Genomic DNA, 51,959 nt, shown 5'->3' on the forward strand with positions numbered 1-51,959 from the left:
AATGGCCCGGGAGCTGACCGCCTCGGTGGTGCAGGGCTGTGGCCAGTTCTGCACCAACCCCGGGCTGGTGCTGGGTATTCGCTCGCCAGCGTTCAGCGCCTTCATCGAGCAACTGACCGGGCACATGGCCGAACAGGCGCCGCAAACCATGCTCAATCCAGGCACCCTGAACAGTTACGGCAAAGGCTTGCAGGCGTTGCGGGCGCACTCGGGCATCAAGCATTTGAGCGGCCTGTCGCAAGCGGGCAACCAGGCGCAGCCGCAACTGTTCGAGGCCGACATCAGCCTGTTGCTGGAACAGGATGAATTGCTTCAGGAGGAGGTGTTCGGCCCTTGCACGGTGGTGGTCCAAGCGGCGGACAAGGCTGAGCTACTGCGCGCCGTCGCTGCCTTGCGCGGCCAGCTCACGGCCACGCTGCTGGTCGACGACGATGACCTCACTGTCTTTGGTGAGCTGTTCGGCGCGCTGGAAGTGAAGGTCGGCCGGGTGTTGCTCAACGGTTACCCGACCGGTGTCGAGGTGTGCGATGCCATGGTCCACGGCGGCCCTTACCCGGCCACCTCCGATGCCCGCGGCACCTCGGTCGGCACCCTGGCGATCGATCGTTTCCTGCGCCCGGTGTGCTACCAGAACGTGCCCGATGCGTTGCTGCCCGATGCCTTGAAGAATGCCAACCCGCTGGGCCTGCAGCGCCTGGTCGATGGCAAGCACACCACCGCGGCGTTGAATTGATCCGGGAGCAGCATCTATGAATGAAGCCAAACGCTACGCCGCGCCAACGCTGACCGCGTTTGTCGAGCAACTGTTTGAAAAAGCCGGAGCCGATGCCGAGGTCGCCCAGGTGGTGACGCGGGTGCTGCTCGAAGGCGAACTGCTGGGCCATCGCACCCACGGCCTCAACCTGGTCAGCCGCTACATCGGCGGCATGCTCAGCGGCCAGGTCAAGGCCAGGGCCGAGAACCTCGAACAGGTGTCCGACAGCGGTATTTCCAGCCTGTTCGATGGCCACTACGTGCTCGGTCCTTATTGTGTCAGCCGTGCCCTGGACAGCGCGGCCAAGGGCGCCACAGCGCAGGGCATCGGTATCGCCGTGGTGCGCCGTGCCGCGCACATCGGTTGCCTGGCCGCTTACTTGAAACCCTTCACCGACCGTGGCCTTATCGCCATGGTCTACTCCTCGGACCCGTCCGTCGGGGTGGTGTGCGCCCATGGCGGCATCGACCCGATCTACACCCCGAACCCGATCGCCGCCGGCATCCCGACCCGGGGCGCACCGATCCTGCTGGATGTCAGCATGTCCACCGTGACCCTGGCCCTGGTCGGTCAATGCCGCGACGCCGGCAGCAACCTGCCGCACCCGGTGCTGATGAGCAACGAAGGCCAGGTGAGCGACGCCCCGGTCGATTTTTTCAGCACCCCGCCGGGCAGCATCCTGCCCCTGGGCGGCCAGGCCTTCGGGCACAAGGGTTTTGCCCTGGCGATCCTGGTCGAGGCCCTGACCTCGGGCCTCGCCGGTCACGGGCGCAAGGACGGCCCGCAGCAGTGGGGCGCCTCGGCCACGACCGTGGTGATCGACCCGCGCTTCTTCGGCGGGCTGGAAGCCTTCACCGACGAAACCTCGTTCCTCAGCAAGCTGATACTGGGCAGTCGTGCGGTCGACCCCCAGCGCCCGGTGCGCCTGCCGGGCCAGGCCGGCCTGAAGTTGCGTGAACAGGCCTTGGACGAAGGCGTGGGCCTGTCGCAGAAGTTGCTCGACGACCTCAACCAGACGGCCGCGCAGTTGCAACTGCCAGCCCTAACCTGATTCCCTTGTAGGAGCGAGCTTGCTCGCGAAGAACTTGAGAACGACGCGTTTAATCAGAAAACACGCGTCATCGTTAACGACCATCGCGAGCAAGCTCGCTCCTACAAAAAAACACAAGAGCGCATCACCGGTGAATGGATCGCCCCGGCATTGCAACCGCTTCAATAACAATAATAAAGGCCATCAGATGACCCCACTGAAGAAGTACCAAAGCATCACCGTTGTCTTCCTGCTATTGATCGGCATCGTCAACTACCTGGACCGTAGTGCGCTGTCGATCGCCAACACCTCGATCCAGAAGGACATGATGATCAGCCCCTCGCAAATGGGCATCCTGTTGTCGGCGTTCTCCATCGCTTATGCGTTTGCGCAATTGCCGATGGGCCTGATCATCGACCGGCTGGGCAGCAAGATCGCCTTGGGCGCGTCCTTGCTGGCCTGGTCGGTGGCGCAGTCGACCTTCGGCATGGTCAACAGCTTTGCCGGCTTCATGGGCCTGCGGGTGTTGCTGGGGATTGGCGAGGCACCGATGTTCCCCTCGGCGGCCAAGGCCCTGTCCGAATGGTTCGATGCCAATGAGCGCGGGACCCCGACCGGCATCGTCTGGTCGTCGACCTGCCTGGGCCCATGCCTGGCGCCGCCGTTGCTGACGCTGTTCATGGTCAACTTCGGCTGGCGCGGCATGTTCATCATCACCGGTGCGATCGGTATCGTTCTGGCCCTGTGCTGGTTGACCTTCTACAAGAGCAAGGCGCAGTACCTGGCCGAGCTGGCGGCTGAAGGCAAGCCGTTGCCTACCGAGAAACAGCCGCGTGTGCAGGCCGCCGATGCCCAGGCGCCGAAGGTGTCCTACTTCGCCGGCTGGCTCGACCTGTTCAAGCACCGCAGCACCTGGGGCGCAGTCCTGGGCTTCATGGGCGTGATCTACATGCTGTGGCTGCACCTGACCTGGCTGCCCGGTTACTTCGAGCGCGAGCACGGCATGAACCTCTACAAGACCGCGTGGCTGGTGTCGCTGGCCTATGGTTTTGGCGCGGTCGGCACCATCGTGGCCGGGCGTTTCTGCGACATGCTGGTGCGCCGAGGCATGAGCATCCTCGCAAGCCGCAAGTTCGGTGTGATCACCGGCCTGGTGCTCGCCGCGCTGTTCACCTTGCCCCTGTCGTATGTCACCGGCCTCACCGGTTGCATCATCCTGCTGTGCCTGGCGCTGTTCAGCATCAATATGGCCAGCGCCACGGCCTGGATGATCGTCAACACCATCGTCGACAGCCGCCGTGTAGCTTCTTTCGGTTCGATCCAGAACTTCGGCGGCTACATCGCCGGTTCCGTCGCGCCGATCGTCACCGGCTTCAGCATCCAGTACTCGGGATCGTTCAACACGGCGTTCATGATCAGTGCGGTGGTGGCGCTGTGTTCGGCCCTGGCGTACTTCCTGCTGCTCAACGCGCCGATCGGCAGTGCCGAGCCGGCTGCGGAGCACCTGGCAGCGGTGACTGAATAAGAGGGGGCACGGGCGATGAAGCCATCATCGCCCGGGTCATCCACCACTGACTTTCCAGTGTTTGACGTCATCGGCGAACATCATCTGCTTCATCTCATGGGCAATGCCATAGGCCAGGGATTCGTGCGCGGCGATGACTTTTTCTTCCGCTGAAAGGCAATGGAAAATATCCAGCTTGGTCTCGGCGTCAGCCGTTTCGATGTTGTAGATCTGCACGTAGCGCGCCAGGTCGTTGTCCAGGCTCGACAGGTATTCACGCAGGCGCTGGTGGTCCACCGATTTCTGGCTGAAGTACCAGTTCATCGGGTGGATCAGGAAGCGTGAGTGGGGCGAGGTGATGCGGCGCCCGGCCGCCAGGAACATGATGATGCCCATGGACTCGATGTTGCCCGCGTTGATTGCGCAGAGCGGTACCGGCAATGACTTGAGGAAGGTGTAAAGGGTGAAGCCAAAGTTGGTGCTGCCCCCGCTCGTGGACAGATTGAGCAGAAGCGAGGTGGCACCCTGGTCGATGGCTTCCAGGCAACAGTCGCGGAAGCGCTCGGTGGTTCCCTGATCGATCTGGCAGTGAAAATGCACGATGTGTTCAGTCATCGATTGACTACCTGGGTGTGAGGCATGAAGGACACCTCAAGTCTAGTAAACATCGAGCGGGTGATCCGGAAACCTTCGCAAATCGCCTCCCCATCAGGTTCCCGCCGTCCATCGTCTGCGTGCATTTTTAATGGAACCAAACGCCCGAATCCACTCGTCGCGAGCAACGTAATTCGGTTCAAACTTTCTGTTTTACTCATCCTCCGACGTATACGAGCCCACGCTCGTACTAACGATGCAGAGGTGAATAGAAATGGCCAATACAGGAAATAAAAATCCCGGCAATCTTTCCACTGATCGGGACAAGGCGGCTGATGCCGGCAAAAAAGGCGGTCAGGCTTCCGGCGGACAACCATCGCGTGACAGCGATCGCATGGCCGGAGGCGGGCAGGGAACCAACCGCGGAGGCGAATGGGCCGACGACAAGGAAAACATGAACAAACCAGGCCAAAAAGGTGGCCAGGCTTCAGGCGGACAACAAGCCAACAAGGCTGATCAATCGTCCACCGGCGGGCAAGGCAGCGGACGCGGCAGCAATACTGCCGATGACCGTGACAAGTCCACTGGAATGGGACGCAAGGATGATGATATGAGTGGAGGCGGGGGACGTAAGTCCTGATACCGTCTGACCATCAAGCCCCGGATCTTCGGGGCTTGATTCGTTATGCTTTTAAAACCATGCACTCAGCAACCCTGCGCCCAATGCCACCAACGCGGTATTAAGACAGACCAGCGCGAAACCAAACCTTACCAGTTCGCCTTCTTCTCGGGCCTGGGTTTTAGCCAGTCCCAGAATCAGCATGACGATCGACAGCGAGCCCAGCGCCGCATGCCCGGCCGCGCTGTTTTGTACCGCGGCCAGCAACAGGCGGGAAGACTCGGGCAGCATCGCAATGGCCGGCATGAAGATCGCGTTGCCGCCGACATTCGAGCCGGTCATGTAGCCTGACAGCGCCCCGAGCATGGCAACCAAAGAGGTCGCGGCGGTGGGCGACAGGCCCGCCAACAGTTGCATCAGCCCCGCCAGGAAACCGGCCTTCACCATCATCTGCGACATCGCCAGAAAGAAGAAGATGGTCAGCAATGGCCGCTTCACCCGCGCGACCAACGCAGCAGGCAGCCCCGTCTGGCGTTGTGCACTGCGCGTGTGAAATCCCAGCCCGATCAGCACCAGAATCAGTGCCACACCCGGTGAGGCGAGGGGTTTCCAGGTGACCTGGCTGCCCTGGACGATCCAGCTATCCTGCCAGGCGGTTAGGCTCCAGAGCAGTTTCAAGCCGACGATGTAGGCAATCAACAGCAGGTACGGCCAGGCCTGACGCGGCCATTGCACCGAGCCACGTTCGCCATCGCTGCGGCGCAGGCGCCACAGCCCGCAAGCGAGCACGGCAACTGCCGTCACCAGCCCCGCCGCAACGCCCGCCACCTCCGGCCCGAACCAGCGGCTGGCACTGTAGAGCACCGCCACGAACAGCAGCCAGAAAACGCCCAGTGTCCGCCATTCACGCGGCTCGCGAACGCCTGCCAGATACAGGGCCAGCGCACTGAGGCCGAAAAACACCGGCGCGCTGATCAAGGCCGAGGTCGCAGCCAGCGCGGATGCGTCCAAATGTGCCAGGGACGCGCCAATGACCGAGGCCAGGCCCAGGGTTCCCCACGGCATGATCGCCATGCCGGTCAGCGCTATTCGTAGCGCGACCCGGCGCTCAAAAAGGCTGAGTAGCAGGGGGACCGTGGCGATCAATGACACGCCAAAACCGGTCATTGCCTCCAGTAGCGGCGCCAGCCCGAGCACGATGAACACGACCTGGTCGCCGCGTCCCAGCCCCAGTGAACGCACCCATTGGCTCAGCGCCAGGTTGACCCCCAGGCGCTCGATGAAAATCACGAAGGCCAGACCCGGCACGATCACGAACGCGGTACTGGCAAACAGCACGGCGGTGTCTCGAGCGGCAGCCAGCACGCTGTCCGGGCGCCACGCGTCGGCAGCACCGGCCAGCCAGAGCACCATCACCAGCAGGGTGCCTGCCATTGCGGCGTGAACGGGCGGCCGGCGCAGCACCACGAGCATGGCCGTCACCAACAGCACAGGGGAAAGATGAAACAGTGCGAGCATGCCAGACGATCCTTGTGTGAGTCTCCAACCAGGCTGCCCATGCGGCCTGCCAGCAAGATAATATTTCTCGTGGCTAGATAAAGGGGTGCTGTTTTCTGCTAGTTTTCGAGAAATTTTCTCGCGGACTGACCATGGCAAAACTCGACGTTGCATCTGAATCCCTGGACAAATTCGACCGTGCCATCCTCAACCTGGTCCAGCGCGACAACACCACACCGCTGCGCCTGATGGCCGAACAGGTCAATCTTTCCACGGCCGCTGTTCAGCGCCGTATCAAGCGGATGGAGGAGAGGGGCGTGATTACGGGCAACGTCGCCATCGTCGATCCCACCGCGGTAGGAAGGCCGATCACCATCATCGTGGAAGTGATGACCGAGCGCACCAGTATCGAGGCGCTGGAGGCGATGAAAGCGCACTTCGCGGTGCCCGAAGTCCAGCAGTGCTACTACGTCACCGGCGAAGTGGATTTCGTCCTGGTGCTGACCGTAACCAGCATGCAGGAGTACCAGGCCCTGGCGCGGCGATTGTTTGCCGAAAATCCCAACGTGACCTGGTTCAAGACCATTGTGGCCCTGGATCGGGTGAAGGTCGGGATGGCGGTGCCGAGCGTGCCTGGGTAACAGCTGGTCAAGCGTTATGTGATCTGCACAATGACCGGACCTTCCGTCACGATCGGCGGCTGCGCGTGAATATCCGATGCATTTTTCTGAATCCATTCCCGCGCGACTTTCAAGCTTGCATCGCTGCCGGCCTTGTCCGTGCAAACAGTCACCGCCGTACCGCCATCACCGGTATTGAGCAGTGTGTAGCTGACCAGGCCAGGTACTTTCCGCAGGGCAGCTTCGACGTCGGTTTGGCGCTCTTCCAATCGCTCGAAAAGCTGCTTTGCTCCAGCACCCAGGTAGGTTCTTATAACCGCATACATGGTCGTCTCCTTCGGGGAGCACCGTCTTGATGGCTATCCAGATCCGCTGATGGGTGCGCTCACCCAAGTGTCAATTCACCCCGATTCATTAAGCTTAGCCACACGCCGGCGACAAGCGAAATGCAACGACCACCGGGTGCTTTTTGCAGATTGGTGCGGTGCCCGTCGTGAACGGCACCAATCGACCCGTAATGTACTTCAGGATGATAGAGACCGATTAGGGGCAGCAACCAGGCTCGCGCCGCGTACGCCCGCTTCTGGCCGATAGACTGAATCAGGTGTCGCCTAGCAGCATGATATGAGTAGCATGGACATCCTCTGTTCGCATGAAACCGCAGTGCAGGTAAAACGCGTCTCCTTCGGACGTATCGGTGGAGAGACGCACGTTCTGAAAGCGAAGAGTGGCATGTGCAACCAGCGCTTTTACTAGCGTTTGACCCACGTGTTGTCCCCTTGAAGAAGCTGCGACGTAAACCCGTCGCAGCCTTGCCGTATTAGTCTCGCCATATGGATCAACTGAAAGGCCTCCGATGCCTATCAGTTGCTGGTTGAAATACGCCGCCATAAGGCATTCTCCGGGTGCATCGAAGCGATTCGCTCCGCAGTGCCAGTCGGCAATCAGCCGAGTGAGAAACCTGAAACCCTCTCCAACTGCCTCTTTTTCCAAGACTTGAATCTGTGGCGGCAGGTGCGTGATCTGATGAATGTTGACTTGTTTCATGCATCCGCCTTGATTCGGTGTGAAACCGTTTTGACTGGTCGAGGATCTTCGTGTGCACTCTATGAGAGATGCAAGTGGCAGTTATCGACCCATAGCTGCCGGTCAGCAATGGTTGAAATTGGCCGGGGGAAATCATTATCACTGCTGCCTATGCCTCCCACTGGACCCGAGTGCTGGAAGTGAGTACGTGCGAGCTAACATCGAACTCAGTTCTGGAAGAGTGGATGGCAACACCATCAAGGGAATGGTGCCCATGGAGGGAGAGGAGGGTCAGAGCGGTTATGAGTCAGCTCAAGTTGAGCATGGAAGCAAGTGGTCACCGATAAAGGTTCATCGTGCCAAGGTCCCTAATGGTGTGGATGTGGATCAGTGGGGACTGCAAGCATCGATCGTCCTTCGCGCATACGAGCCTGCGCAGGAGCAGTCGCTGCCGGTTTCAATATTAGTAACACTTCGTGCACTGGATGGAAAAATCCACAAGTGAGAGCGGATGGATTGAGAGAGCTCAATCTGAAGGTCTCGATTCACTCCCCACTGCCTATAGAGTTCCTGCCCGGACGTAGCGACGAAGCTCTTTCTTCTGCGCGCTTTGCGCGCAGATGTCGACCACTACGGTTAATGTGGCCGCCCACGATGTGAGTTTTACTGCCCGCTTGCAGAGCCAGAGTTTTGTACTATAAGTAATAGAAGTCCTTATCTGCTAGGGGAAATGAAATGGCCGGTGGTTCTGGGAGAAGTGGTATTTCGATCCTTCTCAAGGCGCGGTTCCTGATCGAGGATTTCATTGAAAAAATCGTAAAGCCTAAACGCAAATCCATTTCGAAGGCGGTCAGTACAGCGTATTCGGAAGACATTGCGAACCAAGTAGCCCAAGACTTCGTTCTTTCTGCCCTAGAGCACCTTTCTGCGATATCTCATTATATCGAAAGCCAAGAGGAGGGGGGGCAAGTCAATAAAAAGACCTTCGAGGCGTTGTTGGCCCTTGATCAACTCTCCTGCGACCTATGCAACAAGCTAATAGGCACCGAACGGCCGAAGAACTGAAATGTCGGGGTTGAAGTGAGCGAACGTAGTGAGTCAAATTTCGTAACGACTCTGGACTATCTGCCTGATCCCCGACTGTTCAGTTACGTTTTCGAGGCTAGAGGACGGCCTCTCCTTATTCGAGGTGGAGTGTCGTCATGGGCCGCTGTGGGGGGATGGTCTATCGACTCATTGGCAAACTTAGTTGGTCAGCAGGAATTTGAGCTTGAGTACAGCGCTTCTCGGCTATTCGACCCTAATATTTCTGACTCCACGAACAAGGTGATCACTAGAACAGTTAAATACCAAGACGCCTTGGTCCACCTCTGCAATCCAGGAGCTGGAGCTTACTACATTCGAGAGGCAGATATTTCTTCTTGTCATCGATTACTCAGGGATATTGGAAGTATTTCTCTGATACCAGAGCGTAGTCGAACTTTTTCCCCAGGGCTTTGGATTGGTAGCATCGGAGCAAGCAGTCCTATCCATTTCGATGGCGGCGATTATAATTTTTTAGCCCATATATCTGGCGAGAAAGTATTCCGTCTCTTCCCGCCTCGTGATACGCCGAAGCTGTATCCGAATTTGTTTGCAAAGCTTCCTCATCTTAGTAAAGTGAATCACTTGAACCCCGATCTGATTAAATATCCTCGGTATGCTGATGCAGTCTATTCAGAGCTTGTCTTGAAGCCAGGGGATCTGCTTTTTGTCCCGCGTAACTGGTGGCACTGCACCATATCAATGTCACTAACCATCTCGCTCAATTTTTTTTGGCAACGTAGTTGGCTTTCACGGAGATCGCTCACTGTCGCTCGGTTAGGTGCTCGATTGCGGTTGAAAGAATCTCTAGTTGGTGATTGAAGGTTGAGTCCGTTCGAGCCAAGGCGATTCTAATATAGTTATCCGCAGGCAGAGTCGCCCAGTAGAATCCATCCGCCTCGACCACCCCTAAGCCTAACGCATGAGCAGCGGAACACAGATTTCGCGCCGATAGTCCGTCCGGTAACTCATAGAGTTGGATGCCGCTGTTGTGTGCTCCAATCGGCTTCAGGTTGTACGACGAAAGTACCGCGTTAGCGAGATCTCGGTTGCGGGCAACCCGATCGCGAAGAATTTTACCGTATGTTGGGTCTGCCGCAAGGAGTTGACGCAATACTAGCAGGTTAAGCAGCGGAGCTTCCAAGATGAAGTCTTTATGCACTTCGATAAGTCGAGCGCGCCATCCCGTGGTCGCCCACAGAATGCCAAGTTTAATATCAAATATATTGAACAACTTGCCGGTGTCCTCGATGATAGCGGCTTCCACCCCTGTGCGTTGTATAATCTCGTAGTGGTCAACTAGATCCTGCTCATAGGCCCGAAAGCAGCAATCTAAGACGAGTTTCACCCCGTCCCGCACACATGCCACGCAAAGACTAGTAAAGGCCTCGGTCGAAAAAGTTCTGCCAGTTGGGTTGTTCGGAACCGTTAAAATCAAGGCGTCTGGCGGGAAACCACTACACCAAGTGGGGACTCCACTGAACACCCTCTCTTCCTCGACTGGAGTTACTTCTAGCCGATGCCTCTTAGCTGTATGATAGGTAGCATCGAAAGTTGGATGAATCATCTGCACTTTGGATGCCCCGACATTGCGGAGTTCGTTAAATACCACTTCCATTGCAATCGACGCTGAGTAGATGAGCATCAGTTCAGAAGCATTTGGAAGGCGAAGTCCCATATGAAAAGCACCGAAGGCTTTAAAGAAGTGCGTCTTCTCCTCAAAAATATCAATCGTTGTCCGGTCGAGATGGAAGATATCGAGTCGCGTAAGTGAATCAGCCTGCTTAGACTCAAGTGGCCAATAAACCTGCGCGTCTGAGAGATTGCCAGGCAGGTGAAGATTACCACGCTCTAAATGGGTAATTTTTTGGATTTCCGTAGTCCTGATTACCCGCATAACTCCCCCCAGCGCTCGACGAATCGTCCCCTCAACTGGTGCGTCGCATCCGTCAAGTGGGCACTTGACGTAGGCGCGTTGGCAAGGTCATTGACGGAGCAGCCTTCAGCCAGCGCTATAACCATACTCACGAATCGCCGCTCCACTTCTTTAGCTTCTTTTTGGTTGCCTACCGAGTCAATCAGCCCTCGCACCACATGATTTCGCATCATCTGAAAGGTGAAAGAGAACAACTTTTCTGCCAAGCATAGATGCAATGCAAATGCGTCGTGATAAAAGGGATGCACGCACATTTCAAAATTTAGGTATTTCTCGCATATAGGGTGTAATCGGAGGCTTCGGTGCGTAAGTCTTTGATAACGGTTAACTAAATCCATATCCCGCAGGTCTTTCAATATGACGCCGAACGGTCGCGACGAGCCGTCTATGACCAAGGATGCATTCTGAGCGTGGGGCATCAGATGAATCACGCCGAACTTGGAAAATAGCTCCCACCAGATGCCTAGATAGAAACCGACAAGTTTTGTCGCCAGCTCACTGCCACTGCAATAACTAGAAGCTCTAATAATTTCGAAAACGTCAATTTTTTTTCTATGGGAGAACACCAGGGAAAAATATGGTATGGCTATTGCTCCTTCACCTGCCTCTAATACGAGCCTGCTGGGTTCGCGGAGAATGCAGGTTTTCCCGTTGCCATCGCTAATTGCAGCCGTTTCTTGCTGGATTTCCATCCGGGGAGAAAGTTCATGCTTTCGACTGGAGATGAGGTGTGAAAGGCGTAGGCAATGCAACGCATCGAGGCGCTCAATTAACCCCGGGTCCACTTGGCTTTCCACGCCGAAGAGGACGTCCATACTCAATCTTTTGAAGCGCTCCCAATGGGACCGACGGAGGCCTTTAATGCTGTCCCGCGCGAAACTGTGCTTAAAGGTTGTCAGGAGACGTGAATCGGCATCAAAAATATCGAACGTACGTAATGAACCGCTTAGTGTTTGGTAGGCAGTACCCGTTTTAGTTCGCATTAGTTCAGCGCCTGAGATCCCATGCCATGGAGGAAGTGGCATCTGAGCGACTAGATTGTCTGTACCACGAATCCACTCTGGGACTTTGCTTCCCTCTAACGATAATGCCCAGCAGCTTGGGAGACTTGTTTTTCTATAGGCAAGCCAATCATTAACCTCTTCGTCGAGTTCCGAGGAAAGTTGCGCGCTAGTCGGTACGTGCCAACCTTTAGGTAGCAGTAATGGTTTGACGCGGACACCTACCGAGAATCCCGGCCCTAGTAGTCCCTCAAGAAAGCGACGCTCAGCTGCAGAAAATCCGAAATTTGCATCTAGGTTAAGAAGTTTCGCGCGTTCGGGAGGGCGGATAGCCGCAAGATTGACACCGGCCCCTGCCGCTGCCATCAGGTCAGCCTCCATTGCGTATCGATAAGCACTCTGGCAATGAAAGCCGCAAATTTGCGGGGCACGTCATCCCCCAATAACTCCCGCGCTGGTAGGAACGTCGGGCACGTATTCACCTCGAAAACTATCGGTCCGTTTTCAGTATTCACCACATCAACGCCGGCCAGCTGAGCGCCTATTGCCCTCGCTGCGCGAATAGAAACGTCAAGTATTTCACGGTCGACCTCTACCCTTGTCAACGTCGCTCCGCGAGAGGTGTTGGTGAGCCAATCACCATCGCGTGGTTTCTTAGCAATGGCAGCCCACGTATCGTCACCAAATACCCATACGCGAAGCTCACCGGGGTTCAAAGTGCGAACAAATTTCTGCACATATACAGGTTGTCCTAAGTTTTGAAGTGCGCTGTGCTGCGAGGGCAGTTCGCGTGCAAACAAGCGACTAATTCCCTGACCTGAAGCACAAACAGTCAGTCCTCCGCAATTCACGAAACCTGGTTTGCTCACGTACTCTTCATCCTGGTGCAATTCCACCCAGTTCTCGGTAGCTTCTACGCTGAATGACAAAAAAACATCTGAGTGCGGCACCCCATGCATGACGAGCTTCGTGCTCATCAGTGCTTTGTTTTGACCAGCGATGAGCGTTGGGCCTTGGTTCAGTACACGACACCCGGCTGCCGATATCATTTCAAGAATGACTGCTCCAGGGGCTAGCCATTTTTCGAAGACCCATCCCACAACAAGCCTCGACTCGAATCTAACCGAATTGCAGTATATATGGACAGTGTTGTCGACTAAGTCAAACGAAAGGGAGTTCGGATGGACCCGAGTAGCGGTAAAGCCAAGTTGTCTCAACTGATCGAAGATCGCTTTCAAATCCTCATCGTCAGTATCGTCTGCTAGGAACGTCACATCAAAATTAGGCATGTATATTCTCCTTACGAATTCACACCGGTTTGCCCGCTTCCAAAACGTCCAATTATTGTGGCCGCTATCTTCCAAAGAAGATGATGTCTCGGTCGATAGGTGTGATGAAATATCAGTCGGTCCTGCCAGCCTTTTAACTTTTCGTAAGTGTGTTCGCCGGTGTAGTACGGAGCAGCATCATGTGTAAGCCAGTAGTCGTCCGAAATATAGCCGGTGCTGACAAGTTGGCGGTAAGTTGCGGATCCTGGGTACACTTGGTAAATGCTGGGGTCAATCTGCGTCGGATTAGCCTCGTAGAGCAAGTCAATGGTCTCCCGAATAGTTTCTTCAGTCTCTCCGGGATTGCCGACCATCAACAGCATATTTGTACTAAGACCTGCAGCTGCGACTTTTAGGAAGGCACTTACGATTTCCGCCCTTGTGATTTGCTTTTGTATTCTACGAAGCAGAACCTCGGACCCGGTCTCAACGCCGAATGAAACCGAGTAGCAGCCCGCGTCACGCATCAATAAAAGGAGTTCATCTGAGATAGTGTTTACACGAGACATCGCCTGCCAAGAAATATCAAGGCCTCGGCGCACAATCTCGCGGCACAATTCCGCTGTTCTCTTCTGCGACAGTGTGAAAGTCATATCGCTGAACTCGAAGAGACGTACATTGTGCTCTTGAACTAGAAATTCGATCTCATCAACAACCTTGAAAACTTCTCTACTCGCAGTCTTCGAAAATAGTTTTCCGTCCACACAGAATGTACATTTGAACGGGCAGCCTCTGGACGCAAGCAGGGTCACTCGCTTGCTAGACGTTGAAAACTGTTTTGCTCCAAACTTTTCCTCGCTGCCGTCATTGTATGCCAGTTGGAACAAGTCATAAGCGGGCATTGGCAGTCCGTTGAGATCTTCAAGCCGCACTCGAGGCCCAGAGCAAACAATGTCTTCACCGAGTTTCCTTACAATCCCTGGAGTCACCGCAGGTGGGCCTCCATCTAATTCATTTAATAGGGCGGTCATTGGTACCTCTCCCTCACCCTGAATGACGAAATCGACGTCATAGTGGAGGAGTACCTGTTCAGCGAAAAGTGTTGCGTGATGACCACCCCAGACGATTTTGGCTCTCGGGAGGCTAATCTTGATTGACTTGCACAATAAAGCCAACGATCTCTGATTTCCGGTCCAGCAACTCAAGGCCACAACATCGGGAGCCTTGTTCACTATAGAGTCTTCCGCTTCCTTGATCGTCATGTACGGCATTTCGACGATGCTGACATCATGACCAATTGCTCTAGCTAACCCCGCAAGGATGCCAAGTCCAACTGGAAACGTATTAATTTTTCCTCTCTCTATCGGCGCGTCAGGTATTTTTTCTTGCTCTGAATAGACGTACGGAGGATTTACGAAGACGATTTTCATATTTTGGTCAGCCTTATTTCTATCCAGCGTGCCGCTAACGCTGCGATCTCCGTTGGTAGCGATTTATGACAGCCACGAAAGTCAAGACGCCATACCGCGCCGTCATATGAAATTGGAAGCCATTTACATGAGAACCCATTAAGTCGCAGGAACTCAGGCAATCCTTCCAGCGTCCTTATCGGAAAACCGCAAGTAACATCTTCACTATATCCCCAACCGAACCGAGGTCGCAGAAATATAGTGTAGCCCCAATAGTCCCGGTGAAGTCGGAACGCGTTGATGCAAATCGGTGAGGGGCAAAGTCTGAGTATATGTTCGAGGCGGAGTGTGTGGTCCGATAAAATTAGACCAACGAATTGTTCGGCCTGAACGTCAGCTACGTAAGTGTCAATATTTGATATTAAGTGCAGTCTGGTGTTAGAAATACAGGGCGCGAGAAGCTTCTCCAAAGCCACCAATCCACATTTCAACTGGAATGAAACCCTGATGGTGTCGGGGACACAAAAGCGAAGCCAATGCCCTCTAGTCACCTCTTGCAAATTAAGTGCAATTGCTAATGGAGTAGAGTCGAATGGTGCAGCCCACCTTTCATAGAAGTCACCGTACTCTGCAATAGCAATTAAATGTTGGCAATGGTTAATCGCTCGCCCAGGATTCAGGAGCGACCAAACGGCTATGAGGCCATCGGCATCGTAATGGCGGATACAAATAAATTCATAGCTGGATGGATCAAGGCCGCGGTGAATCGCATTTAATACTCGTTCGGTACTAGTCGCGCCTTCACAGTAAGTCGTCGGTGTAGAATGGCCGATATGATGATCGATGTTGAGGCAATCACCGGCGCTGCAAGAGTCATCCACCAGGATTGTGTTGGGTGGGGGCTGAACGCCTTTATTAAGGACACGCCAAGCCAACATTTTCAGTGGGCCAGCGCGATGCCCTCTCGGGCACCGTGCATACAAGAGATATAAGGCGTCACTATGGAATTTCCCCGAATGCAGGTACCACTGGCGCGCCCGCCGAACACGAATACAGAGTCTACACAGCGAAAGTTGCTCCAACTAACCTTGGAGGATGTCCTATCAACGCTCCATCGTAACGTAGGTTCTTGGTATTGCTGAAGAATATATCCCATCTTCTGAGTGGCTTTGGAAAGTGCCTTAATCCATGACTCGTCATTGCAATACTTGCCTATGACTACATTTTTGCAGCTGCCGTCGGATGGGGATTTGAGAACAAGTTCGCTTCGCATACGGACTGCAAAATCTAAGAGTTCTAGCGTGCGCCCGCTTCGCACACACTCCCGTTTTCCAATAGGCCAAGTCCAAAGGACATGCGTCCTTACGAATTCAGCATCGTCAGGATCTAGCTCCTGTTGCTCCAGCGAGCACCACATTTCTCCTAGAACTGCCTTGCTGCTGAGTACTACATCCCACAACGAGGAAAGAATGGGTACGCCTGCTCCACCAGTCTCCCAAACTTCATTGAATGAATTCATGCGTTTCCAAAGCTTATCGACAGGTGTGGTGCCTCTATAGATGAGATCTCGAGTTTCGTTCTGCCGGAAGCTGATCTCTGATCGAATGGTGGCGTGAATGCCATGGTGTTCAAGGTCTCGTGCAAGCCACGCATATGGCCAAGGGGCTTCATCAATCTCATCCTGCCAGTCGACTATCAACATCGATACCTTGGCGTCGGTCGACATTCCAACGATGTCGCGGATTTGATTGGCGAACGTAGGAATTAGGTTAGTAGACCGCGATACATCTCCCATATATCGAGTCACAGTAGAGCACTGCCCTACGATGCGGCATAGGGGATCTGCAGTTCCAAGGCCTCCAAGGGAGCTATCGATGTTGGCTTCCATGAACAAAGGCCCATTGGGTCCTTGCAGGAAGTCGGGTCGAGCCATTGTGTGTTTGAGACTAGGCCAGGGGCCTGCTAGAGAAAGCAATTCCAGTTGCTCTGGTTGGACACCCAATGAGAGAAGAAAGGGTTTCCCTTCTGCTGAGTATCTGCGGCTTACGTAACGATGAATACACCGTATTAAGTACTCGCTCGCAGCTCGCCAATGAGTCCATTCCGTTGCCGATATCACGAATGGAAGTGCGAAAAACTGTTCGCGGTCGTCATATACGGGCAGTGTGCTCAGTGTTCCTGTTGTTGAAGCAACTACTTCTTCCAGAACGATCTGCAACTCTTCATCTGAGGACGCCATTGCATACCTCACGAAATCATCGTGGGCTGAGGGCTTCTTTGGCTTGTTCATGTAGTTGCAGCTCCAGAATCCTTCTTTTGACATCATAAGAACTTGGCTTCGGGCTGAACCCTTGTTTGGCCATCCATCTGTCGTCAAAGAGAGTGTCTAGGTACCTCTCGCCCCCGTCCGGAGCAAGCCCTAGTACATTAGTTTTTGCTCCAAACGCTTTCTGTGCTCGATAACAGGCTGCGGCCACTGCTCCAGAGCTTGGCCCAAGCATCAATCCCTTAGACGCTAGAAATCTTGCAACTTCGAATGCCGTGCGGTCATCAACAAGGCACACCCAGTCCACAAGGGAAGGCTCCAGAATTTTCGGGTACCAACTTAATCCTAGACCGGGAGTAATATAAGTATGTGGTTTAGAGGAGAAAATGCTCGACCCCTTTGCGTCGACGGCAAGAATCTTCGTTTCGGGGCTGGCGGCTTTGAGGGCTCGAGCTACACCTGCTAATTGGCCTCCAGAACTTGTTGCGAGTACGCAAACGTCTAAAAAACGACCGAATTGTGACGAGATCTCAGCCCCCGTTGTTTGCTCATGGGCCTGTGAGTTGAGTTCATTCGCTGTCTGATTAACCCAGTAGCCATTTGTTTGAGTGGCTATAGCTTTGGCTCTGGCTAACTTTGTTTTGTGATAAAGACCACAGTCATCAAGTTCCGTCTCGATAACTATTTCTGCCCCATAGGCGTGCATTATGCTGATATTTTGTTTCGAGGTATTCTGATCGACCACTATCACTACGCGGTAACCTCGCTGTGCTCCATGCAGCGCAAGGCCAATGCCAAGATTTCCAGACGAACTCTCCACGATCGTCTTTCCCGGCTGAATGAGGCCCTGTCGCTCAAGTTCTTGGATAACATACAAGGCAACACGGTCCTTGATGCTACCTCCAGGATTGAATTTCTCGAGCTTCACGAAGGGCGACGATCCCTCTTCGAAGAGAGAGGGTAGCCGCACAGCGGGAGTGCTGCCGACCAAGTCTGAGACCATCGAGACTTGAAGAGTTTTTTTCATAAGCCTCCAAGCCTAATAAAAATAGGCTTTTAGCTTGCATTGGAAATTCATTGTTCCTGCCTTCAGTCACTACGATAGCAGCCAATTTTGAACGTGCAAAAAAAAACTGAGATTCGAATTGTCTCTTGGTTTTTTCGCGCTAACTTCTGCCAGTAGTGACGTTGGATTCTACTGTGCGTTTTCGTGCCAATTAACCAACACTACCCAACGCTAACCACTTGGCATCCCGATATGTAAAGGGCTGCGTGAATATTTATGATCTTGGGTACAAGTCGATCACTCTGGGATCGTTTTGTTTGGCTTTCAAATTCCGATTTTCGTTTATCAGCACTTCGTTGATTGAGGCGAGGCTAGCGACCTTTACACGAAGCTCCTCGACCTCCTTGCGTAACGCTCGATTTCTCTCACGTTCGGCATTTAAATCTTGGTGTTTCACATCGCACTGAGCGCGAATGGAGCGCCCTTGTGCTTTACGGATCGCTTCGGCAACCCGCACGAGCCTTTGAATCTCTTATGCCTCACCCCTCCGACCCCATGTCCTGAAACTAAAAAATCACAAATGCCTGAGGATTGATCGTCGCGGTGTTAAGGGGCGAGCGGGGCGAGGCACCCCGATACCATTGTCGTTGACACCCTCCTTTCGGCGTTTGTTCATGGCCCGGCTTATGGCCCTTCTGTACGATGCCGTGGGTTTCGCCGTACTTATGCCTATCAAGATCGAGGTGATCCAGAGTCTGGCGCTCATTTCCAGCATCGGCGTGGCAGTGTTGATCTTCACCAATCTGATTCTTCTGCCCATCCTGCTTAGCTATGTCGGGGTTAGCCCGACAGCCGCCAAGCGCAGCCTGCGCGAAGAACTGGCGGAGAGGCTGGCCTGTCACAGCCAGTGCTCTGGCGCGTCCTTGACTTGTTTCCCCAGCGCCGCTGGGCAACGGTGACAGTCATCACTGCAGGCGTGTTGTTGGTATCAGGCTTTATGGTCAGCCTGCAGCTGAAAATCGGCGGCCTAGACCCCGGCGCTCCTGAGCTGCGCCAGGACAGCCGCTACAATCGTGATGCGGCCTATCCAATGATGAAGCCAGGTAAAGAAGGAGAGTCGTTGCTGCCATACCGCAATCCTAAATTCGCCTCGTCCCAGGCTTTTTCTCGTTACGACAAGGTCTACCTAGACTCGGTCAAGCTGTATGGCGGTTCCAAATCCAAATTGCATGACGCGCCCCAGGAACAAAACGCCGCCATTGCCCAGGGCCTCTACGACCAATTGCATGAACAGCTAGGCAAAGACTATCAAATGGTCAATCAGGCAGGCCCCAACACGGTGCATTTGTCTGTTGCGATTATCGACGCGCAAGAGGCCGACACTTCGATGAAGGCCATGTCTTATGTGCCCATTCCACTGGGCGTTCCGGGGGCCAAGCTGGCAACGATGCAGACGTTGTCGAATACCACGGGCAAGCCACCTTTTGCCGGGCAGGTTACGGTCGAAGGGAAAATGGCGGACGCCGGGACTGGAGAAGTGATCGCCGCGATGATAGACCGCCGCGTGGGCGCCCGTAAGCCCATCATCGGCCTGTTCGAAAGCAGTACCTATGACACCTAGAGCGATGTCAGCGAGGCTGAGCGTTATTGGGCCGAACAGATGCGCTATCAGTTCTGCATGCGCCGTGGGGCGAGCAATTGCACCAAAGCCAGCGAGTAGTAGAAAAGAACCTGGAAGCTCTCCCTTCCATCGGAGGGGAAGCTGCCTGGGACATGCGGCACAATGGCCGCAATCCGCCGAAATCGACCGACTGCTTTTGGCCGATTGCTGTCTATCCCGAAGAAATCCAATAGACCCATTGCTGCCGGTGGCGACATCCATGGCAACACAGCGTGAGGAAGCCAGGGCGTAAAGCCCTGGCAGATAGCAGATGTCACTTTTTCTTTTTCGCCGACTTTTCTGCCTTATCTGATTTCTTGGCCTTTTCTGGCTTGCTATCAGCTTTTTTGGCAGTTTTTTTCGGTTCGATATCTTTTTTCTTGTCTTTCTTTCCGGCAGCTTTCGAAAGAGCCGACGCCGCCGTTGATTTCTTTGCCGTCGATGACTTTTTGTCTTTCAAATCCTTACTGGCTTTCGAAGACTCAGCTTTGCTTTTTTTCTCGTCCTTAGCCACGTTCACCACCTCTCGGAGTATGCCGGTATTGGCACATTGCCTATGGGATTTTCCACAAGCTGATCATTAGGCGAGCGCGTTCAATAGCGGTTCAAACTTTTTGATGGGTTGAGAGAGGTCTCAGGGAAAGCGATCGTTGCGATAGCGTTCGGTCAAGGACTGCACGAGGTTGACGTAGGATTGCGTCTCGGCGTAGGGAGGCACCCCGTTGTACTCGACCACGGACGCTTCGCCAGCGTTGTAACCGGCCAACGCCAGCTTCTGATTGCCGTTGAAGCGCTTGAGCAGCCAGGCCAGGTAGCGCACGCCGCCACGAATGTTCTGTCGAGCGTCGAACGGATCGTCCACGGCGAAGCGCTCGGCGGTGGCGGGCATCAACTGCATCAGCCCCTGGGCGCCGGCTTCGGAAATGGCGTTGGGGCGAAACGCCGATTCGGCATGTATCACGGCGCGGACCAGCGCCCTGTCGACACCATAATGACCCGAAGCGGCTTCGATCTCCCGCCGATAGGAATGAGTGTCGAGGCGCAGTGAGGCGACCTTGAAATCCTTCGGCGCCATGCACAGATAGCAGCCCTTGATGTAATAGAGCTCAAGGACATCGACCCGTGCGGAGATCCCGACGGGGCGCCTGCTAACATACTGACGAACACCCTTGTGAACGAAGGTGAACACCCGAATCCGCACCGCGCCTGGGCTGTCGTCCCGCACAAGCCGTGGCAGGGCCTTTGCCTTCGCGTCGACGCCCGCCATGTCATCCAGGCGAGTGCAGCGGGCGCTGGCGATGGCTTGGGTGGTGTAGCTGATGGCGCCGTCCCTGGCTTGGCACTTGAACATGGCGCTGGCGCACAGTGGCGCGACCAGCAAGGCCAGCTCGATGCAGCCAAGAAGGCTCTTGCGAGCCCATCGCCATGCTCTGGAACTCATCACATCGCTCCGCGCCGCAGGGGCCGATCAGGTCCGGAGCGCCTGACCCGGGCGCTGCGTTTTGAGGACCTGTTCTGAGTGACCCGCCTGTTGTCCTGATAGTTATACCCCTTGTGACCGGCCTTGGAACTTGCGTTGACGTACGGGCTTGGGGGTATTCCGCCGCAAACGAATGTCTCCTTCTGCTTACACAGAGTTCAGTTGTGTTGCATCGACCGGTTGATCCACAGCCGATGACTGCCCGTCGCAACCGACCCAATTTGACTCTCTGCAAGACGGTGGATCAGTTCTTTTAGCCTTCGTCTCTGTCTTCCCGATCTGACAGCCCTGCAAGTGTCCTGCCTGCGATGTAACCAAACGTCATGCCCGGCCCGAGGGTGATGCCGCCGCTAGGGTAGAAACCGTTCATGATGCTGTTCATGTCATTGCCCACGGCGAATAACCCTGGAATCGGCGCGTCATTTTTATCCAATACCCGGGCACAGGCATCCGTGTGCAGCCCGGCGAAGGTGCCGAGGCTGCCTGGCACCAGCTTCACCGCATAGAACGGTCCCTGGCGCAGGCTGCCAAGGGAGGGGTTGGGACCATGGAGGATTTCCCCCTGGTTCTGGTTGTACAGCGACTCACCGCGCTGAAACTGCGGATCGCAGCCTTTCTCGGCAAACTGGTTGAACGAGTTGACCGTGGCTTCCAGTTGCTGCGCATCAATCCCGCATTGGCGTGCCAGTCCCGCCAGGGTCGGGTCCTTGATCAAGTAGCCCATGCGAACATGGGACGCTGTGGGGAATGGAAAGGGTTTCGACCAGCCCAAGCCATAGCGCCTCTGGGCACGGTGGTCGCAGATCAGCCAGGACACCGGGGGTTCTTCCGGTCCGCAGGCATCGAACAGTGCACACATATAGTCATGGTAGGAGTCTGCCTCGTTTACGAAGCGTCGACCATCCTGACGCACCGCGAGAAAACCCGGTTTCGCCCGCTCCATCAAATGGGGAAAGCCACTGAAACCCCCGTCCTCGCGCGGCACGCGAGAGACAGGTGCCCAGGCAGCGGCATGGGGCAAGTCGGATGCCACGCGAGCGCCGACGCTTTCACCCAGGCGCAAACCGTCGCCGGTATTGCCCTTGGGGGCAGCGCTCAGGTGTCCGGTGCCATCCGGGGCATGGGCGAACTGCCGGGCAATCCGATGTCGGTCGTGCGGAAATCCGCCGCAGGCCATCACCACACCACGTCGTGCGCGGATGTCGAACGGGCGTGCGCTGCGCTCGATACGTGCACCGACCACACGCTGGTCCTCCTGCAGCAGTTGCTGTACCAGCGTATCGGTCAGCAGGCGGACGTTTCGGTCCAGTGCGCTTTTCAGCAGCCGGGCGACCAGTGCATTGCCGTTCACCAGGTGCATGCTGCGGCCGTGGCACAGCAGGTCACGGGCATGGCTCAACAGGCGTTTGCCGGCATACAGCATTGAGCGTGCAGATCGGCTCGCGTTGAGAAAGTGGTTGAGATCAGCGCCACCGGCAATACCCATCCCGGCAAGGCTGATGAGGTCCAGCGGACGCCGAAGCTTGTTGATCCAGGGACCCAGCCGACGACCATCGTACGGCAGGGCGCAGAGCGAGCGACCGCCCCTGGCATGACCTTCGCTGGCATGAAAGTCAGGCATCTTGCTGCCGGAGAAAAATTGCACTTCGGTATGGCGCTGGAAAAAATCGACCATCTTCGGGCCTTGTTCAAGGAACATCTCCATGCGTTGGTCGAGCACCTCGCTGTGCAGTTCATTGCGCAGGTAAGTCCGCACTTGTTCGAACTCTTCCACTGTCCCTTCGGCGACTGCCAACGGGTTGCGGGGGATCCACAGCCAGCCGCCCGACCAGGCACTGGTGCCACCGAGCACAGGTTCTTTTTCCACCACGATGACGTCGAGGCCAAGCTCGGCGCAGGTGACGGCACTGGCCAGGCCCGAGGCGCCGGAACCGATGACCAGGACATCACAGACAAGATTGTCGACGTCAGTCGACGGCAAGACGCCCATGGCGACCTCCATTGTTGTTTTTATAGCAGGAGCTGGCCGCCCCCAGTGGAAGCGACCCGGCAGGACGACGGTTACTGCAACGGTGAAAAGTCGGTCGGGCGCAGCAGGCGCGACTCCAGCGTCACCACAGCGTCGAGTTCCTTGTTCTGTCGGGCAAAGTCCTGCCAGCGCGGGTCGGCTGCCATGGCGTTGCGCCGGGCCATGCGATCGTCGAGGCTGGCATAGGCCCAGATGTGTACCACCTGGTTGACCTCACCGATTTCGGTGGTGAAGAAACCGACCAGGTTGCCCAGGTGCTCCTGCTGCACGGCCAATGCTGCGTTCTTGTACAGGGCCAGCCAGTCACCCAGGCGGGTCGGTTTAATCGTGTAGGTGCGCAGTTCGTAGTACATGCTGTTCTCCAGTGTGGGGTTGTTGGGTTGTGCTGCGGTCCAGACGGGCCGCGATATCACTGGCGGCGAGGTAACCGAAGGTAATGCCGGGCCCAAGGGTGATGCCGGGACCGGGGTAGGTGCCGTCCATGATCGAATTCATTTCGTTGCCGGCGGCGTACAGGCCGGGGATCGGTGCACCGCTGCGGTCGAGCACGTTGGCCTGGCCGTTGGTGATCAGTCCGCGGGCCGAGCCGAGGTCACCGGTGAACAGGCGAATCGCGTAATACGGCGCCTTGTGCAGCGGTTTCAGGCACGGGTTGGGTTTGTGAAGCGGGTCGCCCATGTAGCGGTTATAGGCGCTGCTGCCTTTACCGAACTGACGATCGACGCCAAGGGTTGCATCGGCGTTGAACTGCGCCAGGGTCTGCTCCAGTGCCGTGGCATCGATGCCAGCGATGAGGGCCAGTTCGGCGAGGTTGTCTGCGCGCAGCAGATAACCGGCGTCTATCAACGCGCTGTTATCGACCGGTCGCGGACGGGCCAGGCCCATGCCGTATCGGTTCAAGGCTTCGCTGTCACAGATCAGCCAGCAGGGCGCATTGGCGCCGCCGTTGGCGAACATGCCTTCGACGAAGCAGTGGTAGGAGTCCGACTCATTGACGAAGCGTCGACCGGCGCGGTTGACTGCGATCACGCCGGGTTTGGCCCGATCGGTCACCAGGTGCGGAAAGCGCTCTTGGCTGCCGTCGGCCTTGCGCAGCACCGACACCGGTGCCCAGAAGAAATTCGCCGCAAGGTTGTCGCCAATGGCCGCGTTGACCGAAGCGGCCAGTCGTTGTCCGTCACCCACGTTGGCCGTTGGCGACATGCTCCAGTGTTCCGAGTCAGTCACTGGCCGCTGTTGGGCGGCTTGGGCGCCGGCCGCAAATCCACCCATGGCCAATACCACGCCGCCCTTGGCAAATACGTTGCGGGTTTGCCCGCGCCAGGTGATCTGCACACCCTTTACGGTGCCCTGGTCGACAAGCAGCGCTTCGGGGGTCGCCTGCAACCACAAGTCGACGCCATTGGCGAAGGCGGTGGTTGCCAGCCGTGCGATCAAGGCATTGCCCACGGTCAGACGTGTGCCCCGTGGATGGTTGAGGCGATCCAGGGCATATCGGCCCATCAGTTTCAGGCAGTGCCAGAGCGATCGCGGCGAGCGCTTGAAGCTGAGGAAGTGCTGGATGTCGACGCGATTGACCATCATGCCGCCGAACAGCAGCATGCCGTCCGGGGGCCGCTTGAGGTCCTTGAAGTGCTCACCCAGCTTGCGCCCGTCGTACTCGTCGATTTCCAGGGCGCGACCGGTTTGCGTGCCGCCGGGCAGATCCGGGTAATAGTCGGGCGACAGTGGCCGCAGGCTGTATTTGAGCTCGCTGTGGGTCTCCAGGAAACGTAAGGCTTCGCGGCCATTGTCGATGAAGGAATCGATCAACTCAGGGTTGTAGCCGGCACCGATCACTTGCTTGAGATAGCAGCGCATCTGGTCGGCACTCAGGTGATGCCCGGCGGCCCGGGCCTGATCGGTGTCGTGCAGCCAGATCGCGCCACCGGAGATCGCCGAGGTACCGCCAAAGGCTTCGGTCTTTTCCACCAGCAGGACTTTGAGGCCGCGGCAAGAGGCGGTCACTGCCGCCGCGAAACCGGCGGCACCGCTGCCCAGGACGATCACGTCGTAGGCCAGGTCGGCACCGGCAGGGAAGTGGGTAGTCATGTTCATTGTCTATCGCCTGTCGAGGACACGGCCGCAGATCAGATCTGCAGCGGTGTGACGCCCATGAAGTGGCCGAGGTTGCCCAGTTGCGCCAAGGCCATTTCCGGGCCGGTCTGGATCGGGCAACCACGCCGTCGTGCGAAGGCGAGAAACGGCGTCACGGCCGGCGAAGTCACGACATCGGCCACCAGCGTCGACGTTTGCAAGGTTTGCATCAGGTTGTGCGGCAACGGCAGCGGGCCTTCATCGCTGGTGGCGCCCATGCCGACCGGCGAGGCGTTCACCACCAGATCGAAGTGCTCGAGCGAGGCAGGGTTGGCGCTGATCACGATCTCGGGGAAAGCATCGCGCAACAGTTCGCCGAGCATCTCGACGCGCTCTGCGCTCAAGTCGCTGATGACCAGATGACTGATCCCGGCCTGACACAGTGAGTAAGCAATCGCACTGCCGACTCCGCCGGTGCCGATCACCAACGCCTGCTTGTCCTGCGGATTGAAACCCTGCTGGCGCGCAGCACCGAGAAAACCTTCGCCGTCGACGATATCGCCCACCAGCCGGCCGTCGGTCTCGCGTCGAATCACGTTGACCGAGCCGAGCGCCGCCGAGCGCTCACTGACACTGTCCAGGCGGCCGGCCAGCAGCTGTTTGTAGGGGACGGTGACCACGCAACCGCGCAGGTTTTGCCAACCACGCAAGGTTTCGATGAAGTTCTGCAGGGCGGTCGGCGCAAGGTCGATGGCCAGCATGGCAACGTTTTGCTGGTGCTCGCCAAACCAGCGGTTGAAGTTTTCCGGCGATTTCACCTGTGTCACCGGTGAGCCGACGATGGCGACCAGTTCAGTCGAACCCTGGATCATTTGATGCTCCCGCTTCTTGGCTGTGTTGGGGCCGATAGTGCAAGCGAGGAGGGAGGTGAACAATCAAGGTACAAGGTGTTTAAGTTGATAATCGCATCATCAGTGCGATAATCGCATTGTTTGCCTGATTAAGAGCCGAATCGATGAAGCAACCCACCATCCATCAACGGGATTTGATCGTCGGCCTGCAAAAGGGGCTGGCGCTGTTGCAATTGTTTTCCCAGGAGCATCCGCGCCTGAGTGTGCCCGAGGTGGCGCGCATGGCCGACATGACCCAGAGCGCCGCCCGGCGTTTTTTGCTGACGCTGGTGCATGACGATTTCGCGCAGACCGATGGGCGCTTCTACTGGCTGACCGCCAAGACCCTGCGCATCGGCCAGGCCTATGTCGATTCGGCCGTGTTGCCGCGCATGCTGCGGCCGATCGTCGAACAGGTGGCGCGAACCACCCAGGAACATGTGTCGGTGGGCATTCGCGACGGGGATGACATCGTGCACGTTGTGCGCAGCCGCTACAGCCACATCACCTCGATGTCGATTCGGCCTGGCTCGCGGGTGCCGATGTATTGCACCGGCAGTGGCCGGCTCTGGCTGGCGAGCCTGTCAGGGCAGGCGCTCGACGGCTATTTCGAACGCAACCCGCCACAGGCGATTACGCCTTACACCCTCACCGACGAAACCCGGATCCGCGCCGAAATCACCTTGGCGGCGCAGCGGGGCTACGTGCTGGTGGATCAGGAATATGAAGTGGGCATGCGGGTGCTGAGCGTGCCGTTGATTGATCGGGAAGGGCAGTTGCAGGCCGCCTTGACGCTCACTACCCATGCGTCGCGAATGACCGTCGAGCAGATGCGCGAACGGTATCTGTCGGCATTGTATGAAGGTCAGGCGCTGCTGCGGCCGATCATGACGCTGTAGGCAGAGGAGACGAACTCTCATCCAGGCCACCTCGCTAAGGTGCGTAGAGTTTCTAGCGCTCACTGACGCGCACTCGATCCAATCCGGGTATCCAGGGCCGTCAATACTTCATGGGCGGCTTTCACCTTCGCAGGGAGGGGATAGTTCTTGTTCGCCAGCGTCACGATACCCATGCCCTTGGCTGGAACAAAGGCCATGTAAGCGCCGAAACCGTCCGTCATGCCTGGCTTGTTAATGAGCACGTTAGCCTGCGGTGGCAGCGGGGGGTTGAGCCGGGTAATTTCATGGGTTTCAAGGATCATTGGGTACGAGTTGCCCGCGAGCAAGCGGTCGAGCTCAATTGGATAGGGGTAAAACTCCCATCCCAAGCCCTGCGTCATATCTGCGACCTTGTAGCCTGTATGCGTTGGCATTTCCAACAGCATCATGCTGGCGGAAATCACGGCGAACCGGGTGCTGGATCAGATTGAAAGCACGATTGCCCACGGACTTGTGGGAGCGAGCCTGCTCGCGAAGAACGTCCAGGCAGCGCGATCATCCAGGCAGCCCGTATTATCGTTAACGTCCATCGCGAGCAGGCTCGCTCCCACAGTTTTTAGTGTGCACCGCATGACTCGGCACGGTTATCGGTCGAATCGATTCAGGGCCTGCTCCAGCCCTTCGCGACATTCAGCGACCATGCGTGTCACCAGTTCGGCGCAGGTCGGGATGTCGTCGACCAGGCCGATGACCTCGCTAAATACAAATCCGTCCCCTTTTTCCCTGGCGGAAATCACGGCGAACCGGGTGCTGGATCAGATTGAAAGCACGATTGCCCACGGACTTGTGGGAGCGAGCCTGCTCGCGAAGAACGTCCAGGCAGCGCGATCATCCAGACAGCCCGTATTATCGTTAACGTCCATCGCGAGCAGGCTCGCTCCCACAGTTTTTTGTGTGCACCGCATGACTCGGCACTATCATCGGTCGAATCGATTCAGTGCCTGCTCCAGCCCTTCGCGACATTCAGCGACCATGCGTGTCACCAGTTCGGCGCAGGTCGGGATGTCGTCGACCAGGCCGATGACCTCGCTAAATACAAATCCGTCCCCTTTTTCCCCGGCGGAAATCACGGCGAACCGGGTGCTGGATCAGATTGAAAGCACGATTGCCCACGGACTTGTGGGAGCGAGCCTGCTCGCGAAGAACGTCCAGGCAGCGCGATCATCCAGGCAGCCCGTATTATCGTTAACGTCCATCGCGAGCAGGCTCGCTCCCACAGTTTTTTGTGTGCACCGCATGACTCGGCACTATCATCGGTCGAATCGATTCAGTGCCTGCTCCAGCCCTTCGCGACATTCAGCGACCATGCGTGTCACCAGTTCGGCGCAGGTCGGGATGTCGTCGACCAGGCCGATGACCTGGCTGGCACAGACGAGACCTGCCGTGATGTCACCCGACTCCAGGCCTGCAAGGCCGCGTTCGCCCGACAACAGGTGCTTCAAGTCGTCATAGGTGGCGCCACCCGGGCGCTGCTCAAGGGCGACAATTGCTTGCGAGACGTCATTGGTAAAGAACCGCGCAGTTCGCTTGAGGGTTCTCTTGATCAAGGTGGTATCGCGCTCCGTCGCTGCCAGCAAGGCCGCCTTGATATCGTTGTGGATGGCGGATTCCCGGGTCAGCATGAAGCGCGTGCCCATGTTCACGCCGTCGGCACCCAAGGCCAGTGCGGCGGCCATGCTGCGCCCGTTGGCGATGCCACCGGAGGCGATGAAGGGAATCTTCAGGACCTTGCCCAACGCCGGGATCATGATCAGGGCAGGGACATCGTCCTCACCACAATGCCCACCGGCTTCGAAGCCGTCGATAGAAATGACATCGGCGCCGTAACGCTCCGCCGACAGGGCATGGCGTACCGACGTGCACTTGTGAATGACCTTGATGCCGTGCGCCTTCAACCGGGCAATGACCGGCTGGGGGTTGTTGCCGGCCGTTTCGACGATACGCACATCGCCCTGGATGATCGCGTCGATCCAGCCGTCATAGTTCACGTCATTGGCGGTCAGTGACAGCGTGAGGTTCACGCCGAAGGGTTTGCAGGTCAGTTCACGGGTGCGTTCGATTTCACGGCGCAGGTCGTCCGGTGTGGGCTGTGTGCGCGCCGTCACCATGCCCAGGGCGCCGGCGTTCGATACGGCGGCGGCCAGTTGCGCGCGCCCGACCCACTGCATGCCGCCTTCAATGATCGGATACTGGATGCCCAGCAGTTCGGTAATACGGGTTTTCATGATGGTCATCGAGAAAGGAATGCCCGTGCTGGACTTGTCGGTGTTGAAAAAAGTAGGAACAGAAATGTTCGATAGAGGAGGGTGACCGCCCACTACATCAAAGCATTTCTGCTCCTACGAAGCTTGTAAAACGAGAGTCAAGCTTGATGATGGACAATCAGCACGGCCGATAACACCCCCTGTAACGGGTAGGCCAGGCATCCATCAGGTTCGCCCCGGAAAGTTGGGCGCACGTTTTTCGAAGAAGGCTGCCACCCCTTCTTCCAGCGTTGGCAGATCGAGCAACGGGTGTTGGCATTGGCCTAATGCGCAGGATGATCCGGCCCACCCCACGCGGGTGGGTCGGTGACGGGTGGCCATGGCTTAACCTGCAAACCTGATTCGAAGCCTCGTGCGCAGTGTGCGGGGTAGTCAGGAGCAAGGGGTTGAGCGTCGTGAGTCGTACCATTTCCACTCTGGCAGGAACGCGCCGTAAACTCGACGGCGGCGTTCTGTTCGGCCATACACCGCGGCAGAAATGGTCGCAATGGATGGCGCCGGACCTGGACAACCGGGTCGACATTGCGTCCCGGGCATTGCTGGTGCAGCAGGATGGAAAAAACATCCTCGTGCTGGCCGGCGCCGATGCATTGCTGGCGCCGATACCCCGTGCCTGCCGCTGCCAGCCAGCCGTTTCGGGGTTGCTGGAAAGCCTGGCGCAGCACGGTTTGGGCGAAGACGATATCGATGCGGTGGTGCTGACCCATCTGCATGCACCGCTGTCCGAGGAACTGCTTGAACGGGTCAGGGAAGGGGAGATGCCACGGCTGCTGTTTCGCAAGGCGCATTACCTGGTGGGCGAACGCCACTGGGTGCGAGCACGCCACCCCCATCCACGTGATCGGGAGCTGTTCATCTCGCCGCTCTTGCATCGCCTGGAAAACAGCGGGCGCCTTATCCTGATCGATGGCCATGGCTGCGACCGCCTCGGAAGCGGGTGGCATTTTCATTTCAGCGACGGCTACACACCTGGGCAACTGTTGCCGGAAATCCTGCTGCCCGGCGGGCCTGTGGTGTTTGTCGGCGACCTGATCCCGGGAACGCACTGGCTGAGCCTGAACGTCAACAGCGCCTATGATCGCAATCCCGAATGCGTGGCCGGGGACAAGGAGCGCCTGCTCGATCATCTGGTGGCGATGCGCGGGCGCCTGTTCTTTTCCGTGGACCCGGACGTCGCCATGGTCAAGGTCATGCGCGACCGGCAATCACGCTATGTTCCCTTTGATCCGTACACGTCGCTCCATCGCTTCGACAATTGAGCTTTCGGCTGTCGATTGAGAACCCGGACAGGTTACTCCTCGCAATCCGTCGCCATCGGTGACCTGGTCAGTCTCTGATTTTGTCCAAGGCCGAAACAATGCGCTCAGCCGCATCCTGGTCACCGCGGTGTTTGAGTTCGCTAGCCACTTGGTTCAACTGCTGCGCCGTGAGGCCAACATTCATGCTGATCTTCAGGTGCGACTCCAACTGCGGCGCCAACCCTGGCATCGCGGCAAGTGCCCCAACAGTGGCCAGCTCACGAGCAGCCCAATCGAGGTTGTCTCGGGCGAAGATATCCCCGAACAGGTGAACCTTCAGAAACTGGTCAATGGCAGGGGCGAACTCAAACAGCGGCCCTGAGACCGGCGCTCCCACCAGACGGGTTTGATTGTCGGTGCCCAGTTCGAGCAAGGCATGGCCCGACGGCACGGGGCCTGGTTCGCGCCCCGGTTCGTCGTGAACGCCGCGTGCTTCGCGCTCTTGCAACAAACTCATCAGTTGCGAAAGTGCATTGAGGCTGCGCGGGAAACCGGCATACGCATAGAGCTGAACCAGGATTTCCTTGCACTCACTAATCGTTAGGCCGGCATCGAGACCGCGATTGAGCGCATCGCGCAAACGGGGCATATCGCCGGTCGCCATGCTGGCGCCGATAGAGGCGACAGCCAGTTCTTTTGCAGTCAGGGTTTGTTCAGTCACCATCTTTGTCTCCGAATTGTGTGTGGTACTGGCGAAGCTGTAAGACGAGTTGAAGGTTGACGGGCCGGCGCTATCTGTCGCAGCCGATAGGGCACATGGCATCCAGGCCGCCAGCCAGAGGCCCTTCCATGCAAGGGAATGATTGCTGAACATGGCCTTGCTCCTTGGATAGGTGGGTTCACCGGGTGTGCGACACCGGCGAACGTGAAGTTAGAAAAGTCAGCAGGGCGGCGAGCATCAGCAGCGCGGCGCTGGCGATAAATGTGCTCTGGTAGCCGAGCGCGTCAAACAGTACGCCGCCGACGGTGGAGCCCACTGCGATAGCCAATTGAACAATCGCCACCATCAGGCCGCCGCCCGCTTCGGCGTGATCCGGCAAGGCGTGCGCAATCCAGCTCCACCAACCCACTGGCGCTGCCGTCGCAATAAAGCCCCAGAGTCCGAGCAATACCGCTACAGCGATAACCCCGGTGCCAGCAGGAATCAGCGCCAGCGCAATAACCGCCATCAGCAGTGAGATGGTACTCAAGGTGCCGTACAGACTGCGCTTGAGGACTACACCGATCAGCGTTGTGCCGCAAAAGCCAGCGACGCCTATCACCAATAGCAGCAGAGAAAGAGTCGGCACCTTGACCTGGGTGACCGTTTCCAGAAACGGGCGCAGGTAGGTGAACAGCGCAAATTGGCCCATGAAAAACAAGCCAGCGGCGGCCATGCCTAGCGCCACCGTGCGATTTTTCAGCAGTTTGAAAACATTGCCGGCACCCGGCGAACGCTTCTGTGTTGGCATGCTCGGCAAGCTTAGCCACTGCCAAACCAGCGCAATCAACGCCACTGGGACCAGGCACAGGAACGCACCACGCCAACCCACCACCGAGCCCAGATAACTGCCCAGTGGCGCTGCCACCACCGTCGCCAGGGCGTTGCCGCTGTTGAAAACAGCCAGCGCCCTGGGCACCTGTGCAGCAGGTACCAGGCGCATCGCAGTGGCTGCCGACATCGACCAGAATCCGCCAATCACTACGCCGATCAGGGCTCGCCCAGCCATGTAGATCAGGTAGTTTGGAGCAAGCGCCACAACGGTGCCCGATACGGCCATCAAACCGGTCAGGGCCAGTAGCAGGGTCTTTCTGTTCAGGGTACCGGCGATCCAGCTGATCGACAGGCTGGCCAACACCGCAAACGCGCCCGATATGGCAAGGCCCTGGCCCGCCAGGCCTTGGCTGACCTGCAGGTCGTTTGCCAAGGGTGTCAGCAGGCTGACGGGCATGAATTCCGAGGCGATCAGTGCGAATACGCATAGCGTCATCGCATAAACACCTCCCCAATGACCGGTACGCGTACCTGTCTCGCTCAAGGCGGTGGCGTGCAGTTGGACGTCAGCGGTCATTTCAGGTGTTCCTGAAAGAACCGGGTCAGCTTGGCGAAAGGAATCAGGTCGACGCGGTCGTACAGATCGACATGGCCTGCGTTGGGCACGATGACCAGCTCTTTAGGTTCGCCTGCCAGGCGAAACGCCTCTTCGCTGAACTCGCGCGAGTGGGCGTTTTCACCTGCAATAAACAACATCGGGCGAGGCGAAATGCTCTCGATATCGACGAATGGGTAGAAATTCATGAACTTGGTATTACTGCTCAGCGTCGGGCGGGTGGTCTGTTGCGGCGTGGAACCGGCCGGGGTGAATTCGCCACGCGGGGTGCGGTAGAAGTCAAAGAACTCGCGTTGAACAGGGTGAGTGTCGGCATTGAGCTCCTGCACCGTGCCGCCGGTGAATTCGATCTTGCCACCCATAAATTCCGTATAACGCTGCTCGGCCGCCGCCGCGATGAGCAGCTTGCGCGCCTCAAGGGTTTGCGAATGCTTGAGCCCGTTGCGGTTGGCAGCGCCCATGTCGTACATGCTGACAGTGGCGATGGCTTTCATGCGCGGGTCGATCTTGGCGGCACTGATGACAAAGCTGCCGCTGCCACAAATCCCCAGCGCACCAATGCGCTGGCGGTCGATAAACGGCCGCGTGCCGAGGTAATCCACGGCGGCACTGAAGTCCTCGGCGTACATGTCTGGCAGTACCGCGTTACGTGGTCGTCCTTCGCTTTCGCCCCAGAACGACAAATCCAGCGCCAGGGTAACGAAGCCTTGTTCCGCCAATTTTTGCGCATAGAGGTTGGAGCTTTGCTCCTTGACCGCGCCCATGGGGTGGCCAACGATAATGGCCGGGCTGCGGGTGGCGCTGTCCAGACCTTTTGGCATGAACAGATTGCCCACGACGTTGAGCTGGTACTGATTTTTGAAGCTGACCTTTTGCACGGTCACCTTGTCACTTTGAAAGAAATTATCTGCACCGTTGGACATATCGGCTCCTAAGGCGGTGAATGAACTGATTAGCAACCCGAGCATTACGAGAAGTCTTTTCATGGGGCATCCTTCTTGAGAGAAAGCTGAAGGCGACGTAGCGCGAGGCTCGCCCCTCTTCATGGCGAGAAGCTGGGATGCGGGGTAGTGTTACGCAATAACCAGATTTTGATTAGCTAATGAATGCTTAATGCGGCTATAACCGTATCTAATCAATCAATCGAGCGTGTCCGCGATGGCCAAACCCAATTTCAATGATTTGCTGGCTTTCGTGACGGTGGCGCGGGTGGGCAGCTTTACCCGCGCGGCGGTACAGCTTGGGGTGACGCAATCTGCAGTCAGTCAGGTGGTTTCCGCACTGGAAGCCCGTTTGAAAATTCGCTTGCTGACCCGCACTACGCGCAGCGTATCGCTGACCGCGGCGGGCGAGCGATTGCTGGAAGCGGTGGGCCGTCGCTTCGATGAAATCGAGGCCGAAGTGCAAGCGTTGACCGAGCTGCGCGATAAACCGGCCGGGACGGTACGCATTACCTGCGGCGACAATGTCATCAAGACAACGCTGTTGCCCAAGTTGACGCCGTTGCTGCAGATGTACCCGGATATCAAGCTGGAATTCGATATCAACTATGGCTTCCGCGATATCGTCGCCGACCGCTTCGATGCCGGCGTGCGCTTCAGCGATACGGTGGCCCAGGACATGATCGCCGTGCCCATCGGCCCGCCTATACGAATGGCCGTCGTTGCTGCGCCAGGCTATTTCGCGAAAAATCCCGCCCCCGAACACCCTCGCGATCTGGCGGCACACCGCTGTATCGATATCCGCTTTCCCACCTATGACGGCGTGGATGCATGGGAATTCGAACGCCTGGGCAAGAAGGTTAAAGTACGTGTAGACGGCCAGTTGGTATTCAACTCCACCACCCATATCGCCGATGCTGCGGTGGGTGGGCTGGGTATCGCTTATCTGCCCGAAGACGAGTTTGCCCAAGAACTCACCGACGGGCGGCTTATCCGGGTACTGGAGGACTGGTGTGAACCCTTCGGCGGCTTTCATCTGTATTACCCCAGCCGCCGACAACCCTCCCAGGCGTTTTCGCTGGTAGTCGATGCGTTACGGGTTGATCGTTTGCCGCCGACCGGTTGAGTCCACCGCCTCTAAAAGTTGATTTTGAAGCCCAGCATCGCGTCATACCCATGACTGTCCCCGTCGAACCCCTGGCGATAACCCGCCGAAGCGGTAAACGTGGTGCGTCGATTGGCCTGGTAGTCGACGCCCAGATTGACTTCACCCCAGGTGCCCTGGATGTCTGACTCGAACGGAACGTAACCCGACTCAGAGGAAAACTCGGTCTTCGGTTGCCCTTTGAACTCATGCCAGACACTGGGACGAACCCATGCGTTGGTACGCCGTTCGCTCTTGTCGACGCCTTCGGTTTCCCAGTCCTTGGCGATGCGCACACCGAGCCGTCCGATCAGTGAGTCCACATCCTTGAACCGAACGTTGGCGCCGACGTCGTCGCTGCTGTCCAGATCGACGTAGCTGTAGATGGCCTGCAACTGCGGTTCGACGTACCAGTCCTTGTCAACCTGGTAGGGGTAGCCGTTTTCCAGCGAGGCGGTGTAGCCCCAACCGCGGGTTTTCAGTTTGGCCAGGTCGTTGGGCTTGGCCTCGATGTCGAAGCGGTTGACCTGCAACACACCGTCCAGATACCAGCCGGACGGGCCGAAGTGCGTCCAGTACGCGCCCACGCCGTAAGCGCGCAGGGTGTCTTCACCGGCGGGACGGCGGGTGTAGTGGCTGACGCCTGCGTCGATGGTGCCGGCCGATAGCGATATACCGGCCTGTTCATGACTGCCATCGGTCCTGACCTTGCGGTAGAGGTCGGTGCCGACCTGGAAGGCGGTCAGGTCGTAGTTGTACTCGGGCGTATTGCCCAAGGCGTTCTTGCGATCACCGTCCTGTTTGCCACTGCGATAGATGACCCTTCCCCAGCCCATGGACGGGGCCAAAGTGGACTCATCTTCCTTGGGCAATGGATCGCCGGCATTGAGGCGTTCTTCGCCGACCCGCTCGTGCAAGGTATCGACCATTGTCCTGCCGTAGACCAGCGCCAGCGCCGGAACCGCGCCGTACAGCGAAACCTCCGGCCGAAAATTCGGGACGGGCGCGGGAGCTGGATCGGGATCCGGGGTCGGATCAGGCGTTGGATCAGGCGTTGGATCAGGATCAGGATCCGGAGTCGGATCGGGGTTCGGGTCTGGAGGAACAGGGGGAGCAGGGGGAGCAGGGGGCGTGGGAGCATCCGAACGCAGGAACCAGGTGTCCCTGGCGGTGCCATCCTCGGCACCTCGTTGCAGGCGATACTCATACGGCCCTGCGACGGCCCTGCTGGCCAGGCGAAACGCGGTGGGGTCACTGGCGCCGTCGGTTTTGTTCAGCAACTCGACGACAGCGATGCCGTTGCCCTGGGTCAATTCGCCCTGTCCGCCGACATTACTCACGGTAACCCCGGTGGCACCGCCGCTGCCGGTGCTGGTCGAGTCCACCACCAGCATGTCGGAGCGACTGTTGGTGCCGCCAGCGTTCAAGGTGGTGTTGAGCAGCAGTCTGCCGCCATTGGACACGAAGGTCCCGCCGCCATCGGTACCGGCGGTGGTCGCGCCACTGATCAACAGCACATTGCCCACGGTGTTGGTGCCGGCCGCAAGGTCGAGCGTGCCGCTGTGGGTGAAGCTGTTCACGCCGAGTAATTGGCCTTGCACCGCGCCACCCGGCGTCGGTGTATTAGCCGCTTGGCCCAAGGGCAGATAGGCACCGCTGGCATTGAAATTGACGATGCCTGTAGCGGGTTGCGCTGCCAGGCGAATGACGCCGCTGTTGTCGATACTGTTGTTGCCGGAAGAACCCAGGTTGCTGGTCGCAATACCCCAGGTATCACGCGTGCCGCTGCCGGCGCTGTCGGCAAAATTGCGCAAGATCCAGGTACCGCTGTTGGTCACCGTACTGGCGGCACTGACGGCATTGACCGAGCCGGTCATCTGACCGGTGTTGTTGAGTATAAAATTCGTCCCGGGCGTGGTCGCATCGGCACGCACCGCTGAATCGCTGAGCGCACCGATCACACCGGTGTTCGTCAACGTCTGGGTTGCACCGCCCAGCGTGACGCCGCTGCTGTCTGCCCATCCACCTTGAAGGGTCGCGCTGTTGCTGACGCTGACCGCGCCGCCCTCGGTCAATGCATCAATCGCCGACGACCCCGTGCCCTTGGTGGTAATCGCCCCGGTGTTGCTGACCGAGAGCGTGGCCGCGCCGGATGCTTGCGCGAGAATCCCCTGGCTGTCGCTGGCACCCAGCGTCTGAATCGGCCCGGTGTTGACGACGGTTTGCTGGCCACTGACGGACAACGTACGGATGCCACGCTGCTGATTGCCGCGAGCGATCAGTTCCCCACTGTTACTCACATTCAGGGTGCCCACGCCGGTGCCCGAGTTGAATGCGTTGCCCGCCAGAATCGCCGCACCCTGGCCATTGACGTCAATCAGCGGCCCGGTGAACGTGACACTGGTATTTCCGCCCAGGGTCAGTGCCTGTATGCCAAAGGAGCCAATGCCACTGCCATCGCCCGACCCGGCATCGGAGTGCGTGATGATCGTGCCACCGGAATTGACGTCCACGGTGCCTGTAGGTGATTGGGTCGACGCATAAATCCCGTTGGCGTTGCTGTTGATCGTTTCGATACGGTTGCCGGAGTAGTCGACCCGGACGTTGCCGCCCGTCGAGTCGACCCGGATGCCACCCGCGCCAAAGCCACTGGCGAAGATGTTGCCGGAATAGTCGATAAGGACATTGTTGTTTTCGGCGCTGACGATGATGCCGTAGGCACGCGTGGTGTTCAGCCCGCCGAGCACGGTGAGATTGCCGCTGCCGGTGATGGTCGCATCACCGGTACCGCGCTTGATCACGTAGATCGCTCGCGAGCCGGCAGTATTGGCCGTGTTGCCGACGTTGATAGCGGCGTTGTTTGCAATGCTGATCGAGCCGGTAGCGCCAGCGTTATCGTTGGCATAGATACCATGTCCGCCGCCCCCGGTGGTGGTGATCGCACCGGTGTTGGTGATGTCGATGCTGCCAACGGTAGAGAAGGAGCGAATGCCGAAACCATTGACGCCATTGGCGCTGAGTGTCCCGCTGTTGCTCAACCGGGTATTGCCGGCGCCGCCTTCGGTGAAGAGGCCGAAGGCGTTCATGCCGATGGCCTGGACAGTCGCTGCGTTCACCAGGGTGGTGTTGCCATTGATCGCACGGGTGTGGACACCGGCGTGGTTGCCAATGCCAGCGGTAGGCAAGGTATCGTCGGTAATGGGATCGCCGGCGGACAGCGCATCGTCGTTGTTCACCAGGATGCTGACCCCGGCACCGACACTGACGCTGGTGTCGCCGCTGCCGGTGGCTTTGGTCCAGATGCCGTTGCCGCCGAGCAGGGTTATCTGGCCACTGCCATCGTGGGTCACGTTGATCCCGCCGCCGCCACTACCATTCACATCGATCCCGTCGTGTTCGTTGCCGACCACGGTGTTGAGGATGTTCAGGGTGGTGCCCGAAGTGACGGAAAACGTCGACAGCCCACTGCTGGCATTGGTGATGGCCAGCGCATCGAGTCCGCTGCCACCCACGTTGACCGTGTTGGTGCCGCCATTGACGCTCAGGGACGCATTGCCGGTAGATCCGATTACGTTAGAGAACACCGCGTTTGCAGCCGTCGGTGGCGTGCTATTGATCGTGGTGCCGCTGAGGGCAACGGTTGAGTTGGCGTTGTTGCCTCGACCAAGCACCGAGGAGCCGGCAGTGGTGGTGATGGCCGTACCCGCTTGAGTACTGATCGAGGCATCGACGCTGGCGGCAGGCGTACAGGTTTGCGAAACGTTGTAGGTTCCGACGGCAAGCGGCCCACAGGCGGCCTGGGCATCCGCCAGCGTCAGGACATTGGCCATGGCGACCAGCAAGGCGCTACGTTTGAAATGCGGGGCAAACCCGACACGGAAATGGTCGCGAGCGCTTTTCATTGAAACCTCCCTGTTCAACTCTCACCGATGCCTGCCAGCCAACGGGTTATGGCATGGCAATTACAGCTATAAACCTTAGTTGGTAATTCGCATATCGGGGGAACTGAAAGGGGGCGACCATCTGATGAAGGTCAAATATCACCGATGCGGTATTCGCCTCAATTTCACTCGCCCGCTTACCAGGAGGTCTATCCAATGCTTCAATGGGAGCTCGTGCAGACAGCGGGAACGTTGCCGCGTGCGGCTCAGGGTAAGCTCTTCGGTGATTTCGGGAGCAAGGCAGGCGAGATGCTGGGTGACTTTTTGTATGGTGAGGTATCAGAGTGAATGAAGTTGCCCCTGGATTGATTGCGTTGCTGATCCTTGCACCCATGATACTGGCTATGGTCGTACAGTGTTACATAGCCCATAAATACACTGAACGCTTTGAGTCGTTTCTTACGAATTGTATCTAATTCTGTGTAAGCAGAAGGAATGTTCCATTCAAGAATTTTCTGCCTCGGGCGCACGGAAGGCCTTGCTGTAGTAGCCGGACTGGTCGAAACAGCAAACGTGCTTCTTGCCGGATGCAAGCATCTCGCAGGCATCACCCATTCGTTTTGCGCGCGTCTTGAGCTGCTTGGCTGAAGTAATCCAGTGTATCCAGTCGACTCGTGCGATGGTCGTCGTATTCTTCCAGACTTCACTAGCCTCGGGATTGGCTGCCAGTGCCTCCTGAAAATCTGCCGGGATGTCAGGCTCGGGTTCCTTCTTCACAGGGGTCAGCTCCAGTGTAACGACATCCCCAACGGCCGCGCCTGTGGCTTCGAGTAATTCTCTACTGACCTGCAGCCAATGGCTCAGCTGACCATCCGGCTCAAGGGTTGCCTGGAAAGGGTGACCATTGATTGTGCCTTCAACGGTCGTCCTTCCTCGCCTCGGAAGCTGTTCACTTGCGTCTCTGGGCAGTACCAGGAACGCCCACGACGCATCATTTTCAGGCTTTGCCGGACGAAGAAGCGTTGCTTCGAATCGGGATTTCACATCGATTGTTGTCATTGCAAATCCTCCAACTAATTCGCCTGGAAAAGGGGATAGATCAATCTAGTCGTATTTTTTCCCTGGCGAACGATTCCTTATCGGTAGATAAATCGTCAGGGCAGGCTCACCGTAATCAGGTAATCCCCGGACCTTACCGGCGCACCTGCGCCGTCCACTAATTGGTATTGCTGATCGTAATAGCGACCCTCATCCCTGTCCGCGAGCAGTTTAACCGTGATGTCGGCGGGAGCACTGGTCGGGTCGATGTGACGGACATTGACGACCGGGGTGCGACCTGTAGCGGGGCAGGTTTTCAGATGGAGAGTGGAATCTTTACCCACGCCCGGACTGCAGCCCCGTTCAACGATGCCGCCCTCGAAGCGGATCGAACCTGGGGCAGCAGGCGTGGCCGCCCAACATGTACCGTTCAATGCCAGGAAAATACTGACAGCAACAGGCAGGGACTTGAAGTTCATGGCTCACACTCCTTCGGGTTGTAAGGTCGTCATTGCCGGACAGAACTTGAGGCATCAGGATAGTGCACATCTTTTTTCCACCGAGCCACTGTTAAGAAATCTCATGCCTGCACACATTCGTCTGGCTGTACCCGCTGATGCGCTGTTGTTGCCCCGCATTGAACGTTCCGCTGCCCAGGCATTCCGCTCGATCGATGGACTGGGTTGGCTTGCGGATGCCGCCACCCTGAGTGTCGAACGCCATCGGCAGTTGATCGCGTTATCGACGTGTTGGGTGGCCGTGGATGCGCAAGGGCAGCCTCAAGGTTTCCTCAGCGCAGAACGCCATGGCAGCGATCTTCATATCGAGGAGTTGTCGGTCTGTCAGTCCATGCAGGGCCAGGGTTGGGGGCGAAAACTGGTTGAAACGGCGATGGACCATGCGCGATCGAACCAGCTGCGTTGCGTGACGCTGACGACCTTTACCCACGTGCCGTGGAATGCCCCCTTTTACCAGCGTCTTGGGTTCCTGGATAACGCCGGGGCTACTTTGGATGAGCGTTTGGCAGATATCCTGGCACAAGAGTATGCCCACGGATTTGAACCCGGTATGCGATGCGCCATGTCGTGGCGGGTGGCCCAAACCCGATAGTGTTCAATGGGCGACATTTCAAAGCGAATATCACCTTCCGGTAAATTGGTCACCGGCTGCCAGCGTAGGAGCGAGCTTGCTCGCGAAGGACGTCCAGGCAACGCGATCATCCAGACAGCCCGCGTTATCGTTGACGTCCATCGCAAGCAAGCTTGCTCCTCCAGGGGAGCACGGCTTGCCCGCGGTGGCGGCCTTGTTCGTCAGCGGCGCCATTTGCGCCACGTCGGCGCGCAAACCGTCGGTGCTATGATCTGGGCATCCATATCTCGCCAAGTGATCGCCCATGGACCGCTTGTCTACCTTGTTGTCCCAGTTCGGCGTGCGTGCAAACCTGTTTTTCAACGGCAAGCTGTGCGGCCTGTCGTCCTACGACGGCGCTGAAGGGCGGGGTTATATCCACCTGCTGCAGGCGGGTAACGTCACCTTGCTGGGCCCCGATCGCAAGGACGTGCCGCTGACCCGGCCCAGCCTGATTTTCCTGCCGCGGCCCAGCCGGCATCAACTGTTTGCCAGTGAGTCCGAGGGCGCTCAACTGTTGTGTGCGTCCATGGCGTTCGAGGGCGGGGTCGATAATCCGTTGTCGGCATCTTTACCCGATTGCCTGGTGCTGTCTCTCGATGAGCTGCCCATGCTGGCCGACATATTGAAATGGATGTTCGGCGAGGCGGCGGATGTGCATTGTGGCAGGGAGGCCGTGTTGGAGCGTTTGTTCGAACTGCTGATCATCCTACTGTTTCGGCATCTGCTGGATCACCACCAGTTGCGGACCGGAATGATGGCGGGCCTGGCCGATTCGCGGCTGGCGCGCTCTCTGGTGCAGATTCACAACGCGCCTGAGCGTGCCTGGTCGATTGCGCAATTGGCGAGCGAGTCGAACATGTCCCGCGCGGCCTACGCCGTGCATTTCCGGGAGGTGATCGGGCAGACGCCTGCCGAGTATCTGTTGAGTTGGCGCATCAGCCTGGCGCAGAAGCGTCTGCGGGAAGGGCGGTCGATAACGCTGATCGCCGCCGAAGTCGGCTATGAAAGCCCTTCGGCACTGGCCCGCGCGTTTCGACGCAAGACGGGTTACAGCCCGCGGGACTGGATGAAAGATCTGACGGGAGAAGATGATGGGGCAATGGCCTGAAAGCGTCGAACTGCTTCAGGCCATTGCGGGAGGTCGATCATCGGGTTTAACGGCTTTGCAATTTGATCAGGGAATGGCCAGCGACGAATATCGAAGCGGCCAGCAAGCCGATGTCCTTGAGAAGAAACTGGCCCGGCGCAACCGTGATGGCGGGAAAACCGAGGCCGGGTTCGATCACGCCGGGGGTCGAGAACATGAAGCTCAAGGTGGTGAAGAACAGCCCGGCGGACAGCGCGCCACCGATCAACGACAGCTTGGGTGACAGCAAGCGACCTGCAATCAGGACACCGATCGAGACCTCCAGAACGCCAAGCAGGCTTGCGAAGGTATCGACGCTGAAGATGTCATAGACCCAACCCAGGAAAGGGCTGTTGCTCACCAGCGGAACCAGCCCGACGGCTTCGTAGTGGGTGAACTTCATCCCGCCGAACCAGAAGTAAATGACGGCGAGGGCAAAGTAGGCACCGTAGCTACCCACCGCCATGGTTTTGATCCCGAGCGTTGAAGGGATTTGGGCGTTGTGGGTTCTGTTGTTGTCGATGCTTAAGGTTTTCATGATCAAGGCTTCCAGGAGTGTGGTGAGGAACGCTAATCAGCAACCCGGCGCGGTGTGCGTTGGGAGTGGAGCCAGTGTTGCCTTTGCGTGCACACTCGTGGCGTCTGAACGTATTGCGTTCAGTGCAGATCGTCTTGACTCATTGCAGGTCTTGAAAGAGCAGGCGCTGTGAAAGAACGTCGATGAACACCCGGATTCGGGCCGGAACATGATCGCCAGCCGCCCTGAGCGCGTAAATGCCAGAGGTGCTCGGAGCGGAAAACTCCTGCAGCACCGGTAAATGGCTTCATCAATCGCCAGCCTGCAACGCACCCTGGAGGGCACCCATGACCATGTCATGCAGCAGCTTGCGGCGTGCTGCCTTGCTTGGCTGAGACTCTCCAACCCAGCCCGGCAGTTGGTTGAGCAGGGAAACGATGCCGCTCAAGCTGGCGCGCCGGCTGACGCTCACCGGTATACCGGTGAGCTGCTCTATCGTACCCACCAGGTGTTCCTCGTAGCGCCGACGCAAGGCCAGGATCGAGGCACGCTGTTCGTTGCTCAGACAATGGAGGTCATACTCCGCCAAGCGGAAATGCGCCCCCATACGATCATGCAACAGCAGGTGCGACTCAAGCAGAGCGTGCAGTCGTACAGCAGGTGCGGATTTGCGACGGTTCACCAGGCCTGCGCCATGCAGCAACTGTTCGTAGAGTTCCTCGATCAATTCGAACAGCAGGGCCTCCTTGCTATCGATGTGGTTGTAAACGGAGCCGACCTTTATTCCCAGGCAAGCGGCCAGGTCGCGCATGCTGACCCGACTGAAGCCACATCTGGCAAATAGCTCGAGGGCTTTTTGCCGGGTTTGCAGGTAGCGCGAGGGGTGAGTTTGTTCGATGGGCCCTGCCAAAAGAGTCGACGGGCCGGCACGGCGGGCCGTAAACAGCCGGGACGCAGTCATGGAATCGATACCTCCATCGTGGCTCATCGATTTCATATGCGAAACTGACCCAATAACCGATTGAGCTGGTCCGCCATTTGGCCCAATTTCTGGCTGGCCTCGTTGGACTGGTCTGCTGCCAGGGCATTCTCGAGGGCCAGCGAGGTGGCGTGGGTGACATTCTGGTTGATGTCCTCGACCACGTGGGACTGCTCCAGGGTGGCACTGGCAATTGAGGCATTCAGTTCAGTGAGATTGCGCAGTGCGCTAATGACCTGGTGCAGGCTTTCGCCGGTCTCGCGGGCCTGTTCCACGGTTTGCTGAGCGGCCTGGCTGCTGGCATTGATGACCTTCACCGCCGCTTCCGAGTTGCCCTGCAGGCGTTCGATCATGACCTGAATCTGTGCGGTGGACTGCTGGGTGCGCTGGGCCAGCAGGCGCACTTCGTCTGCCACCACGGCGAAGCCACGACCCTGTTCGCCGGCGCGCGCCGCCTCAATGGCGGCATTCAGCGCCAGCAGGTTGGTCTGCTCGGCGATGGCGCGGATCACTTCCAGCACGCTGCCGATCTGGGTGCTTTCCTGGGCCAGGCTCTGAATCACTTCCACAGCCTGGCCGATGGTCTCGGACAACTGGTCGATCTGGCGCAGGCTGCTGTCGATATTGTGCTGGCCCTTGCAGGCCTGCTCATCGGCCCGGCGTACTTCGTTGGCGGCGTGCTCGGCGTTCCTCGCCACTTCCTGCACAGCATGGGAAACCTCGTGAATGGCGGTGGCCACCAGTTCCATTTGCTGTGATTGCTGTTGGCATTGGCGCTGGTTATTGCCGGCAATCTCTGCGAGCGATTGCGAGGCCTGGTCCAGGCCGCCAGCGGTCTGCATGGACTGACCGATCACAGTGCACAGCTTGCTGGTGAACGCGTTGAAGTGGCCGCTCAGCGCGGTCACTTCATCGCGCCAGCGACTGTCCAGGTTGTGGGTCAGGTCGGCTTCGCTGCTGGCGATGTTCTCCATTGCGTTGACCACCTGTGCCAATGGCGAGGCAATGCTGCGGGCAATCAGCAGGATCAGCGCGCTGAGCACCAGGGTGATCGTCAGCAGAATGATGAAGGCCTGTATCAACTGGCGGCGGAACTCGACTTGCACGTCGTCGATGTAGATGCCCGAGCCCACGATCCAGCCCCAAGGCTTGAACAGTTCGACGTAGGAAACCTTCTCCACCGGCGCGTCGGAGCCCGGTTTTGGCCAACGGTAGCGCACCAGGCCGGAGCCGTCGCGTACGGCCACGGTAACCATCTCGTCGAACAGTGCCTTGCCATCAGGGTCGCGAGTGCCGGCCATGCGCTTGCCCTCAAGCTTGCCATTGGGGTGCATGACCAGGCGTGTGTCGAGGTCTTCGATCCAGAAGTAGTCCTCGCGGTCGTAGCGCAGGTCGCGTATGACCGCGCTGGCCTGTTGTTGCGCCTGCTCACGAGTGAGGCCGTGGCCTTCCAGGCTCTGGAAATGGCGCAGGATGCCGCTGGCGGTCTCGACCACATGACGGGTTTTCAGCGCCTTGGCCGCATAGAGGTCGTCATGGTTCTGCTTGAGCATCAGGCCAGCGAGAATCAGCAGCATCAGGATGGATGTCAGCAGGATCAACCACAGGCGGCGGCTGATGGGAATATTACGCAGGCCGAGCATGGGCAACTCCGGAAGGCGGGCAGAAAAGGGGGCGGCCGCACGCGGGGAGCGTCCGGCCAAGGGCTCAGAGCGCGTAGTGGGCCAGTTCACGAGCGATCAGCAGGCGCTGGACCTCGCTGGTGCCTTCGTAGATCTGGGTAATGCGTGCATCGCGGTAGTAGCGCTCCACCGGGTAATCCTCCAGGTAGCCATAACCGCCATGGATCTGCAGGGCGCTGGAGCACACGCGCTCCGCCATTTCCGAGGCGAACAGCTTGGCCTGTGAAGCTTCTGACAAGCACGGTTGCCCGGCACTTTTCAGGCGAGCGGCATGCAGCACCAGCAGGCGGGTAGCATTGAGCCGGGTGTGCATATCAGCGAGCAGGTTGGACACGCTCTGGTGTTCGATGATCGGCTTGCCGAACTGGATGCGTTCGCGGGCGTACCCCAATGCGGCCTCGAAGGCGGCGCGGGCAATGCCCAAGGCCTGGGCGGCGATACCGATGCGACCGCCTTCCAGGTTCGACAGGGCGATGGCCAGGCCCTTGCCGCGTTCGCCCAGCAGATTGGCCTCGGGGATAGAGCAGTTGTTCAGGGTCACCGCGCAGGTATCGGAGGCCTTGATACCCATCTTGTGTTCGCTGCGGTCAACCACGAATCCGGGATTGTCAGTCGGCACCAGGAAGGCCGACAGGCCCTTCTTGCCCAGTTGCGCATCGGTGACGGCAAAGACAATGGCCAGCCTGGCGCGCTTGCCGTTGCTGACGAACTGCTTGGCGCCGTTGATGACCCATTGGCCGTCGCGCAATTCGGCGCGAGTACGCAGGTTGTGGGCTTCGGTGCCGGCCTGTGGCTCGGTCAGGCAGAAGCAGCCAATGGCCTGGCCGCTGGCCAAAAGCGGCAGCCAGTCGTCTTGCTGGGATGGGCTGCCATATTTCAGCAGAGGACCACAGCCGACCGAATTGTGGATGCTCATCAATGCCCCGAGGGCACCGTCGCCGGCCGAAATTTCCTCTACGGCCAGGGCGTAGGCCACATAGTCGGTGTAGCTGCCACCCCAGGTGTCCGGCACCACCATGCCCAGCAGGCCCAGTTCACCCATCTGCGCTACCACGGCGTCATCGATCCAGCCGGCCTTTTCCCAGCCTTGGGCAAACGGGCCGACTTCGCTGCGGGCGAAGTCGCGTGCCATGTCGCGGATCATGCGTTGTTCTTCGGTCAATTCGATATCGTGCATTGCGAGTCTCCTGCCGATCAGGCGGTACGAAGGGGTTTGCCAGCGGCCGGGCGAAAGCCGCTGAAGAAGGCCTGCACCCGCGCAGGTACCAGCTCCGCCAGGGTTGGCGGGTTCCAGCGTGGGGTCTTGTCCTTGTCGATGATCAGGGCGCGCACCCCCTCCATCAGGTCGCCCTTGTCGAACCACTGATAGTCCAGGTGCAGTTCCAGGGAAAAACAGTCGGCCAGGCTCAGGTACCGACCGCGACGCAACAGCTCCAGCGTCGTCGCCATTGCCAGCGGCGAGCGGCTGTCGAGCAGCTCGACCGTCTGTTCGGCCCACTCGCGTAGCTCGGGACGCTGCTCGCGCTGCAGGGCGTTGCGAATCGCCGGCACATCAGGCAGGGCGAAGTATTCATCGATCACCTGGCGATAGGCCTTGAGTTCCGATCCGGCAATGCGCTCGGTGGCCAGGCTGGCGAGCAGGTCTTGCAGGTCTTCGTCGGGCGCACGGGTCCAGTTCAGATGATCCAGGGCGGCATCCAGTTCGACCAGCCGCTCGCTGGGCAGACAGTAGTCGGCCAGGTTGGCATAGAGCGCATCGGCGGCACGTACCTGGCAGCCCGTAACCCCCAGATAGATACCCAGCTCACCCGGAAGGCGCGGCAGGAAATAGCTGCCGCCGACATCGGGGAAAAAGCCGATGCCGACTTCCGGCATGCCCATCCGCGTGCGCTCCGTGATCACCCTCAGCGAGGCAGCCTGCGCCAGGCCCATGCCGCCGCCGAGGACAAAACCGTCCAGCAGCGCCAGCACCGGTTTGGAATAGCCATGCAGGTACTCGTCGAGGGCGTACTCTTCCTCGAGGAACAGCTCGTGCAGGTTGTCCCCGGCCTTGTGACTGTCATACAGCATGCGGATGTCGCCGCCGGCGCAGAAGGCTTTTTCCCCGGCGCCACGGATGGTCACGGCGACAATCTCCGGGTCCTGTTCCCAGACCCACAGGTGCCGGCATAGCAGTGTCACCATGGGCAGGTCCAGGGTGTTCAACGCGCCTGGTCGATTCAGCGTCAGGTGACCGATTCGATTGCGCACACTGGCCAGCACTGGTGCTTGCTGCTCGTTCATGCCTGGGCTTCCCCACGGAACAGTTTGATGATGGCGGAGAAGTCCAGACCGCCGTTTCCTTGCAGGCTGAAGGTCTGGTACAGCTGCTGGGCTGCAGCACCGAGCACCACCGGCTGACGCGCCTGTTTGGCGGCTTCGGTGGCGAGGCCCAGGTCCTTGAGCATCAGGTCGGTACCAAAGCCACCACTGTAACCACGCGAGGCCGGAGCATTTTCAAGCACGCCCGGGAACGGATTGTTGATCTCAGAGCTCCAGCAGCGACCGGTGGAGGTACCGATTACACCGGCCAGCACCTTGGCGTCCATGCCCAGGGCCACACCCAGGGCCATGGCCTCGGCGACGCCGACCATGGAAATGCCGAGCAGCATGTTGTTGGCAATCTTGGCCACCTGGCCGTTACCTGCTGCGCCGCAATGCACGATGTTCCTGCCCATGGCCGAGAGGATCGGCAGGGCCTGGTCGTACACGCTGACCGGGCCGCCGACCATGAACGTCAGGGTGCCAGCCGTCGCTCCGCCGGTGCCGCCGGAGACCGGCGCGTCGAGCATCGGGTTGCCTTGGGCAAGGGCGAATCTGGCCACCTCGCGGGCACTTAGCGGGTCGATGGTGGAACTGTCGATCAACAGCACGCCTTGGCCAATATTGGCCAACAGGCCGTCCTTGCCGCGATAGACCTGCTTCACATGGTCTGCGGTTGGCAGCATGGTGATGATCACTTCAACCCCGGCCTTGGCCACGCCGGCGGGTGAGTCCGCGGCGCTGGCGCCAGCCTCGACCAGGGCGGCGACTGCCTGCGCAAAGGGATCGAAGACGGTCAGGCTGTGGCCAGCCTTGAGCAGGTTGCGGGCCATTGGGCCACCCATGTTGCCGAGGCCGAGAAATCCGATATGCATGATGACTACCTTTTGCGTGTGGCGACGCGCTGTTGCGCATCGACCAGTAATGTCTGGCATTGCACCGTTCAGCTCCTGGCCGGCCGACGTTGTGCGCCGGCCGGCTGGGATCATTTCAGGGTGATGGTGGTGTTCACCGTACCGCCGGTGTCATCTTCGTCGAACCAGCGCTGGGTGACCGTCTTGGTCTGGGTGTAGAAGGTCACCACTTGCTTGCCGTAAGGGCCCAGGTCGCCGAGCTTGGACGCGCGCGAACCGGAGAAGGAAAACAGCGGGACCGGTACTGGAATCGGCACGTTGATGCCCACCTGGCCGACGTCGATTTCTTCCTGGAAGTGACGGGCAGCGGCGCCGGAGCGGGTGAACAGGGCGGTACCGTTGCCATTCGGGTTGGCGTTGATGATCTCGATCGCCTCGCTCAGGCTGGCGGCCTGCATGACGCACAGCACCGGGCCGAAGATTTCCTCGCGGTACACGGACATTTGCGCAGTGACGCTGGAGAAGATGGTCGGGCCGACGAAATTGCCGTCCTGGTAGCCGGGCACGCTCGGGTTGCGTCCATCGAGTTCGAGCCTGGCGCCTTCTTCGATGCCGCTGGCGATCAGGCTGTTGACGCGATCCAGTGCCGCGCAAGAGATCACCGGGCCGATGTCAGTGCCAGGTTCGGTGCCGGCATTGATCTTGAGGGTTTTGGTCCGCTCGATCAGGTCCGGCAACCAGCTCTGCGCTTCACCCACCAGGATCACCACTGGCAGGGCCATGCAGCGCTGGCCGGCGGCGCCGAAGGAGGCGCCCAGCAGGTTGTTCAACGTCTGCTGCTTGTTGGCATCGGGCAGGACGATGGCATGGTTCTTCGCGCCCATCATGCACTGTGCGCGCTTGCCGTTCTGGGTGGCGCGGTTGTAGACATGGGTGCCGACCTTGGTCGAACCCACGAAGGACACGGCCTTGATGTCCGGGTGGTCGCAAATCAGGTTCACCGCATCGACGCCACCATGGATGACGTTGAGCACTCCCTTGGGTACACCGGCCTCCAGCGCCAGTTCAACCAGGCGCATGGTCACCAGTGGGTCTTGCTCGGACGGCTTGAGGATAAAGGTGTTGCCGGTAGCGATGGCCATCGGGAACATCCACAACGGGATCATCGCCGGGAAGTTGAACGGGGTGATGCCGGCGCACACGCCCAGCGGCTGCATCAAGGTATAGGTGTCGACACCGTTGGCGACGTTGTTGGCCAACTCACCCATCTGCAGGTTACCGATGGCGGTGGCGTGCTCGACCACCTCCAGACCGCGGAACACATCACCTTCGGCATCCGGCAGGGTCTTGCCCTGTTCGGCGGTGAGCAGGGCGGCCAGTTCCTTGATGTTCTCGCGGATCAGCTGCTGGTACTTGAAGAAGATCCGGGAGCGGGCGCCGATCGGCGTCTTGCGCCAGGTCTTGAACGCTTCCCTGGCGCTGGCCACGGCAGCGTCCATTTCCTCGGCGGTGGCGAAGGGCACGCGAGCCAGGACTTCCTGGGTCGCCGGGTTGACCACGTCGCGCCACTGAGTGCTGCGTGATTCGACGAACTCGCCGTTGATGAGAAGCTTGACGCTTGGAATGCTGGAAGAGGTCATTTTCAGTTCTGCCTACTTTCTTTGGGTCGAGTTAAGCCACTCGGCCTGGATGGCCGAGCGGTCGGAATTGAATTCAGGAGGGCCGGCGTACCGGCCCGGGTTCAGCCCTTGAGCTGTGGGAAGTCTTCTTCGAAGTACTCTTGAGCGCCGCGTGCATCATTCTGGCGGCGCTGCACTTCCATCTGGCGCAGTTCTACCCGGCGGATTTTCCCGGAGATGGTCTTGGGCAGTTCGCTGACGAATTCGATGCGCCGCACCCGCTTGTACGGCGCCAGATGCTCGCGGGCGAAGGCGAGGATACTGCCGGCGAGCTCAGCGCTGCCGGGTTCGTCATGGGCCAGGATGAGGAAAGCCTTGGGCACGGCCAGGCGAAGCGGATCGGGGCTTGGGACCACGGCCACTTCCATCACCGCCGGGTGCTCGATCAGCGCGCTTTCCAGCTCAAAGGGGCTGATGCGGTAGTCGGAGGCCTTGAACACGTCGTCGGCGCGCCCGACAAAGGTGATGTAGCCCTCGGTGTCGATCTGCGCGGTGTCGCCGGTGCGGTAGTAGCCGTCGCGCATCACTTCGGCGGTTTTTTCCGGGCTGTCCTCATAGCACAGCATCAGGCCAAGTGGACGCACGTCCAACGGCAGGGCGACTTCGCCCTCATTGCCGGGTACCCCGTCGGGGTCGAGCATGGTCACCCGGTAGCCCGGCAGCGGACGGCCCATGGAGCCGGGTTTGAGCACCTGGCCGGGGGTGTTGCCGACCAGGGCGGTGGTTTCCGACTGGCCGAAGCCGTCTCGCAGCGGCAAGTCCCAGGCATGCAGGATCTGCTCGATGATCTCCGGGTTGAGTGGCTCACCGGCGCCCACCAGTTCGCGCAGGCACAGGCGCGCCTTGTAACTGGCCAGGTCCTCCTGGATCAGCATGCGCCACACGGTCGGCGGGGCGCACAGGCTGGTGACGCCGTAGCGCTCCAGGGTGCCGAGCAGGGCCGGGGCACTGAAGCGCGCGACATTGTGGATGAAGATGCAGGCGCCGGCGTTCCAGGGGGCGAAGAGGCAGCTCCAGGCGTGCTTGGCCCAGCCCGGTGACGAGATGTTCAAGTGCAGGTCACCCGGTTGCAGGCCGATCCAGTACATGGTCGACAGGTGGCCCACCGGGTAACTCTGGTGGCTGTGCAGCACCATCTTCGGCTTGGAGGTGGTACCGGAGGTGAAGTACAGCAGCATCGGGTCGGTGGCCAGGGTGCGGCCTTCGACGTCGAACTGCTCGGAATACTCGCTGGCGGCGCTGTGCGGGGTCCAGCCAGCGGGGGCCGGGCCGACGCAGATGCGACTGCAGCCGTCACCCAGGCCGACGAACTTGTCGACATGGGCGCTGCCGACCACCAGATGACGAACCTGGCCGCGCTCGATGCGGTCGCCCAGGTCATCGGGGGTCAGCAGGGCGGTGGCGGGGATAACCACGGCGCCAAGCTTGAAGGCGGCCAGCATGGTTTCCCACAGGGCGACGTCGTTGCCGAGCATCAGCAGGATGCGCTCGCCGCGGCGCACACCGAGGGCACGCAAGTGGTTGGCCACCTGATTGGAGCGTGAGGCCAGTTGCTGGAAGCTGTAGCGCTGCTCGCTGCCGTCTTCTTCGACGATCCACAGGGCGTTGGCCTGGTTGCCCTCGGCCATGGCATCGAAGTAATCCAGGGCCCAGTTGAACTCGTTCAGTTGCGGCCAGCGGAAGTCACGCACGGCAGTGGCGTAGTCGGTACGGTGGGCCAGCAGGAAATCGCGAGCGGCGAGGAAGGGTTGGCAGTTGCTGTTCATTTAAGTCTCCATCGATCGCGGGGGCGATCGGCGCGGTAACGGGTACGGGATGGTCAAGCGGCGAGGGGGGCTTCGCTGCGGGCAGCAATGCGTACCGGACGCGTGCAGGTACCTGAGAGCGGGGAGACGATGGCAAGCATGGATGTTTTCACGGTGGATGCCCTTGTTTGTTTTTGTTGGGTCTGGCCCGGTTCAAGACCAGGCGCTTGGGTTCAGTATATGCATGCAAAAATCAATTAAAAATGCTCATAATCACCGGTACGTTGTGCAAAAAAATCATAGCTGTGGCGCGTTGGATGGGAGGCCGTTCGCACTGTCAGAGAATGCGAGCGGCCCCGTCTGGCGGGGGGTTACCAGAGCGCCAGGGTATAGCTGACGATCAGGCGGTTTTCATCCAGGTCGCTGCCAAAGTGGGTCGAGCGAACCGTCGCGTTACGCCATTTCACGCCGACGTTTTTCAATGCACCGCTTTGCACCACATAACCAATGTCGGTATCGCGTTCCCATTCCTTGCCTTGCGGGCGGTTGCTGCCCAGATCGATGTTGTCGCCGGTGAGGTAGCGCGTCATGAAGGTCAGGCCT

At 58.6% G+C, this 51,959-nt stretch carries 47 protein-coding genes and 2 pseudogenes (1 of these 49 running past the window's edge); 15 read left to right on the forward strand and 34 right to left on the reverse strand.

All coding sequences use genetic code 11. From position 1 onward, the window contains the following. The 3 genes from NPS56_RS22880 to NPS56_RS22890 all read left to right on the forward strand — a co-directional run. Positions 1–733 carry the end of an aldehyde dehydrogenase (NADP(+)) gene (locus NPS56_RS22880; RefSeq protein ID WP_274076732.1) on the forward strand. Its footprint begins 848 nt before the window's first position, so only the last 733 of its 1,581 coding nucleotides appear in the window; the start codon falls outside the window, past its left edge; the stop codon is at positions 731–733. A gap of 16 nt (positions 734–749) precedes the next feature. Continuing rightward, the gene (locus NPS56_RS22885; RefSeq protein WP_274076733.1) at positions 750–1,805 is read left to right on the forward strand and encodes an Ldh family oxidoreductase; all 1,056 of its coding nucleotides are present in this window, start codon (positions 750–752) and stop codon (positions 1,803–1,805) included. A 187-nt stretch (positions 1,806–1,992) separates the two neighbouring features. Then, complete coding sequence (locus NPS56_RS22890; RefSeq protein WP_274076734.1) at positions 1,993–3,309, forward strand: MFS transporter; 1,317 nt, start codon at positions 1,993–1,995, stop codon at positions 3,307–3,309. A gap of 36 nt (positions 3,310–3,345) precedes the next feature. On the opposite strand, the gene NPS56_RS22895 is transcribed toward NPS56_RS22890, so the two are convergent. Then, a complete protein-coding gene (locus NPS56_RS22895; RefSeq protein ID WP_274076735.1) occupies positions 3,346–3,903 on the reverse strand; it encodes an ATP-dependent Clp protease proteolytic subunit in 558 nt (185 codons plus the stop codon). Positions 3,904–4,156: 253 nt separating this feature from the next. Between NPS56_RS22895 and NPS56_RS22900 the strand changes: the two genes are divergently transcribed. Then, complete coding sequence (locus NPS56_RS22900; RefSeq protein ID WP_274076736.1) at positions 4,157–4,522, forward strand: KGG domain-containing protein; 366 nt, start codon at positions 4,157–4,159, stop codon at positions 4,520–4,522. 51 nt (positions 4,523–4,573) lie between these two features. Here NPS56_RS22900 and NPS56_RS22905 read toward each other — a convergent pair whose 3' ends face one another. After that, on the reverse strand, positions 4,574–6,019 hold the full coding sequence (locus NPS56_RS22905; RefSeq protein WP_274076737.1) for an L-lactate permease: 1,446 nt from the start codon (positions 6,017–6,019) through the stop codon (positions 4,574–4,576). Between the two features lie 131 nt (positions 6,020–6,150). Here NPS56_RS22905 and NPS56_RS22910 point away from each other — a divergent pair, with 131 nt between their 5' ends. Next, entirely contained in the window at positions 6,151–6,639 is a 489-nt protein-coding gene (locus tag NPS56_RS22910) for an Lrp/AsnC family transcriptional regulator (RefSeq protein WP_274076738.1), read from the forward strand. A 14-nt stretch (positions 6,640–6,653) separates the two neighbouring features. On the opposite strand, the gene NPS56_RS22915 is transcribed toward NPS56_RS22910, so the two are convergent. Together NPS56_RS22915 and NPS56_RS22920 are read right to left on the reverse strand one after the other, a co-directional pair. Further along, entirely contained in the window at positions 6,654–6,944 is a 291-nt protein-coding gene (locus NPS56_RS22915; RefSeq protein WP_274076739.1) for a hypothetical protein, read from the reverse strand. A 274-nt stretch (positions 6,945–7,218) separates the two neighbouring features. Then, positions 7,219–7,665, reverse strand: a complete 447-nt coding sequence (locus NPS56_RS22920) for a GNAT family N-acetyltransferase (protein WP_274076740.1) — start codon at positions 7,663–7,665, stop codon at positions 7,219–7,221. Positions 7,666–7,852: 187 nt separating this feature from the next. On the opposite strand from NPS56_RS22920, the gene NPS56_RS22925 reads away from it, so the two are divergent. The 3 genes from NPS56_RS22925 (at position 7,853) to NPS56_RS31390 (ending at position 9,549) form a co-directional block, all read left to right on the forward strand. Next, complete coding sequence (locus NPS56_RS22925) at positions 7,853–8,149, forward strand: hypothetical protein (RefSeq protein ID WP_274076741.1); 297 nt, start codon at positions 7,853–7,855, stop codon at positions 8,147–8,149. Between the two features lie 230 nt (positions 8,150–8,379). Beyond that, entirely contained in the window at positions 8,380–8,709 is a 330-nt protein-coding gene (locus tag NPS56_RS22930) for a hypothetical protein (RefSeq protein WP_274076742.1), read from the forward strand. Between the two features lie 15 nt (positions 8,710–8,724). Further along, on the forward strand, positions 8,725–9,549 hold the full coding sequence (locus tag NPS56_RS31390; RefSeq protein ID WP_425313643.1) for a cupin-like domain-containing protein: 825 nt from the start codon (positions 8,725–8,727) through the stop codon (positions 9,547–9,549). Here NPS56_RS31390 and NPS56_RS22935 read toward each other — a convergent pair. Genes NPS56_RS22935 through NPS56_RS22960 form a run of 7 tightly spaced genes read right to left on the reverse strand, consistent with a single transcriptional unit; the run spans position 9,491 to position 17,634 of the window. Beyond that, entirely contained in the window at positions 9,491–10,624 is a 1,134-nt protein-coding gene (locus NPS56_RS22935; protein WP_274076743.1) for an aminotransferase class I/II-fold pyridoxal phosphate-dependent enzyme, read from the reverse strand. The genes NPS56_RS31390 and NPS56_RS22935 overlap by 59 nt on opposite strands. Beyond that, complete coding sequence (locus NPS56_RS22940; RefSeq protein WP_274076744.1) at positions 10,615–12,030, reverse strand: hypothetical protein; 1,416 nt, start codon at positions 12,028–12,030, stop codon at positions 10,615–10,617. The genes NPS56_RS22935 and NPS56_RS22940 overlap by 10 nt, the downstream gene beginning before the upstream one ends. Next, positions 12,030–12,953, reverse strand: coding sequence for an ATP-grasp domain-containing protein (locus tag NPS56_RS22945; RefSeq protein WP_274076745.1), 924 nt, complete (start codon positions 12,951–12,953; stop codon positions 12,030–12,032). Before NPS56_RS22945 ends, NPS56_RS22940 begins: the two co-directional genes overlap by 1 nt. A gap of 11 nt (positions 12,954–12,964) precedes the next feature. After that, positions 12,965–14,362 carry a B12-binding domain-containing radical SAM protein gene (locus NPS56_RS22950; protein WP_274076746.1) on the reverse strand — a complete coding sequence of 466 codons (1,398 nt, stop codon included), beginning with the start codon at positions 14,360–14,362 and terminating at the stop codon, positions 12,965–12,967. Continuing rightward, on the reverse strand, positions 14,359–15,279 hold the full coding sequence (locus NPS56_RS31395) for a DUF6687 family protein (RefSeq protein WP_425313644.1): 921 nt from the start codon (positions 15,277–15,279) through the stop codon (positions 14,359–14,361). Before NPS56_RS31395 ends, NPS56_RS22950 begins: the two co-directional genes overlap by 4 nt. A gap of 2 nt (positions 15,280–15,281) precedes the next feature. After that, positions 15,282–16,631 carry a hypothetical protein gene (locus tag NPS56_RS22955; RefSeq protein ID WP_274076747.1) on the reverse strand — a complete coding sequence of 450 codons (1,350 nt, stop codon included), beginning with the start codon at positions 16,629–16,631 and terminating at the stop codon, positions 15,282–15,284. Beyond that, entirely contained in the window at positions 16,597–17,634 is a 1,038-nt protein-coding gene (locus tag NPS56_RS22960) for a PLP-dependent cysteine synthase family protein (RefSeq protein WP_274076748.1), read from the reverse strand. The genes NPS56_RS22955 and NPS56_RS22960 overlap by 35 nt, the downstream gene beginning before the upstream one ends. Before the next feature lie 581 nt (positions 17,635–18,215). On the opposite strand from NPS56_RS22960, the pseudogene NPS56_RS22965 reads away from it, so the two are divergent. Together NPS56_RS22965 and NPS56_RS22970 are read left to right on the forward strand one after the other, a co-directional pair. After that, positions 18,216–18,700 (forward strand): annotated as a pseudogene (locus NPS56_RS22965) (RND family transporter); the annotation flags it as partial. Positions 18,701–18,706: 6 nt separating this feature from the next. Further along, the gene (locus tag NPS56_RS22970) at positions 18,707–19,234 is read left to right on the forward strand and encodes a DUF3313 domain-containing protein (protein ID WP_274076777.1); all 528 of its coding nucleotides are present in this window, start codon (positions 18,707–18,709) and stop codon (positions 19,232–19,234) included. A 313-nt stretch (positions 19,235–19,547) separates the two neighbouring features. Here the strand turns inward: NPS56_RS22970 and NPS56_RS22975 are convergent, their stop codons facing one another. The 6 genes from NPS56_RS22975 to NPS56_RS23000 all read right to left on the reverse strand — a co-directional run bounded on the left by NPS56_RS22975 (position 19,548) and on the right by NPS56_RS23000 (position 25,730). Then, positions 19,548–19,796 carry a hypothetical protein gene (locus tag NPS56_RS22975; protein WP_274076749.1) on the reverse strand — a complete coding sequence of 83 codons (249 nt, stop codon included), beginning with the start codon at positions 19,794–19,796 and terminating at the stop codon, positions 19,548–19,550. Between the two features lie 111 nt (positions 19,797–19,907). Continuing rightward, on the reverse strand, positions 19,908–20,714 hold the full coding sequence (locus NPS56_RS22980; protein ID WP_274076750.1) for a lytic transglycosylase domain-containing protein: 807 nt from the start codon (positions 20,712–20,714) through the stop codon (positions 19,908–19,910). Positions 20,715–21,006: 292 nt separating this feature from the next. Beyond that, positions 21,007–22,743 carry an FAD-dependent oxidoreductase gene (locus tag NPS56_RS22985; RefSeq protein WP_274076751.1) on the reverse strand — a complete coding sequence of 579 codons (1,737 nt, stop codon included), beginning with the start codon at positions 22,741–22,743 and terminating at the stop codon, positions 21,007–21,009. A 71-nt stretch (positions 22,744–22,814) separates the two neighbouring features. Then, complete coding sequence (locus NPS56_RS22990) at positions 22,815–23,135, reverse strand: NIPSNAP family protein (RefSeq protein ID WP_274076752.1); 321 nt, start codon at positions 23,133–23,135, stop codon at positions 22,815–22,817. Beyond that, positions 23,104–24,879, reverse strand: coding sequence for an FAD-dependent oxidoreductase (locus NPS56_RS22995; RefSeq protein WP_274076753.1), 1,776 nt, complete (start codon positions 24,877–24,879; stop codon positions 23,104–23,106). Before NPS56_RS22995 ends, NPS56_RS22990 begins: the two co-directional genes overlap by 32 nt. A 32-nt stretch (positions 24,880–24,911) precedes the next feature. Beyond that, entirely contained in the window at positions 24,912–25,730 is an 819-nt protein-coding gene (locus NPS56_RS23000) for a shikimate dehydrogenase family protein (RefSeq protein ID WP_274076754.1), read from the reverse strand. Positions 25,731–25,873: 143 nt separating this feature from the next. Between NPS56_RS23000 and NPS56_RS23005 the strand changes: the two genes are divergently transcribed. Further along, on the forward strand, positions 25,874–26,647 hold the full coding sequence (locus tag NPS56_RS23005; RefSeq protein WP_274076755.1) for an IclR family transcriptional regulator domain-containing protein: 774 nt from the start codon (positions 25,874–25,876) through the stop codon (positions 26,645–26,647). Between the two features lie 59 nt (positions 26,648–26,706). Here NPS56_RS23005 and NPS56_RS23010 read toward each other — a convergent pair. Next, positions 26,707–27,054: pseudogene (locus tag NPS56_RS23010) on the reverse strand (serine hydrolase); the annotation flags it as partial. A gap of 882 nt (positions 27,055–27,936) precedes the next feature. After that, entirely contained in the window at positions 27,937–28,920 is a 984-nt protein-coding gene (locus NPS56_RS23015) for an NAD(P)H-dependent flavin oxidoreductase (RefSeq protein WP_274076756.1), read from the reverse strand. Between the two features lie 425 nt (positions 28,921–29,345). Here NPS56_RS23015 and NPS56_RS23020 point away from each other — a divergent pair, with 425 nt between their 5' ends. Continuing rightward, complete coding sequence (locus NPS56_RS23020) at positions 29,346–30,209, forward strand: MBL fold metallo-hydrolase (RefSeq protein WP_274076757.1); 864 nt, start codon at positions 29,346–29,348, stop codon at positions 30,207–30,209. A gap of 67 nt (positions 30,210–30,276) precedes the next feature. Here the strand turns inward: NPS56_RS23020 and NPS56_RS23025 are convergent, their stop codons facing one another. Genes NPS56_RS23025 through NPS56_RS23035 form a run of 3 tightly spaced genes read right to left on the reverse strand, consistent with a single transcriptional unit; the run spans position 30,277 to position 33,324 of the window. Continuing rightward, a complete protein-coding gene (locus NPS56_RS23025) occupies positions 30,277–31,062 on the reverse strand; it encodes a carboxymuconolactone decarboxylase family protein (RefSeq protein WP_274076758.1) in 786 nt (261 codons plus the stop codon). A 25-nt stretch (positions 31,063–31,087) separates the two neighbouring features. Next, complete coding sequence (locus NPS56_RS23030) at positions 31,088–32,299, reverse strand: MFS transporter (protein ID WP_274076759.1); 1,212 nt, start codon at positions 32,297–32,299, stop codon at positions 31,088–31,090. Further along, the gene (locus NPS56_RS23035) at positions 32,296–33,324 is read right to left on the reverse strand and encodes an alpha/beta hydrolase (RefSeq protein WP_274076760.1); all 1,029 of its coding nucleotides are present in this window, start codon (positions 33,322–33,324) and stop codon (positions 32,296–32,298) included. Before NPS56_RS23035 ends, NPS56_RS23030 begins: the two co-directional genes overlap by 4 nt. 172 nt (positions 33,325–33,496) lie before the next feature. On the opposite strand from NPS56_RS23035, the gene NPS56_RS23040 reads away from it, so the two are divergent. Then, positions 33,497–34,405, forward strand: coding sequence for a LysR family transcriptional regulator (locus tag NPS56_RS23040; RefSeq protein ID WP_274076761.1), 909 nt, complete (start codon positions 33,497–33,499; stop codon positions 34,403–34,405). 11 nt (positions 34,406–34,416) lie between these two features. On the opposite strand, the gene NPS56_RS23045 is transcribed toward NPS56_RS23040, so the two are convergent. From NPS56_RS23045 to NPS56_RS23055, 3 genes are all read right to left on the reverse strand, one after another. Continuing rightward, a complete protein-coding gene (locus NPS56_RS23045) occupies positions 34,417–38,325 on the reverse strand; it encodes an autotransporter outer membrane beta-barrel domain-containing protein (RefSeq protein ID WP_274076762.1) in 3,909 nt (1,302 codons plus the stop codon). 483 nt (positions 38,326–38,808) lie between these two features. Next, positions 38,809–39,363, reverse strand: coding sequence for a YdeI/OmpD-associated family protein (locus tag NPS56_RS23050; RefSeq protein WP_274076763.1), 555 nt, complete (start codon positions 39,361–39,363; stop codon positions 38,809–38,811). Between the two features lie 95 nt (positions 39,364–39,458). Then, positions 39,459–39,821 carry a type 1 fimbrial protein gene (locus NPS56_RS23055; RefSeq protein WP_274076764.1) on the reverse strand — a complete coding sequence of 121 codons (363 nt, stop codon included), beginning with the start codon at positions 39,819–39,821 and terminating at the stop codon, positions 39,459–39,461. A gap of 103 nt (positions 39,822–39,924) precedes the next feature. Between NPS56_RS23055 and NPS56_RS23060 the strand changes: the two genes are divergently transcribed. Both NPS56_RS23060 and NPS56_RS23065 read left to right on the forward strand, forming a co-directional pair. After that, a complete protein-coding gene (locus NPS56_RS23060; RefSeq protein WP_274076765.1) occupies positions 39,925–40,452 on the forward strand; it encodes a GNAT family N-acetyltransferase in 528 nt (175 codons plus the stop codon). 283 nt (positions 40,453–40,735) lie between these two features. Next, positions 40,736–41,581: a helix-turn-helix transcriptional regulator gene (locus NPS56_RS23065; RefSeq protein WP_274076766.1), complete on the forward strand. Its 846-nt coding sequence runs from the start codon at positions 40,736–40,738 to the stop codon at positions 41,579–41,581. Between the two features lie 46 nt (positions 41,582–41,627). Here NPS56_RS23065 and NPS56_RS23070 read toward each other — a convergent pair whose 3' ends face one another. The 9 genes from NPS56_RS23070 to NPS56_RS23110 all read right to left on the reverse strand — a co-directional run. Continuing rightward, on the reverse strand, positions 41,628–42,137 hold the full coding sequence (locus NPS56_RS23070; RefSeq protein WP_274076767.1) for a YkgB family protein: 510 nt from the start codon (positions 42,135–42,137) through the stop codon (positions 41,628–41,630). Positions 42,138–42,426: 289 nt separating this feature from the next. Further along, positions 42,427–43,077: a TetR/AcrR family transcriptional regulator gene (locus NPS56_RS23075; RefSeq protein WP_274076768.1), complete on the reverse strand. Its 651-nt coding sequence runs from the start codon at positions 43,075–43,077 to the stop codon at positions 42,427–42,429. Positions 43,078–43,109: 32 nt separating this feature from the next. Further along, positions 43,110–44,738: a methyl-accepting chemotaxis protein gene (locus NPS56_RS23080; protein WP_274076769.1), complete on the reverse strand. Its 1,629-nt coding sequence runs from the start codon at positions 44,736–44,738 to the stop codon at positions 43,110–43,112. A 64-nt stretch (positions 44,739–44,802) separates the two neighbouring features. Beyond that, positions 44,803–45,954 carry an acyl-CoA dehydrogenase family protein gene (locus NPS56_RS23085; RefSeq protein ID WP_274076770.1) on the reverse strand — a complete coding sequence of 384 codons (1,152 nt, stop codon included), beginning with the start codon at positions 45,952–45,954 and terminating at the stop codon, positions 44,803–44,805. Between the two features lie 17 nt (positions 45,955–45,971). Next, on the reverse strand, positions 45,972–47,060 hold the full coding sequence (locus tag NPS56_RS23090) for an enoyl-CoA hydratase/isomerase family protein (protein WP_274076771.1): 1,089 nt from the start codon (positions 47,058–47,060) through the stop codon (positions 45,972–45,974). After that, complete coding sequence (gene mmsB / locus NPS56_RS23095; RefSeq protein WP_274076772.1) at positions 47,057–47,953, reverse strand: 3-hydroxyisobutyrate dehydrogenase; 897 nt, start codon at positions 47,951–47,953, stop codon at positions 47,057–47,059. Before mmsB ends, NPS56_RS23090 begins: the two co-directional genes overlap by 4 nt. 110 nt (positions 47,954–48,063) lie before the next feature. Continuing rightward, positions 48,064–49,572: a CoA-acylating methylmalonate-semialdehyde dehydrogenase gene (locus NPS56_RS23100; RefSeq protein WP_274076773.1), complete on the reverse strand. Its 1,509-nt coding sequence runs from the start codon at positions 49,570–49,572 to the stop codon at positions 48,064–48,066. Between the two features lie 101 nt (positions 49,573–49,673). Further along, complete coding sequence (locus tag NPS56_RS23105; RefSeq protein WP_274076774.1) at positions 49,674–51,377, reverse strand: AMP-binding protein; 1,704 nt, start codon at positions 51,375–51,377, stop codon at positions 49,674–49,676. 350 nt (positions 51,378–51,727) lie between these two features. Next, a partial coding sequence (locus tag NPS56_RS23110; RefSeq protein WP_274076775.1) for an OprD family outer membrane porin occupies positions 51,728–51,959 on the reverse strand: 232 nt, incomplete at its 5' end.

The organism is Pseudomonas putida, from assembly GCF_028682635.1.
Taxonomy (GTDB): Bacteria; Pseudomonadota; Gammaproteobacteria; order Pseudomonadales; family Pseudomonadaceae; genus Aquipseudomonas; species Aquipseudomonas putida_AE.

Excerpts from the sequence above, each read along its gene's own strand:
- NPS56_RS22970 (WP_274076777.1), top strand. The coding sequence starts at position 18,707 with ATGAAGCCAGGTAAAGAAGGAGAGTCGTTGCTGCCATACCGCAATCCT.
- NPS56_RS23035 (WP_274076760.1), bottom strand. The coding sequence starts at position 33,324 with ATGAAAAGACTTCTCGTAATGCTCGGGTTGCTAATCAGTTCATTCACC.
- NPS56_RS23100 (WP_274076773.1), bottom strand. The coding sequence starts at position 49,572 with ATGACCTCTTCCAGCATTCCAAGCGTCAAGCTTCTCATCAACGGCGAG.
- NPS56_RS22955 (WP_274076747.1), bottom strand. The coding sequence starts at position 16,631 with ATGAACAAGCCAAAGAAGCCCTCAGCCCACGATGATTTCGTGAGGTAT.
- NPS56_RS23030 (WP_274076759.1), bottom strand. The coding sequence starts at position 32,299 with ATGACCGCTGACGTCCAACTGCACGCCACCGCCTTGAGCGAGACAGGT.
- NPS56_RS22885 (WP_274076733.1), top strand. The coding sequence starts at position 750 with ATGAATGAAGCCAAACGCTACGCCGCGCCAACGCTGACCGCGTTTGTC.
- NPS56_RS23060 (WP_274076765.1), top strand. The coding sequence starts at position 39,925 with ATGCCTGCACACATTCGTCTGGCTGTACCCGCTGATGCGCTGTTGTTG.
- NPS56_RS23080 (WP_274076769.1), bottom strand. The coding sequence starts at position 44,738 with ATGCTCGGCCTGCGTAATATTCCCATCAGCCGCCGCCTGTGGTTGATC.
- NPS56_RS23050 (WP_274076763.1), bottom strand. The coding sequence starts at position 39,363 with ATGACAACAATCGATGTGAAATCCCGATTCGAAGCAACGCTTCTTCGT.
- mmsB (WP_274076772.1), bottom strand. The coding sequence starts at position 47,953 with ATGCATATCGGATTTCTCGGCCTCGGCAACATGGGTGGCCCAATGGCC.
- NPS56_RS23000 (WP_274076754.1), bottom strand. The coding sequence starts at position 25,730 with ATGATCCAGGGTTCGACTGAACTGGTCGCCATCGTCGGCTCACCGGTG.
- NPS56_RS22910 (WP_274076738.1), top strand. The coding sequence starts at position 6,151 with ATGGCAAAACTCGACGTTGCATCTGAATCCCTGGACAAATTCGACCGT.
- NPS56_RS23005 (WP_274076755.1), top strand. The coding sequence starts at position 25,874 with ATGAAGCAACCCACCATCCATCAACGGGATTTGATCGTCGGCCTGCAA.
- NPS56_RS23070 (WP_274076767.1), bottom strand. The coding sequence starts at position 42,137 with ATGAAAACCTTAAGCATCGACAACAACAGAACCCACAACGCCCAAATC.
- NPS56_RS23105 (WP_274076774.1), bottom strand. The coding sequence starts at position 51,377 with ATGAACAGCAACTGCCAACCCTTCCTCGCCGCTCGCGATTTCCTGCTG.
- NPS56_RS23055 (WP_274076764.1), bottom strand. The coding sequence starts at position 39,821 with ATGAACTTCAAGTCCCTGCCTGTTGCTGTCAGTATTTTCCTGGCATTG.
- NPS56_RS23025 (WP_274076758.1), bottom strand. The coding sequence starts at position 31,062 with ATGTTCAGCAATCATTCCCTTGCATGGAAGGGCCTCTGGCTGGCGGCC.
- NPS56_RS23015 (WP_274076756.1), bottom strand. The coding sequence starts at position 28,920 with ATGACCATCATGAAAACCCGTATTACCGAACTGCTGGGCATCCAGTAT.
- NPS56_RS23075 (WP_274076768.1), bottom strand. The coding sequence starts at position 43,077 with ATGACTGCGTCCCGGCTGTTTACGGCCCGCCGTGCCGGCCCGTCGACT.
- NPS56_RS22905 (WP_274076737.1), bottom strand. The coding sequence starts at position 6,019 with ATGCTCGCACTGTTTCATCTTTCCCCTGTGCTGTTGGTGACGGCCATG.
- NPS56_RS23085 (WP_274076770.1), bottom strand. The coding sequence starts at position 45,954 with ATGCACGATATCGAATTGACCGAAGAACAACGCATGATCCGCGACATG.
- NPS56_RS22930 (WP_274076742.1), top strand. The coding sequence starts at position 8,380 with ATGGCCGGTGGTTCTGGGAGAAGTGGTATTTCGATCCTTCTCAAGGCG.
- NPS56_RS31395 (WP_425313644.1), bottom strand. The coding sequence starts at position 15,279 with ATGTTGGCTTGGCGTGTCCTTAATAAAGGCGTTCAGCCCCCACCCAAC.
- NPS56_RS23040 (WP_274076761.1), top strand. The coding sequence starts at position 33,497 with ATGGCCAAACCCAATTTCAATGATTTGCTGGCTTTCGTGACGGTGGCG.
- NPS56_RS22920 (WP_274076740.1), bottom strand. The coding sequence starts at position 7,665 with ATGAAACAAGTCAACATTCATCAGATCACGCACCTGCCGCCACAGATT.
- NPS56_RS22960 (WP_274076748.1), bottom strand. The coding sequence starts at position 17,634 with ATGAAAAAAACTCTTCAAGTCTCGATGGTCTCAGACTTGGTCGGCAGC.
- NPS56_RS22940 (WP_274076744.1), bottom strand. The coding sequence starts at position 12,030 with ATGGCAGCGGCAGGGGCCGGTGTCAATCTTGCGGCTATCCGCCCTCCC.
- NPS56_RS22935 (WP_274076743.1), bottom strand. The coding sequence starts at position 10,624 with ATGCGGGTAATCAGGACTACGGAAATCCAAAAAATTACCCATTTAGAG.
- NPS56_RS22980 (WP_274076750.1), bottom strand. The coding sequence starts at position 20,714 with ATGAGTTCCAGAGCATGGCGATGGGCTCGCAAGAGCCTTCTTGGCTGC.
- NPS56_RS22900 (WP_274076736.1), top strand. The coding sequence starts at position 4,157 with ATGGCCAATACAGGAAATAAAAATCCCGGCAATCTTTCCACTGATCGG.
- NPS56_RS22915 (WP_274076739.1), bottom strand. The coding sequence starts at position 6,944 with ATGTATGCGGTTATAAGAACCTACCTGGGTGCTGGAGCAAAGCAGCTT.
- NPS56_RS22995 (WP_274076753.1), bottom strand. The coding sequence starts at position 24,879 with ATGAACATGACTACCCACTTCCCTGCCGGTGCCGACCTGGCCTACGAC.
- NPS56_RS22895 (WP_274076735.1), bottom strand. The coding sequence starts at position 3,903 with ATGACTGAACACATCGTGCATTTTCACTGCCAGATCGATCAGGGAACC.
- NPS56_RS22990 (WP_274076752.1), bottom strand. The coding sequence starts at position 23,135 with ATGTACTACGAACTGCGCACCTACACGATTAAACCGACCCGCCTGGGT.
- NPS56_RS22945 (WP_274076745.1), bottom strand. The coding sequence starts at position 12,953 with ATGCCTAATTTTGATGTGACGTTCCTAGCAGACGATACTGACGATGAG.
- NPS56_RS23065 (WP_274076766.1), top strand. The coding sequence starts at position 40,736 with ATGGACCGCTTGTCTACCTTGTTGTCCCAGTTCGGCGTGCGTGCAAAC.
- NPS56_RS22950 (WP_274076746.1), bottom strand. The coding sequence starts at position 14,362 with ATGAAAATCGTCTTCGTAAATCCTCCGTACGTCTATTCAGAGCAAGAA.
- NPS56_RS23045 (WP_274076762.1), bottom strand. The coding sequence starts at position 38,325 with ATGAAAAGCGCTCGCGACCATTTCCGTGTCGGGTTTGCCCCGCATTTC.
- NPS56_RS22890 (WP_274076734.1), top strand. The coding sequence starts at position 1,993 with ATGACCCCACTGAAGAAGTACCAAAGCATCACCGTTGTCTTCCTGCTA.
- NPS56_RS23090 (WP_274076771.1), bottom strand. The coding sequence starts at position 47,060 with ATGAACGAGCAGCAAGCACCAGTGCTGGCCAGTGTGCGCAATCGAATC.
- NPS56_RS22985 (WP_274076751.1), bottom strand. The coding sequence starts at position 22,743 with ATGGGCGTCTTGCCGTCGACTGACGTCGACAATCTTGTCTGTGATGTC.